The following is a 56,568-nucleotide window of genomic DNA, read 5'->3' on the forward strand; positions in this document are numbered from 1 at the left end:
ATGGACGATCGAGGATTCCGTGGGCGAGCGACGTGCGATCGCGGCGGACGCGGGTTCGCGTCGCATCGGCATGGCGAGTCGCGTGAGCCGACGCTGACTGCTTTGCTCGACGCGTTGATCGTCGGTGCAGCGAGCGAAAGTATTGCGCTCGATCCGGAGCGCACCGCGGCAGCGCTATTCGGCCGGACGATCGCGGCCGGGCCGTTGGCGAGGCTGGGGCGGGGCAGGTGAAGCGGCGGGCGTCGCGTGAACCGAGCGCTCGCCGACGCGATGATAGCGGCGGCCGTAGTAGATCAGCGCATCGCCCGCGCCGTGCGTGCGCGCGGCTTTCACGGCGCAGAAGAACACCGTGTGCGTGCCGACTTCGGTCACCGACTCGATCTCGCAGTCGAGCGACGCGAGCGCGTCCTGCAACACCGGCGCGCCGGTTGCGAGGTCGTCCCATTGCGCGGCGGCGAAGCGCTCTTCGATCGCGAGCGCGCTCGTGGCGAAGTGCGCGGCAAGCGCCTGCTGCTCGGCGCTCAGCACGTTCACGCAGAGCTTGCCGTTGCTGCGAAACGCCGCGTTGTTGCGGCTGCTGCGGTTGATGCAAACGAGCAGGGTGGGCGGCTCGTCGGTGACGCCGCAGACCGCCGACGCGGTGCAGCCCGCAAGGCCGGCTTCGCCGTCGCTGCTGATGATGTTGACGGCCGCGCCAAGCCCGGCCATCGCGTCGCGGAACGTGCTCTTGTCAAGCATGGGGGCCTCTGCTGGAAGTCGGGTTCGCCAAAACAACGGTGGTCGAGTTAGCCGCGAGGCTCGTCGTCCGGCGCCGCCGCGCAAGCCGGCGAACGGAAGCGCGCCGCCGTGTGGCTCTCAGGCAGCCGCGCATGGCCGAACAGCTTTTCGCGCAGCGTGCCGTCACGATACGCGCGCTTGTACGCGCCACGTTCCTGCAGCAGCGGCACGACCAGTTCGATGAAATCGTCGAAGCACTCGGGCACGACGGTGCGCGACAGATTGAAGCCATCGACGCCGGTTTGCTCGGTCCACGCGATCAGATCGTCGGCGATCTTGTCGGCCGAACCGACGAGCGGCTGCTGGCGGCTGCCGAGCACCATCTGTTCGAGCAGCTTGCGCTTCGTCCATTGCGGACCGGCCGCGCGCGTCATCGCTTCGACGTTCGACACGATCGCCTGGCTCTTGCCCGTTTCGATCGGCTCGTCGAGGTCGTAGCGCGCGAAGTCGATGCCAAGCGATGCGGCCGCGTGCACCAGCGCCGCCTCCGAGCTCACATAGCGGCGGTACTCCTCGAATTTCTCCCGCGCTTCCTGATCGGTGCGGCCCGTGATCACGGTCTGGCCGAGCAGTACCTTGATGTCGTCGGCGCGGCGGCCGCCGGCGACCGCGTGCGCGCGGATGTCGTCGACGATCGTCTTGACCGCCGGCTTCGCCTGGCCGTTGACGAACACGCACTCCGCGTGTGCCGCCGCGAACTGTTTGCCGCGCGCGGACGAACCGGCCTGATACAGCACCGGCGTGCGCTGCGGCGACGGCTCCGCGAGATGCATCGCATCGACGCGGTACTGCTTGCCTTGGTGATGGATCACGTGGACCTTCGACGCGTCCGCATAGACGCCGCGCGCCTTGTCGCGCAGCACCGCGCCGTCTTCCCAGCTGCATTCCCACAGCTTGTACACGAGCTCCATGTACTCGTCGGCGAGATCGTAGCGGTCGTCGTGCGCCATCTGTCCGCTCAGGCCGATCGCGCGCGATGCGCTGTCCAGATAGCCGGTCACGATGTTCCAGCCGACCCGGCCGCGCGTCAGATGATCGAGCGTCGACATGCGGCGCGCGAACAGAAACGGCTGCTCGACCGACAGATTCGACGTGACGCCGAACGACAGATGCCGCGTGAGCGCGGCCATCGCCGGAATCAGCAGCGTCGGATCGTTGACCGGCACCTGCACGGCGCCGCCGATTGCCGCGTCCGGGCTGCCGCCGTAGACGTCGTACACGCCGACCACGTCCGCGAAAAAGATGCCGTCGAACAGGCCCGCTTCGAGCTTGCGCGCGTAGTCGGTCCAGTACTGCAGATCCGTGTAGCGCGTGGACTGATCGCGCGGATGGGTCCACAGTCCTTGCTGGATGTGGCCTACGCAGTTCATGTCGAACGCGTTGAGAACGATTTCCTTCGGCATGGTGTGTTCCTGCTGACGAGCGGGTTCGGGCGATGGCGTTTCGTTTAATATAGTGGACGAAAAATCACTATGCAAGACATTGTTGGCTGGCTGTGCCGGTTGCGGTGGTCGTAGCGGCCTGAACTGGTCTGCGCTGATCCTGACGCTGCTGCGTCAAAGGTAATCAGCTTGGCGTAGGCCGTGCCGGGGCAGCAAGCCCGCCAACGCAACCGGCATGACACGGGAGGTGAAGGCATTGCGAGTCTCGACTCAATCGCTTATCGTCTCGATGAGTTTCGATAAGAAAGGATGCCCATGCGACCGTCCGTTGTTCTCGACATGAAGCGCAGCGTAGTGCGCGAAGCGACGAGTCGCTTCCGCGCAGCGAACCCGCGCGTGTTCGGCTCGGTGCTGCACGGCACCGACCGGGACGGCAGCGACCTCGATCTGCTGGTCGATGCATTGCCAGGGGCGACGCTGTTCGACCTTGGGGGGTTGCAGGATGAACTGGAAGCGCTACTCGGCGTCCACGTCGATCTGCTGACCCCGGCCGACCTGCCGCAGAAGTTCCGGGCCAAGGTGCTTGCGGAGGCGCAGCCGGTATGAACGAGAACCGCTTGCCGGACTACCTCGACCACATGCAGCAAGCCGCAACCGATGCTTGCAGTGCAAACGGCGCTACCAGAGCTACTGAAACAACTGCCTGCCGCGTGCCAGGATGCCGAAGATGAAGACCGCAAGGACGATGGAATGAAGCAATGACCGAGCGGATGGAGCTAACGGAACTGAAGGCAACTATCTCGGCCGCCGGCGGCAACGAACTCGTCAATCGGCACTGTCACGCCACGATCATCGGCTACCCCCGTGTCTCGACGCAGGATCAGAACCTTGAGTTGCAACAAGAGGCCTTGACCAAAGCCGGTTGTCGAAAGGTCTTTGAGGATAAGGTGCCACCCACTTGCGCAACGACGACCCCGCCATGTCCGAAACTTCCGCCATCGATCTGACCCAGGCGATCTCCGCGCGCGTGAAGACCGAGCGCGAGGCGCGCAACTGGTCGCTCGCCGAGTTGGCCGAGCGCTCGGGTGTATCGAAGGCGATGATCAGCAAGATCGAGCGTGGCGAGGCGAGTCCGACCGCGACGGTGCTCGGGCGGCTGTCGGGCGCGTTCGGGCTGACGCTGTCCACGTTGCTCGCGCTCGCCGAGCAGACCGGCGAGCGGCTCGTGCGTCATGCCGACCAGTCGCTGTGGGAGGACCCCGAAACCGGCTATACGCGGCGGCGTATTTCACCGCCGACCGGCGGCGTGCTGGAACTGCTCGAAATCGAATTGCCGACTGGGGTGAGGGTGCCTTATCCGTCGGATGCGTTCGTGTTTCAGCATCAGCAGATCTGGGTCACGCAAGGGGTGCTGACGTTTCGCGAGGGCGCGCTGACGCACCGGCTCGAAGCGGGGGATTGTTTGCAACTCGGTGCGCCGGTCGAATGCGAGTTCTTCAATGCGGGCACCGAGGTGTGCAGATACGTGGTGGGGTTGGTGCGGCGCTGAGTTGCGTCCAGCTTGTGCTCAGCTCCCGCCACTCCCGCGGGATGGCAGGTTCAGGGTGAGTCTGTTGGTCACCGAGGTCACGCCCGGCACGCCTTTCGCAACATCGCCAGCCTGCTGGATCATGTCGCCCTGAGGCACCGAGCCAGTCAACGTCACCGCGCCGCCGCGCGCCCGCACGAACACGTTCGATACATTGAAGCCCGGCGCTTTACCGAGCGCGCGCCGCACGTCGCGGCCGAGCTTGCGATCTGCTGCACGCGTCGATTGGGCGGTCGTGGCCGGCGCAGGTGCCGTGGCGGCGGGCGCTTGCGCGTCGCTTGCCTGCGCATAGGCGCTGGATGCGGTTGCCACGCACAATGCCATACCGAGCGCCTTCAAAAGATTGACTGTTTTCACGGATTCACCATCCTCGATAAGTTGATGTCGCTTCGTTGCATGTTAGAAACTTCGCGCTTTGTCGAGCTGGTCTGGACTCTGGGAAGCGCCTGTCTTGTAGAGGAGTGGTGGTTTTGGCGCTTCCGGCGCGGTTAAACGATACTCCTGACGGCGCGGACATGCCAAAAAACTGAATCGCGGAAGGAAGTGCGTGCGGCTTGATTCCAGCACGGTGAGACACAGGCACCGGCATACGACGCAGCCGACTATAAGCGCGGGCGCGCGGCGGCTAGTTTGTCCCAGAACGACGGAGGTAACGAAATACTCGAATCTCCTTCACCGCCATCTCCGCGGGAAAATTCGACGGACGGACCGAGATAACGGGGCGGCGAATACGGATTCAGCGAGTATCGCAGACCCGTTGACCAGAAAAGATCGGGGACAGGCGTGCTGAACGTGCGCTGTGCAAGCAGCTTCCCAGTTTTTGCATCGAATAGCCTGCCGACATATTCAGGGCTTCCACTGCGGCCCGGAATCCATCGCAACAGGCAAAGCTCTGCCGTGTACAGGCCGTGGGCAGGTGCCGATTTGCGACACTCGCTTCCTTGCGGAGTATGGTCGAACAGACCGAGATAAAGCACGGCAATGAGACCCGCTAACAATGCGACACGCGTAGAGATGCGTTTCATAGATAGAGCACGATCGGCGGAAAGATGTGAACGAAGCGACGGTCCGAGTAGATGATGAAATCACCACCGCGCTGATGTCTGATCGCCCATTGTCGGAAATCGCTGTTGTGGATCGGGTAATAGACCTGTCCTTTGATAACCGGATCGCCAAGCGTAACAGGCGACTCCACGTAAGGAATATATCGTGATGCCGCGGCTACGCCATCGAGCGGCATCACGATAACGCCGTTACTGCTCCAATGCCCCAGATACTGGGACCGCTGCCCCGGCTCATCGGTAAACGTGAAGTTATCTTTCACATAGATCCATGCACCCGTTACTTCGGCAGTGGTTTTTTGCGTACCAAATGGGTCCCTCGACAGGCGGACGTGAGCAATAGCGGCATAGATTACGAACGATCCAAGCGCAGCGGTCAAATCGTCGGGGACGCCTGTTCGCACAGCATCCGCTATCAGTTGCAGCTTGATTTTTTCCGCAAAGGTACCGTCAACCTCGACGTGTTGAAACTGGAAAAACTGATGCAGGTGTTGGGGATCATCCCGACAGATATCGTGCGTAGATAGCTCGCTTCTGTGCCTGTAGAAACGAAGCTTCTTTTGAAGCACTTGAAGCGCCGCGGGTGAACGGATTGCATCGTTGATCAGGTAGTCGTATTTCCGTCTGGCACGAGCGAACTCCAATATCCAGTCCATCTTTACCGTGGTTGTGTCGTACATGTCAGGCGGATACGGTTTGCCTTCCTGATTGATTTCCTTGATCTCGTCGCTGGGGATTGCGGAATAGTTCAAGCGGCCGGCAAACCATCGCTCCATTAACTTTGCCCCAATGGGCATCATTTCCTTGCGCAGAGCCTGCGGGATTTCCTGGATATCGAATGGCGGTACCGTCTTTTTCGGGGCGGCGATCTTCTCCGCTTTGGGTGGTTTGGGCGGCACAGGCGTCTTTAACCATGTGCTGAACCGGGAAACCGAATCGGCGACCTTGAGAAGGTCGTTGATCATTTTTACGGTCGGATCAGATTTGGGTGACTTGGGTGGGCTTGGCACGGCTTTCGGCTTCGCGACTGGCAGGGCCGGAAGCGGAGGCGGTGGATTGTCAGTGGAGAGCGAGACCTCATGCACGATGCGGGCCCCGTCTTGCTTCTTCCAACGCCAAAAAAGCTTGTCGATCTTGTAGTAAGAGAATTTTTCGTCGTGGTTCATAGGCGCTTACGGCTCGTGATGTAAAAATCAACGGAACTGGATAGCCCCAAACGCTCGAATTCGACTATCGGGAATTGAGCATGGCCGCGTTGCAACCGATCCGCGCCACTATTGTTCGCGAGTCAATCCGCGGCAAAAGCCGGAGTATTCTGAAATTGAGGCCGCAGGGCCGAGCCGCTGCCAAAATGGCAGCGCCGCGTCAAAGCCCAACAACGCGTTTCATTTGCCTCGTCAGTCCTTGTAATCAAGCCGAACTTGGCGATTACGATGTTCGAGAGAAAGAAGCCGTACCGTTTTGTAATTCTGCAATGCAGCACGACCTAAAACGGTGCACAGCAAGTGTCACCCATGAATACCCACCGATGAAGCGACGCCCGCAGCAGTCCACGCTCCCGACCCACCTCCCGCTATTTGGCTGTAAGCTCCCGTTGACGGGTTCGTGTGGAGGCTGCGCGACCCGGCGTGTGGTTCACGGTTCGCAGACGCAATTCGTACGTTATTGCCAATTTTTTCAGGGGATATCAGTGATGAAGAGCTTCGCCATTAAACGAATCATGCTGGGCGTTTCGGCCGTCGCACTGATGGCCGGTACGATTCCGCTCGCGCTCGCGCAGGGCTCGACGGATGCCGCAGCCCAGGAAGGCGCGACGACGACCACCCCAAAGCCGACCAAGGCCGAGCGTAAGGCAGAGCGCAAACAGGCCCGCGCGAAAAAGAACGCCGAGTTGAAGAAACTCGAAGACGCGGGCTACCAGCCGGCGCAGAACGATCCGAACTATCCGGACAAGCTGCAGGCAGCCCAGAAGAAGGCCGGCGTTGGTGCGCCTGCCAGCCAGTAACGGACACCGGAAGCCCGGCGTGGCATTCATCGTTGATGAGGCGCCGGGCAGTTGCGAGGCGCGATCATGGCAACGAAACATGAAGTGAAACGCTACAAGGCGAATCTCTCCGACGAACTGCACAGCGCTGCCCTCTATGAGACGCTCGCGCAGGTCGAGAAAGACGAGACCCGCAAGCAGGTCTATCAGGATCTCGCGCAATCCGAACACAGCCACGCGCAAGTGTGGGCCGACAAGCTCAGAGCCAATGGCATCGAACCGAAGGGCCGTGGCCATGCGGTCAAGACGCGTCTGATGAAGGGGCTCGTGCGCGTGTGCGGCGCGGACTTCGTGCTGCCAACGCTCGCCGCAGCCGAATACGCGGACCGCAACAAATATCAAGGCCAACGCGACGCGGGCCACATGTCCGCCGACGAACATCATCACGCGGCCGTCGTGCAGACGCTCGCGAGCACCGGCAATGCCAACCTGTCGTCCGGCGCGCGCATTGCCGCGGCCGAGTCGTGGCACAAGGGCGCCGCGTCGGGCAACGATCTGCGCGCGGCGGTTCTCGGCGCGAACGATGGCCTCGTGTCCAACTTCTGCCTGATCATGGGCGTCGCCGGCGCGGGCACCGGCAACAAGGCGATCCTGTTGACCGGCCTCGCCGGGCTGATCGCCGGTGCCTGTTCGATGGCGCTCGGCGAATGGCTGTCGGTTACCAATGCGCGCGAACTCGCGAGCACACAGATCGCCAAGGAAGCCGAGGAGATCGAAGAACAGCCCGAAGCGGAGGAGCACGAGCTCGCGCTGATCTACCGCGCGAAAGGGCTCGACGCGAGCGAGGCGAAACGCGTGGCCTCGCAGATGATGCGCGACAAGGACAAGGCGCTCGACACCCTCACGCGCGAGGAGCTCGGTCTCGATCCGGCGGAACTGGGCGGCAATCCGTGGTCGGCGGCGGGCGTGTCGTTCTGCTTGTTCTCGCTCGGTGCGATTTTCCCGGTGATGCCTTTCCTGTGGACGCGCGGCGTCAGCGCAATCGTGCAGTGTGTCGTGCTGAGCATGCTGGCGCTCGCGTCGATCGGCGTGTTCACGTCGTTGTTCAACGGACGCAGCGCGGGGTTTTCGGCGCTGCGCCAGATCGTCATCGGGCTCATCGCGGCAGGGTTCACGTTCGGCGTCGGGCGCTTGCTGGGCGTGTCGATTTCCTGAATCCCACAAGGGTTTGCTCGCCGCGCCGAGCGTCCACGGCATGGCCGGGTGTCGCATTTCCTCATGTGGTTGTCGGAATTAGTCGGTTAGCCGCACTTTTTTCTGGCAACTATGTAGGCACAGCGCGGACGGACGTCCGCAGGCGAGGAGAGCACTCGATGAATTCCCCCAAGGTCGTGGTCGAAGGGCTGTGCAAGGTGTTCGGCAGCAACCCGAAACAGGCGCTCGCGATGCTGGCCGGCGGCGCCACGAAAGAAGAGGTGTTTGCCCGCACCGGTCAGATCGTCGGCGTCCACAACGCGTCGTTCGAGGTTCGCGAGGGCGAGATCTTCGTGCTGATGGGCCTGTCCGGCTCGGGCAAGTCGACGCTGATTCGCCTGATCAATCGGCTCGTCGAGCCCAGCGCCGGCAAGGTGCTGATCGACGGCCGCGATGTCGCGGGCGTGCCGCGCGCCGAGCTGACCGCGTTGCGCCGCAAGGACATGAGCATGGTGTTCCAGTCCTTCGCGCTGATGCCGCAGCGCACCGTGCTGGCCAACGCGGCGTTCGGGCTCGAAGTCGCGGGCGTCGGCCGTAAGGAGCGCGAGGCGCGGGCGCTGACGGTGCTCGAACAGGTCGGCCTTGCACCGTTCGCGCAGAAACTGCCGGCCGAGTTGTCGGGCGGCATGCAGCAGCGCGTCGGGCTCGCGCGCGCGCTCGCGGTCAACCCGTCGCTGATGATCATGGACGAGGCGTTCTCCGCGCTCGACCCGCTCAAGCGCAAGGAGATGCAGAACGTGCTGCTCGATCTGCAACGCGAGCAGCAGCGCACGATCCTGTTCGTGTCGCACGATCTCGAGGAGGCGATGCGCATCGGCACGCGCATCGCGATCATGGAAGGCGGCCGCGTGGTGCAGATCGGCACGCCGCGGGAAATCATCAAGAACCCGGCAGACGACTACGTGCGCGCGTTCTTCGAAGGCATCGACACGAGCCGCTATCTGACGGCCGGCGATCTGATGCAGACCGACGACGTGCCGCTGATGCACGCGCCGCAGATCGACGCGTCGAGCGTCGCCGCGACGCTCAACGGCAGCGCCGACTACGCGTTCGTGCTCGATAGCGAGCGCCGGATTCGCGGCTTCGTGTGCCGCGATGCGACGGGCAGCGCGTCGCCGAAGCTCAACCAGATCGAATGCATCCGCCGCAGCACGCCGCTCGACGACGTGGTCGCGCGCGTGGTGGCGAGCCGCGCGCCGCTGCCGGTCGTCGAAGCGGACGGCTCCTACTGCGGTTCGGTCAACAAGACGAACGTGCTGAACGTTCTCACGCGCCATCGAGGTTCCCATGTCTGAAGTCATTCCACTTGGCGCCTGGGTCGATCGCGGCGTTCACTACCTGCTCGATCACGACGCGCAGACCTTCGACACGATCGGCAAGGTCATCGAGAGTTTCGCCGCGGCGGTCGAGCACGGTTTGCAGGCCGTGCCGATGTGGGCGCTGATGGCGTTTTTCGTCGGCATCGGCTTGTGGCGCGTCGGCTGGCGCTTCGCGCTGTTCACGCTGGCGGCGCTGCTGCTGATCTACGGCACCGGCTTCTGGGATCAGATGGTGATCACGCTCGGCCTCACGCTGTCATCGACGGTGATCAGTCTCGTGCTCGGCGTGCCGCTCGGCATCTGGATGGCGAAGAGCCGCGCCGTCGAAATGATCGTGCGCCCGGTGCTCGATCTGATGCAGACGATGCCCGCGTTCGTCTACCTGATTCCGGCCGCGATGCTGTTCGGTCTCGGCCGCGTGCCGGGCATCCTGTCGACGGTGATCTTCGCGATGCCGCCCGCGGTGCGTCTGACCGCGCTCGGCATCAAGCACGTGAATCGCGAAATCGTCGAAGCGGGACAGGCGTTCGGCTGCACGCCGTGGCAACTGCTGTACAAGGTGCAGTTTCCGAACGCGCTGCCGTCGATCATGACCGGCGTGAACCAGACCATCATGATGGCGCTGTCGATGGTGATCATCGCGTCGATGGTCGGTGCGGGCGGCCTCGGTAACGACGTGCTCGCGAGCATCCAGCGGCTCGATATCGGACTCGGCTTCGAAAGCGGCATGTCGGTCGTGATGCTGGCGATCATTCTGGACCGCATCACCGAGAGCTTCGGCCGGGCGCCGGGCAAGGTACGCGCCCCCCTGTTCGCCGGTTTGCGCAATGCGATGAAAGTGCGCCGCGAGCCGGCGGCGCAACACGGTTGACGGCCTGATTCGATACGTCCATGAAGCGCGACGCAATCGCCTCCGCCGAAGCCGATGCGCGGCTGTGCGCCGTCGCGCACGTCGCGCACGTCGGCTTCCTGACGCTGCCGAACTTCTCGATGATCGCGTTCACGAGCGCGGTCGAGGTGCTGCGCATGGCGAACTACGTGGGCCGCGCGCAGCACTACCGGTGGTCGGTGATCACGCCGGACGGCGAGCCGGCGCGCGCGAGCAACGGCATCACGGTGAAACCGACCACCACGCTCGCCGAGGCCGGCATGCCGGACCTGCTGTTCGTGTGCGCGGGCTGGCACGTGCGCGAGTATGTGAACGACGCGGTGATCGCGCTGCTGCGCGAGGCGGCCGCGCACCGCGTGCCGCTCGGCGGCATCTGCACGGGTCCGTATGCGCTGCTCGCGGCCGGGCTGCTCGACGGCTATCGCGCGACCGTGCATTGGGAGGACATGTCGCCGTTGCACCAGCGCTATCCGCACGTGCATTTCGACGACGAACTGTTCGTGATCGACCGCGACCGGCTGACCTGCACCGGCGGAACCGCGCCGCTCGATCTAATGCTGCATCTGGTGGGCATGCGGCTGGGGGCCGCGGTGGCCGCGCAGGTGTCCGAGCAATTCATCGTCGAGCGGATTCGCGGCTCGACCGATTACCAGCACATTCCGGTCGACGCGCGGGTCGGCCTGTCGCGCACCGAACTGATCGAAGTGGTGCGGCTGATGGAAGCGAACATCGAGGAGCCGCTATCGCTCGACGAACTCGCCCGGCTCGTCAACCTGTCGCAGCGTCATTTGCAACGGATGTTCAAGCTATTCCTGAACATGTCGCCGACGCATTACTACCTGAGCTTGCGGCTGCGCCGCGCGCGCGATCTGCTGCGCAATACCGACGCGTCGATCGCGCGCGTGACCATGGTGTGCGGTTTTCATTCTCCGTGTCATTTCAGCAAGGCCTATCGCGCGCAGTTCGGACATGCGCCGAGCGTCGAGCGGCGCATGCCGGAGTAGCGGGTGCCGCGGCCTCGCATGCCGCGCAGATTCAGATCGCCTGCGCGCGGCCCGGAAACGTTTCGTCGTAGCACGCGCCGTCGTCGGCTTGCTGCGCCGTGCCGCGCTGCTCGCGATACATCATCGGCGGCACGCCGAACTGTTTGCGAAATTCCCGTCCCAGGTGCGAGGCGTCCGAAAAGCCGCAGCTCGACGCGATATCGGCGACGGTTTTGTCCGAGCTCGTCAACAACCACGCGGCGGTGCGCAGGCGCACCTGCTTCGCGTAGGCCTGCGGCGCCTTGCCGGTCTGCGCCTTGAACAGCCGTTCGAGCTGACGCGGCGACAGATCGAGCTTGCCCGCCAGTTCGTCGAGCGGCAGCGCGCGGCCCACGTGCTGCTCCATCAGCAGGATCGCGCGCTTGACCTTCGGATGCGAGGCCGGCGCGAGACCGGGGGGATGAGGCTGCGGCGCGTTGCCTTTCTGCAGATCGTCGACGAGCAGGATGCGCAGCGCCTTCTGCACCGTCGCCGTTTCGAAATGACGCAGCAGGATCGCGGCGGCGACGTCGATCGACGCGCGGCCGCCGGAACAGGTGATGCGCCGCCGGTCGATCACGAACAGCCGGTCGGCGACCAGCATCTGTTCGTCGACCGACGGAAAGCGCTCGATGAAATCCCAGTAGTGAAACCAGCTCACGCAGATCCGATGGCCGTCGAGCACGCCCGCGCGCATCAGCGAGAACACGCCGGTGCACATGCCGACCAGCGTCGTGTCGCGGGCGGCGGCGCAGCGGATAAACGCGAGCGTCGCCTCGCTCGCGGCCGGCCCCGAGTGCAGCAGTCCGCCGACCACCACCACGTAGTCGAACTTCCCGGCGGTCTCGAAGGTTTCCCACGGCGTGATCTGGATGCCGCAACTCGCCCGCACCGGAGCCAGGGTTTCCCCGATCACGCTCCACGAACAGCGCACCGGCTTGCTGAAGTCGCCTTCGTCGGCGGACAGGCGCAGCAGGTCGACGAAACCCGAGAATGCGGTCAGCGTGAAGTTCGGCAGCAGGATGATGCCGAAGCGGATGCGCTGCTTCGTGACTGTGTCGAGTGAGGGAGGGGCAAGCGTTTCAGCGGAATTCATGCGCGCGGCGGGTCGGTGAAAAGAACGGCGAAAGAGGAACGGACGTTGACCGAAACGGTGAAGCCGAGGATAGCACCACGGACCTTCAGCATTGCCGGCCGCAATCGGGCCGCCTGTCGCAAATGCGTCCCAAGTCATCGCAAATGCGCCGGGAGACCCGCGTGGCGGCTCACCTGACGACGCCATCCCATTGCGATGCCGTTTTTATTCTATCGATCCGGCCCGGCGTGCGGTGCAATAGACGCACATTCCATCCGGGCGCATGAGTCGAGTCGAAGCGCTTCCGGCCATCGCAACACGCAAGACACAACGCACAAGGCACGCCATGAACGTCAGCGTCTTCGATCTGTTCAAGATCGGCATCGGTCCATCCAGCTCGCACACGGTCGGGCCGATGATCGCCGCATGCCGCTTCGCATCGCACATCGAGGACGCGAATCTGCTCGGCTTCGTGCGGCGCGTCAGAGCCGAGCTGTTCGGCTCGCTCGGCGCGACCGGCAAGGGCCACGGCACCGACAAGGCGGTGCTGCTCGGCCTCGAAGGCAATCTGCCCGACCGGCTCGATCCTGAGCTGATCGAGCCGCGGCTGCTCGCGATCCGCGAGACCCGCCAACTCGTGCTGCTCGGCAAGCATGCGGTCGCGTTCGACGAGCGCGAACATGTCGGCTTGTTGCGCAAGCTGATGCCGGGCGCGCGGGGCTCGGGCGTCGTGCATCCGAACGGCATGCGCTTCCAGGCCTTCGACGAGAACGGTCAACTGCTCGTCGAAAAAGAGTACTTCTCGATCGGCGGCGGCTTCGTCGTCAATCGCGACGGCGACCGCGTGAACGGCCGGCGCGCCAACGCGGAGGTGCCGTATCCGTTTCGCACCGGCGACGATCTGATGCGCGTGTGCCGCGAAAGCGGCCTGTCCATCGCCGAAGTGACGTTGCGCAACGAATGCGCGACCCGGCCCGAGCCCGAAGTGCGCGAGGGCCTGCTGGCGATCTGGCGCACGATGGCCGCGTGTGTCGAGCGCGGTTGCAAGGTCCGCGGCGAGTTGCCCGGCCCGATGCACGTGAAGCGCCGCGCGGCCGAGCTGTGCGAGCGCTTGCGCGCACGCTCGGAGGAATCGCTGCGCGACCCGCTGTCGATGCTCGACTGGGTCAACCTGTACGCGATGGCCGTCAACGAGGAGAACGCCGCGGGCGGCCGGGTCGTCACCGCGCCGACCAATGGCGCGGCCGGCGTGATCCCGGCAGTGCTGCACTACTACGTGAAATTCATGCATGCGGCGAACGACGCCGGCATCGTCGACTTCCTGCTGACCGCCGCGGCGATCGGCATCATCTACAAGGAAACGGCGTCGATCTCCGGCGCCGAGGTGGGCTGCCAGGGCGAAGTGGGCGTGGCCTGCTCGATGGCCGCCGCCGCGCTCGCGGCCGTGATGGGCGGCACGCCCACCCAGGTCGAGAACGCCGCCGAAATCGGCATGGAACACAACCTCGGCATGACCTGCGATCCGGTCGGCGGGCTGGTGCAGATTCCGTGCATCGAGCGCAACGCGATGGGCGCGATCAAGGCGATCAACGCGGCCCGCCTCGCGATGAAGGGCGACGGCAAGCACGTGGTGTCGCTCGACAGTGTGATCCGCACCATGCGCGAAACCGGCGCCGACATGAAGACGAAATACAAGGAGACGTCGCGCGGCGGACTGGCCGTGAACGTCATCGAGTGTTGAACCGCTACACCGCATCTGCAAAACCGCAAAGGAACGACGATGAGCCGCTATTCGATATTCAGCCTGCTACGCAACGGGATGTCGTATCACGAGAACTGGGAGCGGCAATGGCGCAGCCCCGAGCCTAAACGTGAATACGACGTCGTGATCGTGGGCGGCGGCGGGCACGGTCTCGCGACCGCGTACTACCTCGCGAAGGAGCATGGCGTGCGCAATGTCGCGGTGCTCGAGAAGGGCTGGATCGGCGGCGGCAACACCGCGCGCAATACGACGATCGTGCGGTCGAACTACCTGTGGGACGAATCCGCCGCGCTCTACGAGAAGGCGATGAAGCTCTGGGAAGGGCTCGCGCAGGATCTGAACTACAACGTGATGTTCAGCCAGCGCGGCGTGATGAATCTCGCGCATACGCTGCAGGACGTGCGCGACACCGAACGCCGCGTCAACGCGAACCGCCTGAACGGCGTCGACGCCGAATTTCTCACGCCCGCGCAGATCAAGGAACTCGAGCCGACCATCAATCTGAACAGCCGCTACCCGGTGCTCGGCGCATCGATCCAGCGGCGCGGCGGCGTGGCCCGGCACGATGCGGTGGCGTGGGGCTTCGCGCGCGGCGCCGATCAGGCCGGCGTCGATATCGTGCAGAACTGCCAGGTCGTCGGCATTCGCCGCGACGGCAGCCAGGTGACGGGCGTCGACACGACGAAGGGTTTCATCAAGGCGAAGAAGGTCGCGGTGGTCGCGGCCGGCAACACGTCGACGCTCGCCGATATGGCCGGCGTGCGGCTGCCGCTCGAAAGCCATCCGTTGCAGGCGCTGGTGTCGGAGCCGATCAAGCCGGTCGTCAACACGGTCGTGATGTCGAATGCGGTCCACGCGTATATCAGCCAGTCCGACAAGGGCGATCTCGTGATCGGCGCGGGCGTCGATCAGTACACCGGGTTTGGGCAGCGCGGCAGCTTCCAGATCATCGAGGGCACGCTCGAGGCGATCGTCGAGATGTTCCCGGTGTTTTCGCGCGTGCGGATGAACCGGCAGTGGGGCGGCATCGTCGACGTATCGCCGGACGCGTGCCCGATCATCAGCAAGACCGATGTGAAGGGACTGTATTTCAACTGCGGCTGGGGGACGGGCGGCTTCAAGGCGACGCCCGGCTCGGGATGGGTCTATGCGCACACGATCGCGAAGGACGAACCCCATCCGTTGAACGCGCCGTTTTCGCTGGACCGGTTCTATACCGGTCATCTGATCGATGAGCATGGCGCTGCCGCCGTGGCCCACTAGTCGACAAGGAGACACAGATGCTGCTGATCGAATGCCCCTGGTGCGGTCCCCGCGCCGAAACCGAATTCTCGTGCGGCGGCGAGGCGGACATCGCCCGCCCGCTCGACACGGACAAGCTCACCGACAAGGAATGGGGCGACTACCTTTTCATGCGCAAGAACCCGCGCGGCGTGCATCGCGAGCAATGGTTCCACACGCAGGGCTGCCGCCGCTGGTTCAAGGCGCAGCGCGACACCGTCAGCTATGCGTTCCAGGGCTATCAGACGTTCGAGCGTCCGTTGCTGGCGCTGGACAGTACCGATACACAGGCAGCAAACGCACAGGTAAAGGTACAAGAGGGCAAAGCATCATGAGCCAGAAAGACCGACTCCCGACCGGCGGGCGCATCAATCGCGCGATCGCGCTGAGCTTCACGTTCAACGGCGTCGAGTATCAGGGTTATCAAGGCGATACGCTCGCGTCCGCATTGCTCGCGAACGGCATGCATTTCGTCGCGCGCAGCTGGAAATATCATCGGCCGCGCGGCATCGTGACCGCGGGCGTCGAGGAGCCGAACGCGGTCGTGCAACTGGAGACCGGCGCCTACACGGTGCCGAACGCGCGCGCCACCGAAGTGGAGTTGTACCAGGGGCTCGTCGCGAGCAGCGTGAACGCGAAACCGAGCATCGAGAAGGACCGCATGGCGATCAACCAGAAGATCGCGCGCTTCATTCCGGCGGGCTTCTACTACAAGACCTTCATGTGGCCGCGCAAACTCTGGCCGAAGTACGAGGAAGCGATTCGCGACGCGGCCGGCCTCGGCACCGCGCCGCGCCAGCGCGACGCGGACCGCTACGACAAGTGCTTCGCGCATTGCGACGTGCTGGTGGTCGGCGGCGGCCCGGCCGGGCTCGCGGCCGCGCACGCGGCGGCCTTGTCCGGCGCGCGCGTGACGCTCGTCGACGATCAGCCCGAGCTGGGCGGCTCGCTGCTGTCCTGCGGCGCGGAGATCGACGGCAAGCCCGCGCTGCAGTGGGTGCGGAAAATCGAGGACGAATTGCGGCAGTTGCCCGATGTGAAGATCCTGAGCCGCAGCACCGCGTTCGGCTATCAGGACCACAATCTCGTCACGGTCACCCAGCGCCTGACCGATCATCTGCCCGTGTCGCAGCGCAAGGGCACGCGCGAACTGCTGTGGAAGATCCGCGCGAAACGCGTGATTCTCGCGACCGGCGCGCATGAACGGCCGATCGTGTTCGGCAACAACGATCTGCCTGGCGTGATGCTCGCGTCGGCGGTGTCGAGCTATCTGCATCGGTATGCGGTACTGCCGGGTCGCAATGCGATCGTGTTCACGAACAACGACGACGGCTATCAATGCGCGCTCGACCTGAAAGCGGCCGGCGCGCAGGTGAGCGTCATCGATCCGCGCGCGGGCGCATCGAAGGGCACGCTGCCGGCGCTCGCGCGCCGCCATGGCATCAAGGTGCTGAACGGCACGGTGGTCACGGCGGCGCATGGCAAGCTGCGCGTCGCGTCGGTGTCGCTCGCCTCGTATGCGAAAGGGCAGATCACCGCTCAGCAGGGCCAACTGCCGTGCGATCTGCTCGCGATGTCGGGTGGCTGGAGCCCAGTGCTGCATCTGTTCGCGCAGTCGGGCGGCAAGGCCCATTGGCATGACGACAAGGCCTGCTTCGTGCCGGGCAAGGCGGTCCAGCCTGAGACCAGCGTCGGCGCCTGCGCGGGCGCCTTCACGCTCGGCCAGGGCATCCGCTTCGCGCTCGACGCCGGCGTCGAAGCGGCGCGCGCGGCCGGGCACATCGTCGCGCGGCCAAAGCCGGTGCAGGTCGCCGAACTGAGCGAAACGAAGCTGGAACCGCTGTGGCTCGTCGGCGGACGCGAGTTGGCCACGCGCGGGCCCAAGCAGTTCGTCGATTTCCAGAATGACGTCGCGGCGGCCGATATCTTCCTCGCGGCGCGCGAAGGTTTCGAATCCGTCGAACACGTGAAGCGCTACACCGCGATGGGTTTCGGCACCGACCAGGGCAAGCTCGGCAACATCAACGGCATGGCGATTCTCGCCCAGGCGCTCGGTAAGACCATTCCCGAGACCGGCACGACGACGTTCCGGCCGAACTACACGCCGGTCACGTTCGGCACTTTCGCCGGCCGGGAATTGGGCGAATTGCTCGATCCGGTGCGCAAGACGGCGGTGCACGAATGGCACGTGGAACACGGCGCGGCGTTCGAGGACGTCGGCAACTGGAAGCGTCCGTGGTACTACCCGAAGGCGGGCGAGGATCTGCACGCGGCGGTTGCGCGCGAAGCGCTCGCGGTGCGCACGAGCGTCGGCATTCTCGATGCGTCGACGCTGGGCAAGATCGACATTCAGGGCCCCGATTCCGCGAAGCTGCTGAACTGGGTGTACACGAATCCGTGGACCAGGCTCGAAGTCGGCAAGTGCCGCTACGGCCTGATGCTCGACGAAAACGGCATGATCTTCGACGACGGCGTGACCGTGCGCCTCGCCGAGCAGCACTACATGATGACGACCACCACCGGCGGCGCGGCGCGTGTGCTCACGTGGCTCGAACGCTGGCTGCAAACCGAATGGACCGACCTGCGCGTGCGGCTCGCGTCGGTCACCGATCACTGGGCTACTTTTGCGGTAGTCGGCCCGCTGAGCCGCAAGGTGCTGCAAAAGGTCTGCGACGACATTGACTTCGCGAACGCGGCGTTTCCGTTCATGACGTATCGTGAAGGCACCGTCGCGGGCGCGGCGGCGCGCGTGATGCGCATCAGCTTCTCGGGCGAACTCGCGTATGAGGTGAACGTGCCGGCCAACGTCGGACGCGCGGTGTGGGAAGCGTTGATGGCCGCGGGCGCGGAGTTCAACATCACGCCGTACGGCACCGAGACGATGCACGTGCTGCGCGCGGAGAAGGGCTACATCATCGTCGGCCAGGATACGGACGGCTCGATGACGCCGCACGACCTCGGCATGGGCGGGCTCGTCGCGAACTCGAAGGACTTTCTCGGCAAGCGCTCGCTCGCCCGCCCGGACACCGCGAAGGCGGGACGCAAGCAACTGGTCGGGCTGCTCGCGGAGGATGCGTCGTTCGTGATACCCGAGGGCTCGCAGATCGTCGCCGGTCCGTTCCAGGGCGACACCGCGCCGATGCTCGGGCACGTCACGTCGAGCTATTACAGCCCGATTCTGCAACGCTCGATCGCGATGGCGGTCGTCAAGGGCGGTCTCGACAAGATCGGCACGACCGTCACGATTCCGCTCGCAAGCGGCAAACAGATCGCGGCGAAGATCGCGAGTCCGGTGTTCTACGACAGCGAAGGAGCACGTCAACATGTGGAATGAAACAGGCGGGACGGTGTCCATCGTGGACCGCACGCTCGGGCGGCAAAACGGCGCGTGGCAGGAGTCGCCGCTGGTCGGTGTGGATGGGCTGCTGAAACAGCATCAGGCCAACGCGACTGCCGCGTTCCGGCTCGGCGAGCGGCCATTTCTCGAACTCGTGAACGTGCGCGGCGATACGCGCGACGCGGCGTTCATTCGCGCGGTGGAACAGGTGATCGGCTGCAAGCCGCCGGAGAAGCCGAACACCGTCGCGCGCGGCAACGGCTACGACATGCTCTGGCTCGGCCCGGACGAATGGCTCGTGCGTTCGGAGACCGCGCACGATGCGACGCGCACGGCGCCGTTGCAGGCGAAGCTCGGCGCGGCGTTCGCGGGCGTGTTCGCATCGGCGGTCGATGTGGGCAGCGGCTATACGGTGCTCGAAATCAGCGGCACGCGCACGCGCGACGTGCTCGCGCGCGGCTGTCCACTCGATCTGCATCCGAAACTGTTCGGGGTGGGGCAGTGCGCGCAGAGCCATTACTTCAAGGCGTCGATCACGTTGCTGCCCACGGGCGCCGACAGTTTCGACATCGTCGTGCGTCGCAGTTTCGCGGATTACTTCGTCAGGATCATGCTCGACGCCGCCGAGCCGTTGATGTGCTGAGCGTCGCGCAGTTCGCTTTGCTGATTTCGCCATGACGTCGGCACGCGCGGCCACCTCGCTTCTCACGGCACGCGCGTGCGATGAGCGCGATGCCGGCGCCGCGCTCGCGCTGCTCGATCAAAGTATCGCGCTGCGTCATCGGCGCATTGCGCTGATCCGCTATCTGCTCGCGCGGGAACTCGGTGCGCCGCTCGAAGCGCGGCATCATGCGTACGTCGAGAAAATCGCGGCCCGTCTGAGCGCGGATGCGCTCGCGCGGATCGCCGGCGCAGCGCGTGCGCGGCTGCGCCCGTAAGTCCACGCCGTATCAGGGCTTGCCGCCATCCAGCGCCGTGAGGATCTGATGCGCGGCGCTCACGCGCGCTTCGTTCGGGAAATTGCGATTGGCGAGCATCACGATACCGATGCGTTTTTGCGGCACGAACGCGACATACGCACCGAAGCCGTTGGTCGATCCGGTCTTGTTGATCCAGACGTTCTGCTGCGGCGGCAGCGGCGGTTTGATTGCGGTCGACGGCGTGCCGTTGAGGACCATCTCCGGCGAATTGCCGGTCAGCAAGGTCGGCAACGCGACCGGATACGGGTACTGCTCCCAGATCAGATCCTGAGTCAGCACCCCAGCCTGGAAGTAGCCGGTATGGGTATCCGTGATCGCACGCTGGAGCTGGCTGTCGAGCGGAATCAGATTCATGTTTGCCTGCACGAAACGCAGCATGTCGGCGGCGGTCGACTTGACGCCATAGGCTTCGGCGGAAATCACGCCGCCCGTCAGGCGGATCGGCGCACCGTCTTTCGCATAGCCCTGCGCGTAGTCCGGCATTTTCGCCGCGGGCACGTCGATATAGGTGCTCTTCATGCCGAGCGCCGGAAACACGCGTTGCTGCATCAGCACGGTGAAATCCTGCCCCATGGTCTTCGCGGTGATCAGGCCGAGCGTGCCGATGCCGGGATTCGAGTAGGTGCGGAACGTGCCGGGCGCATGAGCGGGCTCCCAGTCGTGGAAGTACCGCAGCAATTGCGCGTCGTTATGGATGTCGTCCGGCACCTGTAGCGGCAGACCGCCAGGCGTGTGCGTGCCGAGGTTCAGCAGGCTGACCTTGCCGAACGGGCGGCCGCGCAGCGTCGGCAGATAGCGTTCCGTGCCGTCCGACAACGACAGCTTGCCGTCGAGCTGCGCATACGACGCGAGCGTCGCCGTGAAGGTCTTGCTGACCGAGCCGAGTTCGAACAGCGTATCGCGTGTGACCGGCTTGCCGGTTTGCGTCGATGCGACGCCATAGTTGTAGACGTAGGGCTTGCCGTCGTCGATCACGCCGACCGCCATGCCGGCGATATGGTACTTCGCCATCAGCGGCCTGATCGCGGCATCGATGGTGGGTTGGAGTTGCGCGGCGGTGGGCTCGGCCGCGTGGCCGATGGGCGAGATCGCGCAGAGCGTGAACAGCGCGAACGTGGCGGTTGTTATCAGTTTGAGCGCTCGGGTCTTCATGGCAAACGGGTCCTCGGTCGGGGGAGTGTGAATCGGTGGATCGGCGATTCGGCTGAGGCAGCACTATCGGCCTTTTGCGAACCGCTGGCAAACGAGGATATGTTGCGCGGGGGTAAAGAAAAAGTTGTAGGCCGCTACGCTGGTGAAACGGCGCGCCGCGCAGCGTGTGCGGCGTGCCGCTCACGAACCAGCACGAATATCTGCGGCTCCGATCAGCATATGGTGCGTGGCCGCACGACTGCCGAGGTCGGCCTGGTACTCGGGCACGAGATTACCGGCGAAGTGATCGAGGTAGGGCGCGACGTCGAGACGCTGCAGGTCGGAGATCTGGTGTCGCTCGACGATGCGCCCGAGGGCTACCGGCAATTCGACGGCGGCGCGCCGAAGAAGTTTGTGATCGACCCGCACGGGTTGTTGAAGGCGGCTTGAGTTTGGTTGGCCGCTAAAGCGCCGCGTGGCCTGCCGGGCACGCGGCGCTTCTGTTCATTGATCAAGCCGCCATCACCGGCGCAGCGGATAGCGAAGGCACCTGCTTGCGACGCTCGCGCGTCGGCGCGGTGCCGAACGTATCGCGATAGCTCTTCGAGAAGTGGCAGGCCGACTGGAAGCCGCAGGCCATCGTGATGTGCATGATCGACATGTCGGTCTGCAACAGCAGCTCGCGCGCGCGCCGCAGGCGCAGTGTCAGATAGTAGTGCGTCGGCGTCATGCCCAGATGTTCGCGGAACAGCCGTTGCAACTGCCGTTGCGACATGCCGGCGAGCCGTGCGAGTTCTTCGCGCGACAGCGGCTCCTCGATGTTGTTCTCCATCAGCGAGATCACTTCGAACAGCGATTTGTTGGCCGAGCCGAGCCGCGCGACGAGCGGCATCTTCTGCTGCGCGCTGGTGTCGCGCACGTGTTCGACGATGAACTGCTCGGCGATCTGCGTGACCCGAGCGGTGCCAACACGCGGCGCGATCAGGTTCAGCATCATGTCGAGCGGCGCGACGCCGCCGGTACAGGTCACGCGATCGCGATCGATCACGAATAGCTCTTTCAGAAAGCGCGTATCGGGAAACTCTTCCTTCAGCGCCGACATGTTTTCCCAATGAATCGCACACGCGTAACCGGCAAGCAGGCCGGCGCGCGCGAGCGCATAGGTGCCCGTGCAAAGACTGCCCAGCACGCAGCCCATGCGCGCGAAACGGCGCAGCGCGGACAGATGCTCGGCGGTGGTGGAGCGCTGCACGTCGATGCCGCCGACCACGAACACGATATCGGGTTGCCCGACGCATTCGACCGGCCCCGTATCGACGGATAACCCGTTGCTCGCCATGACCGGCCCGCCGGCGGGACTCACGATCGACCAGCGGTAAAGCGTCTGGCCCGTCAGATAGTTCGCCATGCGTAGCACTTCGATCGCGTTCGAGAAGGCGATCATCGTGAAGTTGGGTACCGGCATGAATGCGAAATGCGACAACGATGCCGTGCGATCGGTGGACATGGGAACGGTGATTCCTGATGTAAATGTCGCGTCGCCGTGGGGAGGGCGACTATCTGAATTCTGAGTATCAGGGCAACTACCGTGCCATCAGGCTAAACCCCTGGATACTGCGCACAAAGCCTGGAATAGCTAAGCAATCGACTGATGAAACCATCCGCGCGGCACCGGAACAGCGCGGCGACGCCCTTGCAGCGCACCCGATCGGCGCAGGAATACTGCGTTGTAGTGCAGCGCTGAGCGCGCGGATCGCGCCGACTTGTCGAAAAAAGTCGCGCATGGCGGAAAAGGCAAAGAACGCGTCTGAATTCGTAAATAGACGCGCCGGGTGACCGTCAAGAATAGACCCAAGGCAAGGCGGTAGCGCGATCCCGCCGGCAACCCGCAGCAGCCTCCCCGTCAACGTTCTCACGGACCTTCCATGTCGAACCCGAATCCCTTCTTCGAAGACTCGCTAGCGCCGCGCGATCCGGCGGTGCGCGGCGCCATTCTGAAAGAGCTCGAGCGTCAGCAGTCGCAAGTCGAGCTGATCGCGTCGGAAAACATCGTGTCGCGCGCGGTGCTCGACGCGCAGGGCTCAGTGCTGACCAACAAGTACGCGGAAGGGTATCCGGGCAAGCGTTACTACGGCGGTTGCGAATACGTCGACGCGATCGAGACGCTCGCGCTCGATCGTATCAAGCAGCTGTTCGACGCGAAGTTCGCCAACGTGCAGCCGCATTCCGGCGCGCAGGCGAACGGCGCGGTGATGCTCGCGCTCACCAGGCCGGGCGATACGGTGCTCGGCATGTCGCTCGACGCGGGCGGGCATCTGACGCACGGCGCGAAACCCGCGATGTCGGGCAAGTGGTTCAACGCGGTGCAGTACGGCGTGCGGCGCGACACGATGCTGATCGACTACGAGCAGATCGAGGAACTGGCGCAACAGCACAAGCCGACGCTGCTGATCGCCGGCTTCTCCGCCTATCCGCGCGCGCTCGACTTCGGGCGGCTGCGCGCGATCGCCGATGGCGCCGGTGCAAAGCTGATGGTGGACATGGCGCATATCGCCGGCGTGATCGCGGCCGGCCGCCATGACAATCCGGTCCCGCATGCGCACGTGGTCACGTCAACCACCCACAAGACCTTGCGCGGTCCGCGCGGCGGATTCGTGCTGACCAACGACGAGGAGATCGCAAAGAAGATCAACTCTGCCGTGTTCCCCGGCTTGCAGGGCGGCCCGCTGATGCACGTGATCGCCGGCAAGGCGGTCGCATTCGGCGAGGCGCTGCAGCCGGGCTTCAAAACCTATATCGACAGCGTGCTCGCGAACGCGCGGGCATTGGGCGAGGTGCTCACATCGGGCGGCGTCGATCTGGTGACGGGCGGCACCGACAACCATCTGCTGCTGGTCGATCTGCGGCCGAAGGGGCTCAAGGGCAATCAGGTCGAACATGCGCTGGAGCGCGCGGGCATCACCTGCAACAAGAACGGCATTCCGTTCGATACGGAGAAGCCGACCATCACCTCCGGCATCCGCCTCGGCACACCGGCGGCGACGACACGCGGCTTCGGCGTCAGCGAGTTTCGCGAGGTCGGGCGTCTGATCGTCGCGGTGCTCGATGCGCTGCGCGTGTCGCCCGAAGGCGATGCCGCGACCGAACAACGCGTGCGCCGCGAGATTTTCGCGCTGTGCGAGCGCTTTCCCATTTACTGAGTACGCGTGGAGCAAACGATGAGTCAACTGCACGAGAACAGCATCATCATCGACGGGCTGAACATTTCGAAGTTCGAGCGCTCGGTGTTCGAGGACATGCGCAAGGGCGGCGTGACCGCGGTGAACTGCACGGTGTCGGTCTGGGAGAGTTTTCAGAAGACCGTCGACAACATCGCCGAAATGAAGCAGCAAATCCGCCAATACAGCGAGATCCTCACGCTGGTGCGCACCACCGACGACATCTTCCGCGCCAAGCAAGAGAACAGGACCGGCATCATTTTCGGCTTCCAGAACGCGCATGCGTTCGAGGACAACCTCGGCTATATCGAAGCCTTCAAGGATCTCGGCGTCAACGTGGTGCAGCTTTGCTACAACACGCAGAACCTGGTCGGCACCGGCTGCTACGAACGCGACGGCGGTCTGTCCGGCTACGGGCGCGAAGTGATTCAGGAGATGAACCGCGTCGGCATCATGGTCGATCTGTCGCATGTGGGCGGCAAGACGTCGTCGGAGGCGATCGCGGCGTCGAAGAAGCCGGTCTGCTATTCGCATTGCTGCCCGTCCGGGCTCAAGGAGCATCCGCGCAACAAGACCGACGAGCAGTTGAAGGAGATCGCGGACGCGGGCGGCTTCGTCGGCGTGACGATGTTCGCGCCGTTCCTGAGGCGCGGACCGGACGCGACCGTCGAGGACTATATCGAGGCGATCGAGTACGTGGTGAACCTGATCGGCGAGGACCAGGTGGGGATCGGCACGGATTTCACGCAGGGCTACAGCACCGAGTTTTTCGACTGGATCACGCACGACAAGGGCCGTTATCGCCAGTTGACGAACTTCGGCAAGGTCGTGAATCCCGAAGGCATTCGCACGATCGGCGAGTTTCCGAACCTGACCGCCGCGATGGAACGCGCCGGCTGGAGCGAGACGCGCATCCGCAAGATCATGGGCGAAAACTGGCTACGGGTGTTCGGCGAAGTCTGGAAGGTGTGAGCTTTAGCCCTTGTTTTCATAGCGGATACGAAACGGAGTCTCCACATGCAACCCCAACTGCCTATCGACGTCGATCCGCACACCGGCGTCTGGACCACCGACGCGCTGCCGATGCTGTACGTGCCGCGCCACTTCTTCACCAACAACCACGTCGCCGTCGAGGAAGCGCTCGGCCGCGACACGTACGCCGGGATTCTCTACCAGGCCGGTCACAAGTCCGCCTATTTCTGGTGCGAGAAGGAAGCGAAGCAACATGGTCTTGCCGGCATGGCGGTATTCGAGCACTACCTGAACCGTCTGTCGCAGCGCGGCTGGGGCATCTTCAGGATCATCGAAGCCGATCCGGCCAGCTCGCATGCGCGGATCGAGTTGCGGCACTCGTCGTTCGTGCTCGCGCAACCGGGCAAGGCCGGCAAGCTCTGCTACATGTTCGCCGGCTGGTTCGCGGGCGCGATGGACTGGGTCAACGATACCGCGCCCGACGGCGCGCGCAAGGGCCCGCCGTCGCAGTCGAAAGAAGCACGCTGCGCGGCGGAGGGACACGAGCACTGCGTGTTCGAAGTCTCGCCGCTCGCGTCAATCTAATCCGGGCATTCCGAGGTCGATCGCGATGCGCTACCCGAACCTTTTCAAGCCGCTCACGTTGAACAAGCTGACGCTGCGCAATCGCATCGTCAGTACCGCGCACGCGGAGGTCTATGCGGAGCCGGGTGGTCTGCCCGGCGACCGTTATATCCGCTACTACGAGGAAAAGGCAAAGGGCGGAGTCGCACTCGCCGTGTGCGGCGGTTCGAGCCCGGTGTCGATCGACAGCCCGCAAGGCTGGTGGAAGTCGGTGAATCTCGCCACCGACCGGATCGTCGATCCGCTCGCGCGGCTCGCCGAAGCGATGCACGCGCATGGCGCGAAAATCATGATTCAGGCCACCCACATGGGACGCCGCTCGGCGTTTCACGGCGAGCACTGGCCGCATCTGATGTCGCCGTCGGGAGTGCGCGAGCCGGTGCATCGCGGCAACGCGAAGATCATCGAGGTCGAAGAGATCCGCCGCATCATCGGCGACTTCGCGGCGGCCGCGAAGCGCGTTAAGGATGCGGGCATGGACGGCATCGAGATCTCGGCGGCGCACCAGCATCTGATCGATCAGTTCTGGAGCCCGCGCACCAACTTCCGTACCGACGAATGGGGCGGCTCGCTCGAAAACCGCCTGCGTTTCGGCGTCGAAGTGTTGCAGGCGGTGCGCGCGGCGGTGGGCGCCGACTTCTGCGTCGGCCTGCGCATGTGTGGCGACGAATTCCACGAAGACGGGCTCGATCACGAGCAGCTGAAAGAGATTGCCCAGGCGATGAGCGAAAGCGGTCTGATCGACTATCTCGGGGTGATCGGTTCCGGCGCGGACACGCACAATACGCTCGCCAACTGCATGCCGCCGATGGCGCTGCCGCCCGAGCCGTTCGTGCATCTCGCGGCCGGCATCAAGCAGGTCGTCAAGGTGCCGGTGATGCACGCGCAAAGCATTCGCGACGCGGGCCAGGCCGAGCGGCTGCTCGCGAGCGGCATGGTCGATCTGGTCGGCATGACGCGCGCACAGATCGCCGATCCGCATATGGTCATCAAGATCCGCGCTGGCCGCGAGGACGAAATCAGGCAGTGCGTCGGCGCGAACTACTGCATCGACCGTCAGTACAACGGGCTCGATGTGCTGTGCGTGCAGAACGCGGCGACCTCGCGCGAAGCGACGATGCCGCACGTGATCGCCAGGTCGCGCGGGCCTAAGCGCAAGGTCGTGGTGGTCGGCGCGGGGCCGGCGGGGCTCGAAGCGGCGCGCGTCGCGAAGTCGCGCGGTCACGACGTGGTGCTGTTCGAAAAGGACGATCACGTGGGCGGCCAGATCATGCTGGCGGCGAAAGCGCCGCAGCGCGAGCAGATGGCGGGCATCGTGCGCTGGTTCGACATGGAGACGAAGCGCCTCGGCGTGGACCGCCGCCTCGGCGTCGCCGCCGACGAGCGGACCATCATGGCCGAGAAGCCCGACATCGTCGTGCTCGCCACCGGCGGTTCGGCGTTCACGTCGCAGGTCGCGGCGTGGGGCGTCGACGCGGGGCTCGCGGTCAGTTCGTGGGACGTGCTGGCCGGCAAGGTCGAGCCGGGCAGAAACGTGCTCGTGTACGACGGCGTCAGCACGCATGCGGGCGCGGGCATCGCCGATTTCATCGCGAGCCGCGGCGCCAATGTGGAGATCGTCACGCCCGACGTGAAGGTCGCCGACGACGTCGGCGGCACCACGTTCCCGATCTTCTATCGCCGTCTGTACGCGCAAGGCGTGATCCATACGCCCAATTACTCGCTCGACAGGGTGTACGAGGAGGACGGCAAGAAGATCGCCGTGATCCGCAACGAGTACACCGAGGAGCAGGAGGAGCGCGCGGTCGATCAGGTGGTGATCGAAAACGGCAGTACGCCGAACGACCGGCTTTACTGGAAGCTGAAGCCTGAATCGGTCAATCGCGGCCAGGTCGACGTGCACAAGCTGTTCGCGTCCGAACCGCAACCATGTCTCGACGAGCAGCCCGGCGACGGCCGCTTCCTGCTGTTCCGGGTCGGCGACTGCATCTCGATGCACAACATTCACGGCGCGATCTACGACGCGCTGCGCCTTTGCAAGGATTTCTGACGATGAGCCCCGTGTTTGTCATCACCGTCCTGCTGTGGGTGTCGGTGGCCGGTCTCGCGTTCGCGCTGGCGCGCCGCGCCGCCTACTGGCGCGAGGGCCGTGCGACCGTCGCGGGTGCCTATGGCTGGGCCAATCTGCTCGCGATCCCGAAGCGTTACTTCGTCGACCTGCATCACGTGGTCGCGCGCGATCCGTATATCGCCCGCACGCACGTTGCCACGGCGGGCGGAGCGATCCTCGCGATGGCGCTCGTGTTCGTCAACTACGGTCTCGCGATCTACTCGCCGTGGCTGGACAAATTGATCTTTCTCGCCGCGCTGGCGATGCTGATCGGCACGGTGTTCGTGTGGCGCCGCCGGCATGGCGCGAAGACGGTGCCGGCGCGACTCTCGCGCGGGCCGTGGGATCAGTTGCCGTTGCTACTGGGCGCGTTCGCGCTCGGTCTCGCGCTGTTCATCGCGCTTCCGGCGACGATGATGTCCGGCGCGCTCGCGGTGATCGTCGCGCTGTTGATCGCGGCGGGCGCGTTCACGATGACGTTCGGCGCGGCGCGTGGCGGCCCGATGAAACATGCGTTGGCCGGACTGCTGCATCTCGCGTTTCATCCGCGTCAGGAGCGCTTTGGCGATTCCACCGCAGCGCGTCACGCTGGCGATGCCGTGCCGCCCACCGCGCTTAAAATCCCGCTGCTCGACGCGAAAGAATATGGCGTCGGCAAGCCGGTCGAATTCCGCTGGAACCAGTTGCTCAGCTTCGACGCCTGCGTGCAATGCGGCAAATGCGAAGCGGCGTGCCCCGCGTTCGCGGCCGGTCAGCCGCTCAATCCGAAGAAGCTGATTCAGGATCTGGTAACCGGCATGGTCGGCGGCACCGACGCGCAGTACGCAGGCAGCCCGACGCCCGGCATTCCGGTCGGCAAGCACGCGGGCGCGCCCGCCAAGCCGCTGATCTCGACGCTGATCGAAGCGGACACGCTGTGGTCCTGCACGACCTGCCGCGCCTGCGTGCAGGAGTGCCCGATGCTGATCGAGCACGTGGACGCGATCGTGGACATGCGCCGCAATCAGACGCTCGTCGAAGGCAGCGTGCCGGGCAAGGGGCCGGCGACGCTCGCGAATCTGCGCGAAACCGGCAGCCTCAACGGCTACGACATCGGCGCGCGCTACGACTGGGCCGTCGATCTGCAGGTGCAGGTCGCGCAGCCGGGCCGTCACGTGGACGTGCTGCTGATCGCCGGCGAAGGCGCGTTCGACATGCGCTATCAGCGCACGCTGCGCGCGCTCGTCAAGGTGCTGAACCGCGCGGGCGTCGATTACGCGGTACTGGGCGGTGTCGAGACCGATACCGGCGACACCGCGCGGCGGCTCGGTGACGAAGCGACATTCCAGCAACTGGCCCGTACGCTGATCGGGACGCTCGCGCAGTACTCGTTCGCGCGCATCGTTACCGCCGATCCGCATGTGCTGCATAGCCTGCGCAACGAGTATCGCGCGCTCGGCGGGTTCTATCAGGTCCAGCATCACACGGCGCTGATCGACGAACTGATCGCGAGCGGCAAGCTGTCGCCGCGCGCGGCCGCCGCCGTCGCGGCGCGCAACATCACGTATCACGACCCGTGCTATCTGGGCCGCTACAACGGCGAGACGGAAGCGCCGCGCCGGGTGCTGAAGAGCATCGGCGTCAAGGTGGTCGAGATGGAGCGTCACGGCCTGCGCGGACGCTGCTGCGGCGGCGGTGGCGGCGCACCGTTGACCGATATCCCGGGCAAACGGCGGATTCCCGACATCCGTATCGACGACGCGCGCGCGAGCGGCGCCGAGATCGTCGCGGTCGGCTGCCCGAATTGCACGGCGATGCTCGAAGGGGTGGTGGGGCCGCGACCGGAGGTGCTGGACGTCGCCGAACTGGTCGCCGCGGCGCTGGAGTAACGCGATGATGAATACGCTCAAACGAATCGATCCGCGCCGGCCGTTCACGGTGACGGCACAGGGACTCAGGCGCATCACGCTCGGCGTCGTTGGCATCGCGGACGCCGACAGTGCCACACGGTCCGATGCGCGTCATGCCGGGCATCGCGAACAGCCGAAGCCGCGCCGCACGACGGCCGCGCCGCGCCATGTGCTGCTGGTCGCGGCGCACGCGGACCGCGGCGCGCTCGATGAACATGCGCGCCAGACGCTCGCGGCCGCCGCGCTGATCGCGGACACGCACAGCGAAGTCGTGCTGCTGGTGTTCGGCGAATTCACCGGCGATGCCGCCGCGCTCGGCGCCGACAAGCTGATCGAATTGCCGATGTTCGATCGCCGCACGTACGCGCCGGACGATGAACTGAATGCGCTGGCGGCCTGCGTCGCGGCCTATGCGCCAGCCCATGTCTTGCTGCCCGACAACGCGACCGGCGACGGCGACCTCGGCCGCCGCTATGCGGCGGTGGCCGATGCAAGCGTCGCGACGCACGTCGTCGAGATCGATGCCGGGCACGTGTGCACTTATATTCGCGCGAATTCGGCGCTCGCCAGCCGCGCGCTGCCCGAGGTCGTGCTGCTCGAGCCGAATGCGGTCGATCCGAAGCTGCCGTTCGTCGGCGCGGGCGAGCGGGTCGCGTGGCGCTTCGACCGCGAAGCGGACAGCACGGTCGCGCAACGAGCGATACACGATCTCGGCATCGACGAAATCGACGCGGCGCAGGTCGCGCTGGAGGAGGCGGATTTCATCGTGTCGGCGGGCAACGGCGTCAGCGACGTGCCCGCGTTCGAGCGACTCGCGACGACCCTCGGCGCGGCGATCGGTGCCAGCCGGGTTGCCGTCGACGACGGCAAGTTCACGCGCGACAAGCAGATCGGCGCGACCGGCAAGACCGTCGAGGCGAGCGTGTATATCGCGTTCGGCATCTCGGGGGCGGTGCAGCATCTGCAAGGCATCAAGGATTGCCGCCATGTGATCGCGGTGAATCTCGACGCGAGCGCGCCGATCGCGAAGCGCGCGAATCTGACCGTGATCGCCGACGCGCAGGAAACCATCGCGGCGCTCAAAGAGGCGGCGGCCGCGGCGCGCGGTGCCCGCGCCACCTCGGCCGCACTGCTGCGGCCGGGCAAGCTTGCCGAAGGAGTGCTCGCATGAAGATCGCCGTGCTGGTTTCAGTCGGACGTCACCCGGTCAGCGGCATCGCGCGCTACAGCCGCAATGATGCGGCGGCGTTGACGCTGGCGCTGTCGCTCGTCAGAACGCATGGCGCGACGCTCGACGTGCTGCACGCGGGCGATCCGTCGAACGCCGCGTTGAACGAGTATCTGGCGCTCGGCGCGCGTTCGGTCGAAGTGCTCGAGATGCCGCCCGACGCCGATCCTGCGCCGCAACTCGCCGGGCGTTTGCGTGGCTACGAGCTGGTGCTGACCGGCACGCGCGCCGAAGGCGGTTTCGATAGCGGCATGCTGCCGTATCGCGTCGCGCATGCGCTGGCGGTGCCGCTCGTCGGCGCCGCCGTCGATGTGGCGCTGCGCGACGGTCGAGCGCAGGTCCGGCAGTTCATGCCGAAGGGCCTGCGACGGCGCGTCGAAGTGCGGCTGCCGGCATTGGTTGCCGTGCATCCGCTCGCGAACGTCGCGACCTCGTACGCGTATGCACGAATGCGCGAAGGCACGATCGAGCGCGCCGTCGCGCCGGTCGCCGACGCGCGGCACGGCACCACTCCCGAACAGTCCGCATGGACGATCGGCCCCGCCACAGCGAAACCGGTGCGCCTCGCCGCCGCCGAAAAGCGCTCGGGCCACGCGCGCATGCTGTCGGCGACGACGACCGAGAGCCGCGGCGGCAGCGTCGTAATTGAAGGGAGTACCGTCGAAAAAGCACAAGTGATACTCGCGTATTTGCGCGAGCATCAACTGGTGGATTACTGAATTCCGGCTCGGGCCAGCATGCGACCAGGAGGGCCTGGCGCGGCGCCAGACGTGACACGCAACGGAGCAAACAATGAAAGTTTCCGCAGACGTTCGCGCAATGCTCGAACGCCGCAAGCAGAACTACACGCTGGAAGCGCCGTTCTATACCAGCGAGCACATCTTCGCGCTCGACATCGACGCGATTTTCCGCCAGCACTGGATTCAGGTCGCGGTCGAGCCCGACGTGCCCGAGCCGGGCGACTATGTGACGGTCGAGATCGGCGACGATTCGATCCTGATCGTGCGCGACGACGACATGCGGGTGCGTGCGTTTCATAACGTATGCCGCCACCGCGGCGCGCGTCTGTGCAATACCGGCAAGGGCTCGCTCGGCAATATCGTCTGTCCGTATCACAGCTGGACGTATAGCCTCAATGGCGACCTGATGTTCGCCGAGCACATGGGCGAGCAGTTCGAGCGCTGCAAACATAGTCTGAAAGCGGTGCATGTCGAAAATCTCGCCGGACTGATTTTCATCTGCCTCGCCGAGCAGCCGCCCGCCGATTTCGCCGTGATGCGCGCCGCGATGGAACCGTATCTGTTGCCGCACGATCTGGCCGGCTGCAAGATCGCCGCGTCGATCGACATCATCGAGGAGGGCAACTGGAAGCTGACGATGGAAAACAATCGCGAGTGCTATCACTGCGTGGCGAACCATCCGGAGCTGACCATCTCGCTGTACGAATACGGTTTCGGTTATCAGCGCACGCCGGCGAACGAGGAGGGCATGGCCGCGTTCGAGACGACGGTCGCGCGCCGCACCGCGCAGTGGGAGGCGATGCAGTTGCCGTCGGCGGAAATCGAGCGGCTCGCCGACCTGGTCACCGGGTTTCGTACGCAACGTCTGCCGCTCGATCGCGACGGCGAATCGCAGACGCTCGACGCGAAGGTCGCCTCGAAGAAGCTGCTCGGCGGATTCAGGCATGCGGATCTCGGCGGCCTGTCGTTCTGGACCCAGCCGAATTCGTGGCATCACTTCATGAGCGACCACATCGTCAGTTTCTCGGTGCTTCCGCTGTCGGCCGGCAAGACGCTGGTGCGCACCAAATGGCTCGTGCACAAGGACGCGCGCGAAGGCATCGATTACGACCTCGACAATCTGACCGCCGTATGGCGCGCGACCAACGACCAGGATCGCGCGCTCGTCGAATATTCGCAGCGCGGCGCGACGAGCAGCGCGTATGAGCCGGGTCCTTATTCACCGTTCACCGAAGGACTCGTCGAAAAGTTCTGCGAGTGGTATATCGGCCGTCTCGCGGATTACGACGCGAACCCACGGGCGGTGCACGACGAGAAAGTCGTGTCGTTCGTGCGCTGAGCGCAAGACCGCAATGAGGAGCGGGGGGACAACCATGATGCGCGATCAGGCCATGTTTCAACCGGACATCGAGCAGACTTCGCAGAATCCAGCAGACGCGCCGAGCCGCGTCACGCAGCCGCGCTTCTGGGACGCGCTGCCGGCGCGCTGGAACAGCGACGCCGACGACACGCTGGAGTGCTGCCAGGTCCGCAGCGAAACGCACGACGTGAAGAGTTTCTTCTTCCGCGCGCCATCCGGTCGGGCGTTCGTGTTCGAGCCGGGGCAATTCATCACGCTGGAGTTGGAGATTGACGGCGAGCGCGTCAATCGCTGCTATACGATCTCGTCTGCGCCCACACGGCCGCATACGATTTCGATCACCGTCAAGCGCGTGCCGGGCGGCCCGGTGTCCAACTGGCTGCACGACCATCTGCATGCGGGTATGCAGGTACGCGTGCTGGGCCCAGCCGGCGAATTCACCTGCGCGCGGCATCCGGCGCGCAAGTTGCTGTTTTTGTCGGCGGGCTCTGGCATCACGCCGCTGATGTCGATGAGCCGCGCGCATCATGAACTCGGCGAGGACAGCGATATCGTCTTCGTGCACAGCGCGCGTACGCCGGACGACATCATCTTCGCGCGCGAGCTCGATCTGATCGCCGCCAATCAGGCGCATTTCCGCACCGCGTTCGTCTGCGAACGCGTGGGCACGCGCACCAATTGGCCCGGCATCACCGGCTTTCTGACGCTGCCGCTGCTGAAACTGATTGCGCCGGATTTTCTGGAGCGCGAGATTTTCACGTGCGGCCCCGCGCCGTATATGCAGGCGGTGCGCAATCTGCTCGATGAAGGCGGCTTCGATCGCCAGCACTATCACGAGGAAAGCTTCTCGTTCGAGACCGTCAGCGAAGTGGCCGCGCAATTGGCCGAAGCGCATGTCGCGCACACGCTGAGCGATGCGTGCGCGCCGGCCGAAACCGCCACGCGTTTCAAGGTGCGCTTTACGCGCAGTCATCGCGAGATCGAGTGCGGCGGCGGCCAGCATGTGCTCGATGCGGCGAAGCAGGCGGGCGTGCGGCTGCCGGCGTCGTGCACGCAAGGCATGTGCGGCACCTGCAAGGTGAAGCTCGTGTCCGGCGAAGTGGCGATGAAGCACGCGGGCGGTATCCGTCAGCGCGAGATCGATCAGGGCATGGTGCTGCTGTGCTGTAGCAAGCCGCTGACCGATCTCGTCGTCGACAAGTAATACGACTGATAACACCACAACAACACGGCAAACACTGGGCGGAATTGCGTGGAAGTCGCATGCGGACAACTGCATGTCGCAAAACAACGCTACCCGGCAATTCTGGTTGGCGATTCTGAATACGCGATGTGCGGTTCGATGGCAAACGCGTCAATGGGCAAATGGATCAACGGGAGAACGTCGATGAGACTGATCGGAAAGATAGTGGTGGCAAGCGCGTTGGGGGTGATGCTGGCGGCGGTCAGTGCGGGCGTGTCGGCCGATTCGAAGCCGACCATCAAGATCGGTTACGTGGAGGGCTGGGACGATAGCGTGGCGACCTCGAACGTGGCCGCCGAGGTGATCGAAAAACGCCTCGGTTATCAGGTGCAACTGGTGCCGGTGGCGGCCGGCGTGATGTGGCAGGGTGTGGCGCGCGGCGATCTCGACGCGACGCTGTCCGCGTGGCTGCCGGTCACGCACGGCGCCTACTGGAACAACTTCAAGGACAAGGTGGTCGACCTCGGGCCGAACTTCAACGACGCGAAGATCGGTCTGATCGTGCCGGACAACGCGGACGTGAAGAGCGTCGGCGATCTGCAGGCGAAGAAGGCGGAGTTCGGCGCGCGCATCGTCGGCATCGACGCCGGCGCGGGTGTGATGCAGAAAACCAGCGAGGCGATCAAGGCCTATGGGCTCGACTATCAGCTGATGCCGAGTTCCGGAAGCGCGATGACCGCCGAACTGGCGCGCTCGGAGGCGGCCAGCAAGCCGATCATCGTGACCGGATGGAAGCCGCACTGGATGTTCGCCAAGTACAAGCTGAAGTTCCTCGACGATCCGAAGAAGGTATTCGGTGAAGCCGAGCACGTGGATAGCGTGGTGAATCCCGAACTCGAGAAAAAAGCGCCGACAGTGGTCGCGTTCCTGAAGAAGTTCCAATGGAAGCCGGGCGAGATCGACACGGTGATGCTGGCCACGCAGAATGGCGAAAAGCCGACTGCAGCGGCCGACGCGTGGGTCAGCGCGCATGCGGACCGGGTGGATAGCTGGGTGAAGTAACTCGGCCAGACGTCGGCGCAGCACACGAAAACGCCGCTTTTCAGCGGCGTTTTTCTGTTTACCGCAGCACGACGGTGCGCTCGCCGTTGATGAACACACGCCGCTCGACGAACGCCTTGACCGCGCGCGCGAGCGTAATGCATTCGACGTCGCGTCCGGTCGTCAGCAGCCGTTCGGGACTGTACGAGTGATCGACCGGTTCGACTCCCTGCTCGATGATCGGACCTTCGTCGAGATCGTCGGTGACGAAATGCGCGGTGGCGCCGATTACCTTGACGCCGCGCTCGGACACGCGACGCTGAGAACCCCTTGAGCAGGACGGGAAATGGCGGACATAAGCTCTCTCCACATTGACGATCAGGCGAGGCCGCGGGGTGCGGCGCGCATCGTCGCAGTAGAGCAAATCGGGCGATAACGCGGATAGAAGCTAACCGCCGTTGCGCTGGAATGGGAGCGCCAGGAGGGATCTGCCGTGCTAATCCGCAGGCTCCGCCGCGAGCCTTCGCTTCAGCGTATCGATCAACGCGCGCACCTTCGCCGGCGGGTGACTCGTCGGCGGGAACACGGCCTGAATGCTCGCCGGTGCGCTCGCCCATTCGGGCAGCAGCCGGATCAGCCGTCCCGCCGCGACGTCGTCCGCGATCGAAAAATCCGTCAACAGACCGATGCCGCCGCCCGCGAGCGTCGCCGCGCGGCAGGCATCGGCCGTGTTGACGCGCAACGCGGACGCGCAGCGCACGCTCGCGATCTTGCCGTCGACGTGCCGCAAATCGAGCGTCAACGGATGCGGCAGCACCGACAACGCGCAATAGGGCAGCGTCTCCAGCGCGGCCGGCGTGCCCGGCACGCCCCACGTCCGCAGGAACTCCGGACTCGCGACGAGCCATTTGACGAAGCTGCCGAGCTTCACCGCGCGGTAGTTGGAATCCGCGAGGCGACCAAGCCGGATCGCTACATCGATGCCATCGGCGATCAGATCGACGTAGCGGTCGCTGCTCAGCAGCTCGACGTCGAGCTGCGCATGCGTGCGGCGCAATTCGACCAGCGCGGGCGCGACGACGAGCGTGCCGTAGTCGTTCGGCGCACTGACGCGCAGCGTGCCGCGCACCGGTGAGGTTTCCCCGCCGAGCGCGTTCAGCGCGTCCTCGGTGGCGCGCAGAATCTTCACGCTCGCCTCGTAGAACGTGCGGCCCGCCTCGGTGACGCCGAGCCGCCGGGTGGTGCGCACCAGCAGGCTCGCGCCGACCTCCGCCTCGAGCCTCTGCATGTGCGTGCTGACCATCGTCTTCGCGAGCCCGAGCCGCGTCGCGGCGGCGCTCAGCGAGCCCGCGTCGATGACCGCGACGAAGATCGCGAGGCGGTTCAGGTTCACGTTGCGCACATCGGCCATGATCGATTGTCCATTCTCGCTTGACTGTGTTTCCCGGATTATCGGGCTTCCGCGCGACAGTGCCTACGCCTTATGCTGGGCGTGTCATTCAACGTATCCGGAGCCATCCATGCCCGCTGCCAGACCCGCCGAGCCTATCAAGCTGTATACGACGCTGCTTTCAGGCCACGGTCATCGCGTGAAGCTGTTTCTGACGCTGCTCGATCTGCCGTTCGAGGTGATCGAGCTGAACATGAAGGCGGGCGACAACCGCAAGCCCGAGTACCTCGCGCTGAACCCATTCGGTCAGGTGCCGACGATTCAGGACGGCGAGCTCACGCTGTTCGATTCGAACGCGATTCTGGTCTATCTGGCGAAGCGCTATGGCGACGCATCGTGGCTGCCGGACGATCCGCGCGGCGCCGCGGCGGTGCAGCGCTGGCTGTCGCTCGCGGCTGGCCAGATCGCCTACGGGCCGTGCGCGGCGCGGCTCGTGACGGTGTTCGGCGCGCCGCTCGACCACCAACGTGCGAAGCAGATCGCCGTCAAGCTGTTCGACGTGATCGACGAGGAGCTTGCCGGTAAGCCGTTCGTGGCTGGCGCGCACGTCACGATCGCCGATATCGCCGCGCACACGTATATCGCTCACGCGCCCGAGGGTGGCGTGTCGTTGCAGCCGTATCCGAACATTCGCGCGTGGCTGCAGCGCGTGGAGGCACTGCCGCGTTTCATCGCGATGCCTTCGACGAAGGCGGGCTTGCTGGCGGCGTGATACGCGTTGACGGCTGCGTCAGATCTTGCAAAGGAGTCCGATCATGTCCGAGTTCGTCCCGTTGAATAGCTGGGGAGGCGACGCGTCGCCGTTTCATGCCGGCGAGCAGGATGCGCAGCAGCGCGCGGGTGTGCGGGAGGTGGCCGAGTCGATGGGACGTCGGGGCATTCGCCGATTCATGCCTGAGCAGCATCGCGAGTTCTTTGCCGCGCAGCCGTTCGTCGTGATTGGCGGCGTCGATGCGAGCGCTCAGCCGTGGGCGACGCTGCGTGCGGGTGCGCCGGGTTTCGTCTCGGCACCGGATGCGCGGACACTGCGCATCGAAGGTGGCACATTGGCTGGCGATCCGCTCGCCGCGGGTTGGCGCGAAGGCGCGCAGCTTGGTGCGCTGGGCATCGAGCCGCGTACGCGGCGGCGCAATCGGGCAAATGGCGTCGTCCGGTCCGTGGCAGGCGACACGTTGCAGGTCGAAGTCACGCAGAGCTTCGGCAATTGCCCGAAGTATATCCAGAGCCGCGCGCCGTCTTTCATCGAGCGGGACGCGGCCGCGACACGCGCGCAGCCCGAGATCGCCACGCTTCTGAGCAGTGCCGACCGCGAGTTGCTCGCGAGCGCGGACACGTTCTTTATCGCCAGCGCGAATCTGAGCGAGGAAGCGGGGCCGGGAAAGGGGATCGACGTTTCCCATCGCGGCGGTGCGCCGGGCTTCGTGCGCGTGGACGACGCAACTACGCTGACCACGCCCGACTACAGCGGCAACCGCTTCTTCAACACGATCGGCAACCTCGTGCACGATCCGCGCGCGGGTCTGCTGTTTATCGACTTCGCAACCGGCGATCTGCTTTATCTGGCGGTGCGAGCAGAGATCATCTGGGACGGCGACGAACTCGCGGCATTTGCGGGCGCGCAGCGGCTCGTGCGGTTTCATGTGAGCGAAGTGCGGCGCGGTCGCGGCGCGTTGCCGTTCCAATGGTCGGAGGTCGAACTGGCGCCGCAGTTTCTGCCAAAGGTGCGAGAAAGCGCCTGAGCCGATGCGCACGCGCGTGCTTTAGCTGGGTACGGCCGCCGTTTTACTGCGCATTCCGGCCGAGCCGATAAGACACGCCGAGTCTGGTGGCCAGTTGCCATACATAGACTCGCGAGTACGAAATGCCGAACTGACGGCTTATCAGCTCGCGCATACGCGCATTGCTCCAGCCGTCGGCGTCGAAGCCGTAGTCCCGCGGCGAGGCCCTCAGCGCCTGGGCCAACCAGTCCAGATCCGCCACCGCGAGTGCGGAATGGCGGCCGCCGACGCTCATGTTTCTCAGCGCCTCGAGCCCGCCTTGCTCCAATAGCTTGCGATATCGCTCGACGGTGGTCTTGGCCATGCCCATCTGTCTCGCGACCTCGGCCGCAGCGACGCCGTCGAGCAGTTTCTGGCCCGCCGTGAGACGCCGTGCGACGGTCGGCAAATCGTCATTTGGTGGATGCATCGGAGAACTCCGCCGTTGGGTCGCTGACCGGACTGCAATCGGTTACTGGGGTAGACAGTGAGGAGGGCGCGCCACCTACAGATAATCGAAAAATCGCCCGCTGTGTCCAAAAGAATAAAAAATCAATCGCGTCTTTCCTCTGATAGAAAATCACGCAATCTTCCCGTAAGGCGGTTACACGATGTTTTCTTTCTAAAATCTTAAATATCTCTCTTGCGATTGAATTTAACGTTTGCTAACCTGATTGATGTGATTCAAAGCCGTCAATCCGGCTCGGCTCGCTCTGACAGCCCGCATACCGCCAGGCCGCATCCGGCTTGACGTCGGGCGCTTTTAAGTGCGGGCGGCAGGTCGGCAGACTGAACCGTTTGAGTGCACGGATTCCTGTTTTGCGAATGTAATTGGAATGCATTTTTCGATGCAGGGTGGCGATTCGCCGGAAAGCTGCGAAAAAGGTGCTGAAGATTGAAAATCCTTCGCGGCGTTTTTCCAGCGGATTATATGTAAACGGGACATTCGCGCAGAGTGGCGTTGTGAAGCCCGAATCCAGTAACCACCCGCTTAATTTTAGCTGCGTCGTTCAATACCGGAAATATTTTATGCCGGGCAGTTTCCGACTCGATACGCATAACCGCGATAAAAGCTGACAGCGCTTTCATCGGTTGCCATTGGGCGCTTGCAAGCAGGCGGTAAGGAGAACGACATGAACATGGATAGGACCCGCGATATTGCCGCGATGCTACTGCGTGCCGCGAAACGCAAAAGGCTCGTGACTTATCAGGAACTGCACGCGCTTTTCGGTCGCGACGAACCGTTGCAAAGCCGCTATCGCGCATTGGAGGACGCGGCGCGTTCACTGAGCGATTGCGCGTCGCTCGACTATGGCTGCCTGATGAGCCTCGACAACGGCCTGCCGGGCGATGACTTCTTTAATCGCTTCAGGCACGGCAGGCCGCGTGAGTACGAAAAGGTGATGGGCTTCGGATCGGCGGGACGCTCGATGACGAAGAAGCGACTGATTGCGGATGCCGAGCGTCTGCGCGTGTTCGAACATGCATCTCAGATCGCGGCAAGTGGGAGGATGGCGAACACGTTGCGCCCGTACGCCACGTCGAAATGCACGTAGCCCATTCACAGTCGCTCAACGACGACACGCTCGCCGGTTGAGAGAAATGCGAAACGTCTCTAAGCCACAAGGCAATAGCCGACGATAAAAATCCGCGCGAGCTGCGATAGCGGCATTGGCTTTCGCTACAAAGCTTATTCTCATGGTGCGCAAAGCAGTATTTAACAGTTGTCTAATTGCGGCATGTGGCGTGCGCAAATTAATCTGTACGCACGGCCGCGGTTAATTCATGAGGGCTCTGATTGGGCCCGCCCATAAAAATTGGAATTGAATTGGCGCGCCAGTTTTGTTGGTCATTGAATCGGGCTGCACCCGGCGTCAGTTGTGGCAGGCGAAAGAGTCGCGGTTCGGACGATTCGCGATGGTCACCGGGCACCGGTGTGCATCGGTTGTGGCGGAGGGCCGACACGCGGCATGCGCATCGACGGTGGCACGTGCGGTGTGTACTGGAAGCCGTTTCCGAAGAACTCACAATTTGACATAAGATAAATTATCAACATTTGTGATGTAGCGGCAAAGCTGTAATGTCGTACCTGGGCAAAGCTGAATCGTCGCAGTCGCAGCATTTTCCAAATCGGCCCAACGAGATTTACAAAAGCTGTCAGATGAATCCGACTTTAGATTTAATGATCGAGCTCAATCGCCTGAGGACTTTATGTACGCTGGCGCACATTGTGCGCGCCTCGGAGGGGATATTTTTCAATACGGCCGTAGAATAAAAAGCGAATGGAAATTTGGGCTATGGACACCCTGACAGACGTGCGTGGGCATACAGAGACTAAGCAGATTCGAATCGACAAAAGCGTCGCTTTGAGGTCTTTTGATGACGTGATTCCGCAGGAGTCGATCGTCGAAATCAATGAGTTCATCGACCACCTGTTTGGCACGACGGCACCGCGCTCGCAGTCCGGCGCAAAGATTGCGGAGATGCTGCGTCGCGGTCAGGCCTTTCGCGAACTCGAGCAGTCGATCTGCGCGAATGCGCGCGCGATGGCCGAGAAGTTCGGTCAGACAAACTTACCGACTGAGCCGTTCCACGTACTGCGCTGTGCGAGCAAGACTTCGTTGACCGAGAGCCACTGCCGCCACTACGACTCGCACCTGCTGACGCTGCTGATTCCGCTTCAGCTCGCACCCGACGGAGTTCACAACGGCGACCTCGTGATGTACCGCAAGCCGCGCCTGTCCGTAACGACGCTGACCAACATGATCTGCAAGATGCGCCATGGCCTCCTGCACAGCCTGCCGCTCAGCTGGCGCAGCTGGCATACCTTGCATGATCTGCGTGTCGGCAACTGCAAGCGAATTCCGGTCAAGCCGGGCAGCGTCTACGAATTCAACGGCTTCGCACTTCAGCATGCGAACCTCGACGTACAGAACGGACAGCGGCGCACGCTCCTCATTCACTACTACGACCCAGGCCACTCGCTCGGTCTGAGCGGCGTGCTGCGGCGCGGACGGATCGGCTGAGGTCCGCCCCGCAAGCCTGAAATTGTCCACGTTGGCTTGCCGATTCCGCACATCGTAAGCCCTCCTGAATCGAACCAGAGGCCTTGCTTGCGATCGCAATGCACAAATGCACCCACGGCCCGCGGCACGCCCGGCGCTGCGCGCGCCTGCCATCGCACTGCCCCATCGCGCCGACAAAGCAAGCGGATTTCACTTTGCCTTTAATCCGGCATAGACTGAATTTTCCGTTAGATGCTTTCTCCGCACTTGCCGTGGCCATTGCCGTGCGCGGCGACGGATGTTTTTGTCGTGCTCCACGAGCCGATGGCAGCCTAACCGGTTCGTGCCTGATCAACACTGAAAAGGGACGACTTATCATGGCCGCTACCGGTTACATGGCACGCAAAACCGTTGCTGATATCGTCGCCAGCGCCGACGCCGAAGAAGGCCGTCACCTGTCGAAAACGCTGGGCGCGACGAGTATCACCGCGATGGGCATCGGCGCGATCATCGGCGCAGGCATCTTCGTGCTGACGGGGACCGCCGCCGCGCAGTTCGCGGGGCCGGCCATCACGCTGTCGTTCGTGCTGGGCGGCATCGCGTGCGCGTTCGTCGGCCTGTGCTATTCGGAGCTTGCGGCGATGCTGCCCGTGTGCGGGAGCAGCTACACGTACACGTATGCGACGCTCGGCGAGATCTTCGCGTGGATCATCGGCTGGGATCTGATCCTCGAGTACGCGATGGGCGCCGCGACCGTCGCGGTCGGTTGGTCCGGCTATATCGTGAGCCTGTTTCGCAACGTCGGCATCGACATTCCACCTACCCTCGCCGCCGCCCCCGGCACCATCGTCAAACTGGCCGACGGCTCGACGGTCACCGGCGTGATCAACCTGCCGGCGGTGTTGATCATCGCGATCCTGACCACGTTGCTCGTGTTGGGGACGAAGGAGTCGGCGCGGCTCAACAACGTGATGGTCGCGATCAAGCTGACCGTGGTGGTCGCGTTTATCGCCATCGGCGTGTTTTTCATCAAGCCGGAACACTGGCATCCGTTCATTCCTGCCAATACCGGCCAGTTCGGCAGTTTCGGCATGAGCGGCATTCTGCGCGGCTCGGCCGTGGTGTTCTTCGCGTTCATCGGCTTCGATGCGGTGTCGACCGCCGCGCAGGAAGCGCGACAGCCGCAGCGCGACATGCCGATCGGCATTCTCGGCTCGCTGATCATCTGTACGGTGCTGTACATCCTCGTCGCCGGTGTGCTGACCGGCCTCGTTCCGTACCCCGAGCTGAACGTTCCTGATCCGATCGCCAAGGGCGTCGACGCGATCGGGCTCACGTGGTTCTCGATCCTGATCAAAATCGGCGCGTTGACGGGGCTGACCACCGTGATACTCGTGCTGCTCTATGGACAAAGCCGCATCTTCTTCACGATGTCGCAAGACGGTTTGTTGCCGCACTTTTTCTCGAGGGTCCATCTGCGTCTGCATACACCCTATCTGAGTCAGATCCTGATCGGCACCGTCGTCGCGATCGTGGCGGCGCTGACACCGATCGGCGTGCTCGGCGAGATGGTCAGCATTGGCACCCTGTTCGCGTTCGTCCTCGTGTGCGGGGCGGTGATCTATCTGCGGCGCAGCGACGCGGAGGCGACGCGTCCATTCCGGGCGCCCGCCGTGCCGGTCGTGCCAGTGCTCGGCATCCTGTTCTGCCTGCTGCTGATGGTCGGTTTGCCGCTCGTCACGTGGCTGCGGCTCGTCGTGTGGCTCGTGATCGGCATGACGATTTATCTGTCATACGGCCGCAACCATTCGGTGTTGCGGCATCCGGAGCGCAAACGTACGTGAGTGTGTGGCGACTCGGAATATTATTTTCAGGCGCATCGATTTCGATGACAATTGCATGCGCTTTGAATTGCGGCAATTGCGGGATGGCAATTGACATGTAATTGACAATTACCATTCAAGATCTCGTCTGCAAGCGGGAATCCCCCGGTCGTGACCACTGCGCCCGCCGCCTGGTCCTTGCGAGTCCATTCCACTCGCGACCACCAAGAATAAATTGACAAGCCACCCAGACACGGTAGGATCAACAGAAATCTTTTCCCCGCATTAACGCACCCACACACGTTCTGAATAGTTAATTCGACCGCAAACCGTTAAAACCGTCACCGATCTCACGCGCAAAAAAGACTGCCTTGATCAAAGGAGTTTCTCTTGCTTTGCTCCGCACTCCGCCTGCGTAGTCGTGCCGTATCGCTTCTGATCACCGGTTTGCCGCTCCTGCTTGCCGCCTGCAACGACCGGTCGCAGACTCCCACCGCCGCGTCGATGCCACCGGTTCCCGTGCTGGTCGAAACGGTTTCCACCACCCCTGTCGCCGATGTCGTCGAGTTGCCTGGCCGCATCGAGGCCGTGCGCACCGCCGAGATTCGCGCGCGCGTCGACGGCATCGTCCAGCGCACGCTCTATCAGGAAGGCACGGACCTGCCGGCCAACGCCCCGCTCTTCCAGATCGACGCGAGCGACTATCGCGCGCAGTTGCAGCAGGCGCAGGCCGCGCTCACGCGCGCGAGCGCCGTGCGCGACAACGCGGCGTCGGTCGTGGACCGGTTCAAGCCGCTCGTCGGCCGTCATGCAGTCAGCGCGCAGGAATACGACGCCGCGCTCGCGACGATGCAGCAGGCGCAGGCCAATGTCTCCGATGCGCAAGCTGCGGTCTCGCTTGCGCAATTGCGGCTCGATCGCTGCATCGTGCGCACGCCGATCGCCGGACGCGCGGGCCGCGCGCTCGTCACCGAAGGCGCGCTCGTCAGCGCGGGCGCCGCCACGCTGCTCACGCAGGTCAATCAACTGACGCCGATCAACGCGGTGTTCACGCAGTCGAATACCGCGATGCTCGACTTCCAGCAGCAGATCCAGTCGGGCGCGCGCAAGCCGACCAGGATGAAGCACGTCGAGGTGCAACTGATCCTTGCCAACGGCCAGGTCTACAACGAGCGCGGTTTTCTGGACTTCGCCGATCTCGTCGTCGATCCGTCGACCGGTACGCAGACGGTGCGCGCGCAGTTCGCGAATCCGGACCGCACGCTGTTGCCGGGGCAGTTCGTGCGCGGGCGCATCATCGCGGCGGGCAATGTGCGGGGCATCCGTATTCCCGAGCGCGCGGTGCAGCTCGACAACGGCATTGCAAGCGTCGCGTTGGTCGCGGACGACGGCACCGTGGTCCGCCGCAATATCTATCTCGGCGAGCAGGGCGAAGGACGCTGGACCGTGCGCGACGGTCTGAAGCCCGGCGAGCGCCTGATCGTCGATGGCTGGCAGAAGGTGCAGCCCGGTCAACGGGTCGACGCGCGGCCCGCCCCCGATGCGTCGCCAGCGGCGCATTCGGCCGCGTCCCCTGCTCCCGCTTCGACCGCGCACTGACGGGCTCGCCGATGAATCGATTCTTCGTCGCCCGGCCGGTCTTCGCGTGGGTCATCGCCCTTTTCATCGTGCTGTTCGGCTCGATCGCGCTCGCGCTGCTGCCGGTCGAGCAGTACCCCGACGTCGCTCCGCCGTCGCTCACCATCAGCGCGGTCTACAGCGGCGCGGACGCGAGCACGCTCGAGCGTACCGTCACGTCGATCGTCGAAGACGAGATGAACGGCATCGAGAATTTCCTGTACATGTCGTCGGTGAGCCGCTCGAACGGCACGATGCAGATCACCGTGGTGCTAAAGCCCGGCACCGATCTCGACATCGCGCGCACTCAGGTGCAGGACCGTCTGAGCCGCGTCGAACCGCGCCTGCCGCTCGAAGTCCGTCAGATCGGCTTGAGCGTGACGAAGGCGTCGTCGGGCTTTCTGATGCTGCTTGCACTGCAGGCGACCGACGGCACCACCGACGCCGTCGCGATGGGCAACTTCGCGTCGAACAACATCATCAACGAGCTGCGCCGTATCGACGGCGTCGGCGACGTGCAGCTGTTCGGCTCGTCGTACGCGATGCGGATCTGGCTCGATCCGCGCAAGCTCGCGGGCTTTGGGCTGTCGGCCAGCGAGGTGCTGCAGGCGATCCAGGAGCAGAACAGCCAGACCGCAGGCGGCAGCCTCGGCGATCAGCCGATCGCGCCGGGCTCCGAGTTCACCGCGCAGATCGTCACGCAAAGCCGCTTCACGACGCCGGAGCAGTTCCGCGAAATCATCGTGCACGCGAATCCGGATGGCTCGACCGTGCGGGTGGGCGACGTCGCGCGCGTCGAGCTCGGCAACGACAGCTACGGCAACCGCCTGACCGTCAACGGCAAGGCGTCGGCCGGGATCGCGATCCAGCTCGCGAGCGGCGCGAACGCGCTCGCAGTCGCCAGTGCGGTGCGCCGGCGCATGGCCGAATTGCAGCCGATCTTCCCGCGCGGCGTCGCGTGGACCGTGCCGTTCGACACCACGCCGTTCATCACGACCTCGGTGCAGGGCGTGATCCGCACGATGGTCGAGGCGCTGTTGCTCGTGACGGTCGTGGTGTTCCTGTTCCTGCAGGACTGGCGCGCGACCGTGATCCCGACGATCGTGGTGCCGATCGCGTTGATCGGCACGTGCGCGGGGCTCTACCTGTTCGGGCTGTCGATCAACATTCTGTCGCTGTTCGGCATGGTGGTCGCGATCGGTATCCTCAACGACGACGCGATCGTCGTCGTCGAAAACGTCGCGCGCATCATGCGCGAGGAAGGGCTCGGCGCGCCGCGCGCAACGGTGAAGGCGATCGGGCAGATATCGGGCGCGGCGATCGCGAGTACGCTGGTGCTCGTTGCGGTGTTCATTCCGATGGCGTTTTTTCCGGGCTCGACGGGCGGCATCTACCGGCAGTTTTCGGTCACGCTCGCGGTGTCGATCCTGCTGTCGACGATGTTGGCGCTGACACTCGGCGCGGCGTTGTGCGCGGCGCTGTTGCGCAGCGAGGCGGCCGCCGAAGAGCGGCCGAAGAACGCGGCTTCGCGTCTGCTGCATCGCGTGTTCGACGGCTTCAATCGTGGGCTCGACGCGGGCACCACACGCTATATCGTGGGCGTCGATGCGATGCTGCGCTCGCCGCTGCGCTGGCTGCTGGTGTTCGTCGCGGCCTGCGCGATCACCGTGTTTTTCTTCACGCGGCTGCCAACCGGCTTTCTGCCGACCGAGGACCAGGGGCATATCTTCATTACGTATACCGGCCCGCCGGGTTCGACCGACCAGCGCACGCAGCACGCGATCGACCAGGTCGAGGCGTTTCTGCGAACCCAGCCGCAAGTGCGCAACGTCGCGTCCGTGACGGGCTTCAGCTTCTTTGGCCAGGGGCAATCGGCGGCTCTGTCGTTCGTCGATCTGAAGCCGTGGGACGAGCGCTCGGGCGAGGCCAATTCGGCGAGCGCGCTGGTGCGTCGCGCGAATGCGGCGTTTCGGCAGATTCCCGAGGCGATCATTTTTGCGCTCGACCCGCCGCCGATTCCGTCGCTCGGCAACGCGACCGGCTTCACGATGAAGATCCAGGATCGCAGCGGCATCGGCGGCGAAGCGCTGCAACAGGCCGCGCGGCGGATGATGATCGAGGCGTCGCAAAGCCCCGTTCTCGCGGGCGTGCGCGCCGAGGGCATGCCGGAAGCGCCGCAACTGTATGTCGAGATCGACCGCGTGAAGGCGCGCGCATTAGGCCTGCAAATCGGTCAGGTCAACCAGGCGCTTGCGCTGACGTTCGGCTCGAACTACGTGAACGACTTCGTGTTCGAGGGCAACGTGCTGCGCGTGCTGTTGCAGGCGGACGCCGAGCAACGCATGCGTGCCGAGGACGTGACTTCGCTGCGCTTGCGCAATAACCGCGGCGAGATGGTGCCGTTCTCGGCGTTCACGCGCGTGCGCTGGATTTCCGGACCGCAGCAGCTCGAACGCTATAACGGCTTTCCGTCCGCGACACTGTCGGGTCAGGCCGCGCCCGGCCGTTCGAGCGGCGCGGCGATCGCCGAGATGGAGCGCATCGCGTCGCACGTGTTGACCGGCAACCTGAGTTACGAATGGACCGGCACCGCGCTCGAGGAAAAACAGGCGAGCGGCCAGATCGGCATGCTGCTCGGGCTGTCGCTCGTGGTCGTGTTCCTGTTGCTCGCGGCGCTGTACGAGAGCTGGGCGATTCCGGTCGCGGTGTTGCTGATCATCCCGTTCGGCGTGATTGGCGCGGTACTGTTGACGATGCTGCGTGGACTGTCCGCGGACGTGTATTTCAACATCGGCCTCGTGACGATCATCGGCCTTGCCGCGAAGAACGCCATTCTGATCGTCGAATTTGCGATCAAGGAGGAATCCGAAGGAAGGGACGCGCTAGCCGCCGCCAAAAGCGGCGCACAGCAGCGTCTGCGCCCGATTCTGATGACGAGCGTCACGTTCGTGTTGGGCATGCTGCCGCTCGTGCTCGCGACCGGCGCGGGCGCGGCGAGCCGCCGCGCGGTCGGCACCGGCGTGATGGGCAGCATGCTGACCGCGACGATGTTCGGCGTCTTCTTTACGCCGCTGTTCTATGTCGCCGCGCGACGCTGGCTGAGCCGCAAGAAACGCAGCATCGATCTCGACGATGACGATCTGCCGACGGCCATGCCGCGCGATTCGGGTGGAGGGCAGCGCGATGCGTAAATGCCTTCATTTGCGCCTCGCGCTGCCCCTCTTCTGCTGCTCGCTCGCCGCCTGCAACTTTGCGCCGAACTATCAGCAGCCCCAATTGCCGATCGCAGATCGTTTCGACACGACGGAGACCGCCAATCCGGCCGGCGCGCATCTGGCAAGCGAAGTCGACTGGCAGACCTTCTTCGCCGATCCGCAACTGAAGCTGCTGATCGAGGCGGCGCTCGAGCACAACCGCGATCTCGCCGCGTCGATCGCGCGCATCGAGCAGGCGCGCGCGTTTTATCGCATCCAGAACGCCGCGCGTTTGCCGCAGGTCAATGCGAACGCGGGTGCGACCCGCACCAGGGCGCCACTCGGTTCGATCGATCCCGAGTTCGACAACACGGACATCTCGGTCCAGTTCAACCAGTACAACGTGCAGGCCGCGGTGACGTCGTTCGAACTCGACTTCTGGGGGCGCGTGCGCAACACCAGCGAAGCCGCGCGGCGTCGATATCTGGCCACTGTCGACGCGCAGCACGCGTTCCGTTTGTCGCTGATCGGCAATGTCGCGTCGAACTACTACGCGATCCGCTCGGGCGAGGAAGGCATCGAGCTTGCACAACAGACGCTCGACAGTCGGCGCTACGCGCTGGAAGTCGCGAAGATGCGACTCGACGCGGGCGTCACGTCGATGGTCGATTACGACCAGGCGGCCATTCTGGTCACGCAGGCGCAGACGCAGCTGGCCGAGCTGCAACGGACCACCGCGCAGCAGCGCCATCTGCTCGAGGTGCTGATCGGCGGGCCGCTCAGCGGGTCGCTACCGCCGGCGCCGCCGATCGCCGACGCCGCGCAGTTCCGCGAGCTCGATGCGGGCCTGCCCTCCGCACTGCTGATCGACCGGCCGGACATCCAGCAGGCCGAGCAGCAACTGCGCGCAGCCAATGCCGACATCGGCGCCGCTCGTGCGGACTTTTTTCCACGCATCGCGCTGACGGGTAGCTTCGGATATGTGTCGCCCGAACTCGGCGATCTGTTCGTGCCGGCCAAGCAGGCGTGGTCGTTCGGCGCGCTGGTCGGCATGCCGATCTTCGATGCGGGACAGCGCCAGGCGCAACTATCGCAGGCGCGCGCGCGACGCGACGAACTGGTCGCCGATTATCAGCGCACGGTGCAGAACGCGTTTCGTGAAGTGTCCGACGCATTGGTCGCGCGACAACGCTACAAGGAACAGATCGCGGCGCAGGAACAGGCGGTGCAGGCGCAGCGGCAACTTGCCGAAACGGCGGAGCTGCGCTACGAAAACGGGATCTCGATCTATCTCGAGGTGGTGGATGCGCGACGCAATCAGTTTGCCGCCGAGCAGCAGCTGATCCAGCTTCGGGCGACGGCCTTGCAGAACGGGGTGTCGCTTTACGTCGCATTGGGGGGCGGGCCCGACGAGCCGCGGAACGTCACGCAAAGCACGTCTCACGCTGAGGGGGTCCACCCGTCCAACTGAGGCACGCGCGCCACAGCAGCGCGTCGTGCCCGCCGCCGGCATTGCACCGGCGGGTTCTACTCATCAGCCAAGCGTTACGTCGACCGATGCTTGTTCACCATCGCGCACCACGGTGACAGACACGCTGTCGTCCGCCTGAGCGATCATGCGGCGCAGTTGCTCGACGCCGTGAATCACCTTGCCGTCGACGGCAACGATGATGTCGCCCGCCTGAATGCCGGCTTCGGCGGCCGGACCGGTGGACTGCTGCACCACCACGCCGCCCGGCAGCTGCGCTTGCTGCTGTTCGTCCTGGGTCAGCGCACGCACGGCGACGCCGAGACGCGGACGGTTTTGCTGCTGCGGTTGTTCCTGCTGCTCTTCGCGTGGCGCGGCCGACGCCATGTCCGACGCTTGCTGCGCGCCCACCGTCACCGCCAGCTTGCTTTCGCCGCCGTTGCGCCACACGCTGATCGTCGCTTTGCTGCCCGGCGAGAGTTGCGCGACCTGACCGATCAATTCGGTCGTATTACCAATATGCTTGCCGTTCACGCCGACGATCACGTCGCCCTGGCGCAGACCGGCTGCGTGCGCGGGACCATTCGGATCGACCGAGCCGACCAGTGCGCCGCCCGTCGAGTCGAGGCCGAGCGCCTTGGCCTTGTCGGCGCTGAGCGGCTGCACGCCCACGCCGATGCGGCCGCGGCTCACGTGACCGGTACTCACGAGCTGGTCCTTCACGTGCATCGCCGCGTCGATCGGGATGGCGAACGACAGTCCCTGGAAGCCGCCGGTGCGCGAGTAGATCATCGAGTTGATGCCGATCACTTCGCCGTTCAGGTTGAACAGCGGACCGCCCGAGTTGCCCGGGTTGACCGGCACGTCGGTCTGGATGAACGGGATCGGGCTATCGTCGGAGAACGAGCGCGATTTCGCGCTGATGATGCCCGAGGTCACCGTGCTGTCGAAGCCGTAAGGCGAGCCGATCGCCACGACCCATTCGCCGACCTTGCTGCTGTCCGGGTTGCCGATCTTCACGGTCGGCAGATTGGTCGCGTCGATCTTGACGACGGCGACGTCGGTGGCCTTGTCCTTGCCGATCACGCGCGCGTGGAATTCGCGGCCGTCGGTGAGCTTCACGGTCACGCTGGTCGCGCCGTCGACGACGTGATTGTTGGTCAGGATGTACCCGTCCTGGCTGATGATGAAGCCCGAGCCGAGCGCTTCGCCGCCGCTCTTGCGTTGACCGTTCTCGTCGACCGACGCGGCTTCTTTCACGCCGATATGCACGACCGCCGGGCCATAGCGCGTCACGATGCTGGAGAAGTCCGGTGCCGACGAGCGCGAGCCGACGATATCCGCCGCGGCGTGCAGCGACGACGTCGGGCCCTGCGCGTCGTTCACCGACGCATCGGCATTGCGATGGCTGAGCGCATACGCGCCGCCGATTGCGAGGACAGCGCAGATCGCGGCGCTACCGCGCCAATAGTTTTTGGTGGTCATAGTCAGGGAGTCTTGCGGAGGGTTACGTGGTGGATGCGTAATGTAGTGGCCTCCACTTAAAGCAGACTTAAAGATGGTGTTCGATCAGAATGCGCGGGCAGGCCTTGCTTTAGGCGCTTTTTGCGTGTCGTGCGGCTTTTATGAGATAGCAACACGTGCATCTTTCGCGCGGTTCGAGAATGAGTGCGGCGTCGCTTTATCGTGCCTGACCAGTAATTTCCCCAGGATTGACCCCGCCCAAAGCGGCTCCGATAATAACCACATTGTGGACTTTTTATCCACAATGTGGACATTGCTTCTTTCTGCACGCCGCGCGAGGAATTTCCCATGCCAGAGGCCAATCAATCCGACCTGACGCCGTACCAGCTCCCGTTCCCGAACGAAGCGCAAAAGGAAATCGTCGTGCCCTTCGCGATTCCGACCGACGAACGCGTGTGGGTCCCGCAGGCAGAAAACGTGTCGTTCCGCCCACTGTGCCTGAATGCGTCGCAGGGATACTGGATGAATCTGCTGCGCGTACGCCGCTCGGGCGTGTTGAGCCGGCATCGTCATCCGCAGGCCGTGCACGGCATGGTGCTCAAGGGCCGCTGGCGTTATCTCGAGCATGACTGGGTCGCGACCGAAGGCAGCTACGTGTACGAGCCGCCGGGCGAAACGCATACGTTATATGTGCCCGAGGACGTCGAGGAAATGATCACGTACTTCCAGGTCAACGGCGTGATGTTCTATTGCGATCCGTACGGGAACTACACCGGTTACGAAGACGTATTCACGAAGATCGACATGTGCCGCAAGCACTACGCGGCGGTGGGCCTCGGCGAAGACTACGTCGAGCAGTTCGTCCGGTAAAACGCCGCGCAAGCCCCCAACGGAACCAACGGCTAGGACACCGCAATACCGACAGGCACGGCAACACCATTCCCACACAGCAGGACCCATTGCGCAGGAGACAAACATGCTTCAGAAGTCGCAGCGTCTGAAACGTATCCAGGTGGTCGCCGTCGTCTTTCTGACGGTGGCGGGCATCGTCAATTATCTCGACCGCAGCACGCTGTCGATCGCGAATCATCTGGTCAGCGAGGAATTGCATCTGTCCGCTTCGCAGATGGGGCTGCTGCTGTCCGCGTTCTCGTTGTCGTATGCGTTCGCGCAGTTGCCGGTCGGCGCGCTGCTGGACCGTTTCGGATCGCGCGTGATGCTCGGCCTCGGCATGCTCGTGTGGTCGATCGCCCAGGTCGCGGGCGGCTTCATCCAGACGCTCAATCACTTCCTCACGGCGCGCGTCGTGCTCGGCATCGCCGAGGCGCCGCTGTTTCCGGCCGGCGCGAAAGTCGTCAGCGAATGGTTCGCGGTACGCGAGCGCGGCACGCCGATCGGCACCTTCATCTCGTCATCCACCATTGCGCCGATGATCGCACCGCCGCTGCTCACGGTGCTGATGCTTTCCTTCGGATGGCGAACGATGTTCGTCATCATGGGCGTGCTCGGCGTTGTCGTCGCGCTCGCGTGGTACCTCGTCTATCGCAATCGCAGCGAAATCGCGCTGACCGAAGAAGAAACCGCGCATCTGAACGAAGGCGCGACCGGTCAGGAGAATCCGCAGGGCCTCAGCTGGTCCGAATGGGGCGCGCTGTTCAAGCTGCGCAACACGTGGGGCATGATCTTCGGCTTCATGGGCGTGATCTACATGGTGTGGCTCTATCTGACGTGGCTGCCCGGCTATCTGGAGCGTGAGCGTCATCTGAGCATCGCGCACACCGGCTGGCTCGTCGCGATTCCGTATGTGTTCGGCACGATCGGCATGGCGAGCAGCGGCGTGATCGCCGACTATCTGTTGAAGCGCGGCATGGCGCCGATCCGCAGCCGCAAGTGGCCGCTGTGCGTCGGTCTCGTCGGCGCGGCCGCATTCACGGTGCCGGCCGCCTACACACCGAGCACGACGCTCGCGATCGTCTACGTGTCGCTCGCGATGCTGTTCGTGAACCTGTCGAGCGGCAGCGCATGGGCGCTCGTCAGCGTCGCCGCGCCGCGACATCTGGTGGCGTCGCTCGGCAGCATGCAGAACTTCGGCGGCTATCTGGGCGGCTCGTTCGCGCCGGTGATCACCGGCATCGTCGTCGATCGGACGCATTCGTTCGTCAACGCGCTGCTGATCAGCGCGGCCGTCGCGTTCGCGGCGGCGCTCGTCTATCTGTTCGTCGTCCAGGAAGTGGCGCCCGCGCCGCTCGCGAGCTCGATCGAGACCCAACCCACCTGAGGCGGCTTCTCCCATGACGTTCCAGAACCAGCTCCTCGAAGGCAAGACCGCGCTCGTGACCGGCGGCTTGTCCGGTATCGGCGCGGCGATCGCCAACACGCTCGCGCAGCTTGGCGCGCACACGGTGGCGGCTGGTTTGCCGCTGCCCGAAGGCACGCCCGATACGCTCAATCGCGAGATTGCGCGCGTCACGCTGGATGTCCGCTCGGGCAACGCCGTCACGGCCGCGGTGAACGCGTTCGAGCGTCTCGACATCGTGGTCAACTGCGCCGGCGTGATCAGCCGCGTCGAAGAACATCGGCTCGACGTGTTCGAACGCGTGATGGATATCAATCTGAACGGCACGATGCGCGTGTGCGCCGCCGCGCGCGACTCGTTGAAGGCGTCGGCGGGCTGCATCGTCAATACGGCGTCGATGCTGAGTTTTTTCGGCGGCGGTCTCGTGCCCGCTTATAGCGCGAGCAAGGGCGCGGTGGCGCAGCTAACGAAGTCGCTCGCGATCGCCTATGCCGCCGACGGCATTCGCGTCAATGCGGTTGCGCCGGGCTGGATCGCAACGCCGCTCACGCAGGCGTTGCAGGACGACGATGGACGCTCGCTGGCGATTCTGGAACGTACGCCGCTGCGTCGCTGGGGCACGCCGGAAGAAGTCGCGCAGGTCGCGGTGTTCCTGTGCTCGCCGGCGGCGTCGTTCATGACCGGCGCAATCGTGCCGGTCGACGGCGGATATCTGGTCGCGTGAAGCGGCGCCGCCGTCGTTCGACGCCATCGATAAAGGCATAATTGCGTACCCCTGCTCTGCCCTGCCTCCGTGTGATGTCGAGTTCCGCTTCCAAACCCCGTTCCCACGCCGGCGCCGCCGGCCATGATGCTGTCGGGCACGCCGACGACAAAGCCGACTCCAAGGCCGTCGCCGGCGCCGCCGCGTTCTCGAAGTTCATCGCTGTGCTGCAACTGATCGCCGATGCGCCAACGCCGCCCAACGTCGCGAAACTGAGCGCGGCGAGCGGCTATCCACGCCCGACCGTCCATCGCATCGTCGCGGCTTTGCAGGCTGAAGGGCTGATCGTCGCGAGCGGCAGCGGCAACACCTTCGGCCTCGGACCGCGCCTGATCAACCTTGCGAGCCATAGCTGGGAGCGCTCGGACCTGCGGCTCGCGGCCGTCGATGCGTTGATGGCGTTGCGCGACTTCACATCGGAGACGATCCACCTCGCGGTGCCCAGCCAGGGCGAGATGGTCTACATCGAAAAGCTCGAAAGCCCGCACGCGGTGCGCATGGCATCGCGCATCGGCACGCGTGTGTCGCTGACGTCGAGTTCGGTCGGCAAGGCGTATCTGGCGACACTCAGCGTGGCCGAGCGCGAGGCGTTGCTGAAGAACGCGCCGCTCGAGCGTTTCACCGAGCACACGCTGACCGACCTCGACGCCGTGCGCCGCGAGCTCGACGCGACCGCGCAGCGCGGCTACGCGGAAGACCGCGAGGAGAACGAAGTATCGATCTGCTGCTACGGCGCCGCGATCCGCGGCCCGGACGGCCGCGCGGCCGGCTGCGTGAGCATCAGCATGCCGACCTTCCGCCGACGCGACGATGTGCAAGCCACTTACATCGAGCCGCTGCTTGCGGCATGCCGCACGATCGCGGCGCGGCTGGGGCCGGCGAGCGGCAGATAGCGGACGATAGTGCGGCCGCGCCCGCCGATAAACTGCTATTCTTGCTGTCGCGCGGCCGCTCTGGCCGCCCGCCGCGTGCAAGCGGCAGACCCCGACAAGCTCCCGGCGGCGCTCACGCGCCCGCCTTCGAAAAGACAGGAATACGCATGTTCGGTTTTCTGCGCGGCTACTTTTCCAACGACCTGGCAATCGACCTCGGTACGTCGAACACGCTGATCTACATGCGCGGCAAGGGCATCGTTCTCGACGAGCCGTCGGTCGTGTCGATCCGCCAGGAAGGCGGGCCGAACGGCAAGAAGATCATCCTCGCCGTGGGCCGCGAAGCGAAGCAGATGCTCGGCAAGGTACCGGGCAACATCGAGGCGATCCGCCCAATGAAAGACGGCGTGATCGCCGATTTCAACATCACCCAGCAGATGATCAAGCGCTTCATCCAGATGGCGCACGAGTCGCGGCTGTTTGCGCCATCGCCGCGCATCATCATCTGCGTGCCGTGCGGTTCGACCCAGGTCGAGCGCCGCGCGATCAAGGAGGCCGCGCATAGCGCGGGCGCCTCGCAGGTCTATCTGATCGAGGAACCGATGGCCGCGGCGACGGGCGCCGGCCTGCCGGTGTCGGATGCAACCGGTTCGATGGTCGTCGATATCGGCGGCGGCACCACCGAGGTCGGCGTGATCTCGCTCGGCGGCATTGTGTACAAAGGCTCGGTACGCGTCGGCGGCGACAAGTTCGACGACGCCATCGTCAACTACATCCGCCGCAACTACGGCATGCTGATCGGCGAGCAGACCGCCGAGGCGATCAAGAAGGAAATCGGCTCCGCGTTTCCGGGCTCCGAGGTCATGGAGATGGAAGTCAAAGGCCGCAACATGTCCGAGGGCATTCCGCGCAGCTTCACGGTGTCGAGCAACGAGATCCTCGAAGCGCTGACCGATCCGCTGAATCAGATCGTGTCGTCGGTGAAGATCGCACTGGAACAGACGCCACCGGAACTCGGCGCGGACATCGCCGAGCGCGGCATCACGCTCGCGGGTGGCGGCGCGCTGCTGCGCGATCTCGACCGTCTGCTCGCCGAGGAAACCGGCCTGCCGGTGTTCGTTGCAGAGGCGCCGCTGACCTGCGTGGTACGCGGCTCGGGCATGGCGCTGGAGCGGATCGAGAAGTTCGGCAGCTCGTTTTCCTACGATTGATGCGCGTGCCGAACGCTGAACGATGACGACCCCGCCCGCCTACGAGCCGCCCGTCGACGAAACCGAGCTGCTGTTGAAATGGATTCGCCGCGTGCGCGAATCGCAGATGAGCCATTACGACATGGCGGATCTGCTGTCGGCGCGCGAGCGCCGCATGGGCTGGCTCGTGACCGCGCTGACCGCGTTCGTCGGCACGGCGGTGTTCGCGTCGTTGAGCGCGCCGCCGGTGTCGATCGAGATGCGGATAGTCGTTGGGCTCGTCAGCGTGGCGGCGGCGATGTCGGCTGCGTTGCAGACGTTCCTGCGCTATGCGGAGCGTGCCGAGAAGCATCGCGCGGCCGGTGCGCGCTATGGCGCGGTGCGTCGGCGACTCGAAGCGGTGTTTGCCGGCGACGCGGATGCGCGCGAAGCGCACTACCTCACCGGGATCCGTACCGAGCT

Annotated in this window: 49 protein-coding genes and 2 pseudogenes (1 of these 51 cut by a window edge); 39 read left to right on the plus strand and 12 right to left on the minus strand. The window is 64.4% G+C overall.

Annotation, left to right across the window (positions count from 1 at the left end; translation table 11 throughout):
• Positions 1-174: 174 nt before the first annotated feature.
• Both F6X40_RS20995 and F6X40_RS21000 read right to left on the minus strand, forming a co-directional pair.
• Entirely contained in the window at positions 175-738 is a 564-nt protein-coding gene (locus tag F6X40_RS20995; RefSeq protein WP_187629076.1) for a flavin reductase, read from the minus strand.
• 47 nt (positions 739-785) lie between these two features.
• A complete protein-coding gene (locus tag F6X40_RS21000) occupies positions 786-2,180 on the minus strand; it encodes an LLM class flavin-dependent oxidoreductase (RefSeq protein WP_187629077.1) in 1,395 nt (464 codons plus the stop codon).
• 294 nt (positions 2,181-2,474) lie between these two features.
• Here F6X40_RS21000 and F6X40_RS21005 point away from each other — a divergent pair, with 294 nt between their 5' ends.
• From F6X40_RS21005 to F6X40_RS21015, 3 genes and pseudogenes are all read left to right on the plus strand, one after another.
• Positions 2,475-2,765 (plus strand): nucleotidyltransferase family protein, encoded by a 291-nt coding sequence (locus F6X40_RS21005; protein WP_184010058.1) that lies wholly within the window; start codon positions 2,475-2,477, stop codon positions 2,763-2,765.
• A gap of 242 nt (positions 2,766-3,007) precedes the next feature.
• Positions 3,008-3,124: pseudogene (locus tag F6X40_RS42400) on the plus strand (recombinase family protein); the annotation flags it as partial.
• Positions 3,125-3,138: 14 nt separating this feature from the next.
• Positions 3,139-3,708 carry a helix-turn-helix domain-containing protein gene (locus F6X40_RS21015; protein WP_184046833.1) on the plus strand — a complete coding sequence of 190 codons (570 nt, stop codon included), beginning with the start codon at positions 3,139-3,141 and terminating at the stop codon, positions 3,706-3,708.
• Between the two features lie 18 nt (positions 3,709-3,726).
• Here F6X40_RS21015 and F6X40_RS21020 read toward each other — a convergent pair whose 3' ends face one another.
• The 3 genes from F6X40_RS21020 to F6X40_RS21030 form a co-directional block, all read right to left on the minus strand.
• Positions 3,727-4,104: a BON domain-containing protein gene (locus F6X40_RS21020; RefSeq protein ID WP_184072958.1), complete on the minus strand. Its 378-nt coding sequence runs from the start codon at positions 4,102-4,104 to the stop codon at positions 3,727-3,729.
• A 245-nt stretch (positions 4,105-4,349) separates the two neighbouring features.
• Positions 4,350-4,772 (minus strand): hypothetical protein, encoded by a 423-nt coding sequence (locus F6X40_RS21025; protein WP_184072960.1) that lies wholly within the window; start codon positions 4,770-4,772, stop codon positions 4,350-4,352.
• The gene (locus tag F6X40_RS21030) at positions 4,769-5,974 is read right to left on the minus strand and encodes a DUF6402 family protein (RefSeq protein ID WP_187629078.1); all 1,206 of its coding nucleotides are present in this window, start codon (positions 5,972-5,974) and stop codon (positions 4,769-4,771) included. The genes F6X40_RS21025 and F6X40_RS21030 overlap by 4 nt, the downstream gene beginning before the upstream one ends.
• Before the next feature lie 527 nt (positions 5,975-6,501).
• Between F6X40_RS21030 and F6X40_RS21035 the strand changes: the two genes are divergently transcribed.
• The 5 genes from F6X40_RS21035 to F6X40_RS21055 all read left to right on the plus strand — a co-directional run bounded on the left by F6X40_RS21035 (position 6,502) and on the right by F6X40_RS21055 (position 11,258).
• Complete coding sequence (locus F6X40_RS21035; protein WP_176078901.1) at positions 6,502-6,813, plus strand: hypothetical protein; 312 nt, start codon at positions 6,502-6,504, stop codon at positions 6,811-6,813.
• Between the two features lie 66 nt (positions 6,814-6,879).
• Positions 6,880-8,007, plus strand: coding sequence for a VIT1/CCC1 transporter family protein (locus F6X40_RS21040; protein WP_184060241.1), 1,128 nt, complete (start codon positions 6,880-6,882; stop codon positions 8,005-8,007).
• A gap of 158 nt (positions 8,008-8,165) precedes the next feature.
• A complete protein-coding gene (locus tag F6X40_RS21045; RefSeq protein ID WP_187629079.1) occupies positions 8,166-9,341 on the plus strand; it encodes a glycine betaine/L-proline ABC transporter ATP-binding protein in 1,176 nt (391 codons plus the stop codon).
• Entirely contained in the window at positions 9,334-10,236 is a 903-nt protein-coding gene (gene choW / locus F6X40_RS21050) for a choline ABC transporter permease subunit (RefSeq protein ID WP_184072970.1), read from the plus strand. The genes F6X40_RS21045 and choW overlap by 8 nt, the downstream gene beginning before the upstream one ends.
• A 20-nt stretch (positions 10,237-10,256) precedes the next feature.
• Positions 10,257-11,258: a GlxA family transcriptional regulator gene (locus tag F6X40_RS21055; RefSeq protein ID WP_187629080.1), complete on the plus strand. Its 1,002-nt coding sequence runs from the start codon at positions 10,257-10,259 to the stop codon at positions 11,256-11,258.
• A gap of 31 nt (positions 11,259-11,289) precedes the next feature.
• On the opposite strand, the gene F6X40_RS21060 is transcribed toward F6X40_RS21055, so the two are convergent.
• Entirely contained in the window at positions 11,290-12,372 is a 1,083-nt protein-coding gene (locus tag F6X40_RS21060; RefSeq protein WP_187629081.1) for a GlxA family transcriptional regulator, read from the minus strand.
• Between the two features lie 325 nt (positions 12,373-12,697).
• On the opposite strand from F6X40_RS21060, the gene F6X40_RS21065 reads away from it, so the two are divergent.
• The 6 genes from F6X40_RS21065 to F6X40_RS21090 are packed head-to-tail and all read left to right on the plus strand — an operon-like array spanning position 12,698 to position 19,669.
• Positions 12,698-14,092, plus strand: coding sequence for an L-serine ammonia-lyase (locus tag F6X40_RS21065; protein WP_187629082.1), 1,395 nt, complete (start codon positions 12,698-12,700; stop codon positions 14,090-14,092).
• A gap of 39 nt (positions 14,093-14,131) precedes the next feature.
• Positions 14,132-15,376, plus strand: coding sequence for a sarcosine oxidase subunit beta family protein (locus F6X40_RS21070; RefSeq protein ID WP_184010042.1), 1,245 nt, complete (start codon positions 14,132-14,134; stop codon positions 15,374-15,376).
• Between the two features lie 17 nt (positions 15,377-15,393).
• Positions 15,394-15,729, plus strand: coding sequence for a sarcosine oxidase subunit delta (locus F6X40_RS21075; protein WP_187629083.1), 336 nt, complete (start codon positions 15,394-15,396; stop codon positions 15,727-15,729).
• Positions 15,726-18,728 carry a sarcosine oxidase subunit alpha family protein gene (locus tag F6X40_RS21080; RefSeq protein WP_187629084.1) on the plus strand — a complete coding sequence of 1,001 codons (3,003 nt, stop codon included), beginning with the start codon at positions 15,726-15,728 and terminating at the stop codon, positions 18,726-18,728. Before F6X40_RS21075 ends, F6X40_RS21080 begins: the two co-directional genes overlap by 4 nt.
• Positions 18,718-19,374, plus strand: coding sequence for a sarcosine oxidase subunit gamma (locus F6X40_RS21085; RefSeq protein WP_187629085.1), 657 nt, complete (start codon positions 18,718-18,720; stop codon positions 19,372-19,374). The genes F6X40_RS21080 and F6X40_RS21085 overlap by 11 nt, the downstream gene beginning before the upstream one ends.
• A 31-nt stretch (positions 19,375-19,405) precedes the next feature.
• Positions 19,406-19,669 carry a hypothetical protein gene (locus F6X40_RS21090; protein ID WP_018425089.1) on the plus strand — a complete coding sequence of 88 codons (264 nt, stop codon included), beginning with the start codon at positions 19,406-19,408 and terminating at the stop codon, positions 19,667-19,669.
• 12 nt (positions 19,670-19,681) lie between these two features.
• Here F6X40_RS21090 and ampC read toward each other — a convergent pair whose 3' ends face one another.
• On the minus strand, positions 19,682-20,863 hold the full coding sequence (gene ampC, locus F6X40_RS21095) for a class C beta-lactamase (protein ID WP_187629086.1): 1,182 nt from the start codon (positions 20,861-20,863) through the stop codon (positions 19,682-19,684).
• Between the two features lie 189 nt (positions 20,864-21,052).
• On the opposite strand from ampC, the pseudogene F6X40_RS21100 reads away from it, so the two are divergent.
• A pseudogene (locus tag F6X40_RS21100) lies at positions 21,053-21,202 on the plus strand (alcohol dehydrogenase catalytic domain-containing protein); the annotation flags it as partial.
• Positions 21,203-21,353: 151 nt separating this feature from the next.
• Here the strand turns inward: F6X40_RS21100 and F6X40_RS21105 are convergent.
• Complete coding sequence (locus tag F6X40_RS21105; RefSeq protein ID WP_187629087.1) at positions 21,354-22,349, minus strand: GlxA family transcriptional regulator; 996 nt, start codon at positions 22,347-22,349, stop codon at positions 21,354-21,356.
• A gap of 418 nt (positions 22,350-22,767) precedes the next feature.
• On the opposite strand from F6X40_RS21105, the gene F6X40_RS21110 reads away from it, so the two are divergent.
• The 10 genes from F6X40_RS21110 to F6X40_RS21155 all read left to right on the plus strand — a co-directional run bounded on the left by F6X40_RS21110 (position 22,768) and on the right by F6X40_RS21155 (position 35,228).
• Positions 22,768-24,042: a serine hydroxymethyltransferase gene (locus tag F6X40_RS21110; RefSeq protein ID WP_187629088.1), complete on the plus strand. Its 1,275-nt coding sequence runs from the start codon at positions 22,768-22,770 to the stop codon at positions 24,040-24,042.
• Positions 24,043-24,060: 18 nt separating this feature from the next.
• Positions 24,061-25,032, plus strand: a complete 972-nt coding sequence (locus F6X40_RS21115; protein ID WP_187629089.1) for a dipeptidase — start codon at positions 24,061-24,063, stop codon at positions 25,030-25,032.
• A 45-nt stretch (positions 25,033-25,077) separates the two neighbouring features.
• The gene (locus F6X40_RS21120) at positions 25,078-25,617 is read left to right on the plus strand and encodes a DUF5943 domain-containing protein (RefSeq protein WP_187629090.1); all 540 of its coding nucleotides are present in this window, start codon (positions 25,078-25,080) and stop codon (positions 25,615-25,617) included.
• A 25-nt stretch (positions 25,618-25,642) separates the two neighbouring features.
• Complete coding sequence (locus F6X40_RS21125; RefSeq protein WP_187629091.1) at positions 25,643-27,706, plus strand: NADH:flavin oxidoreductase; 2,064 nt, start codon at positions 25,643-25,645, stop codon at positions 27,704-27,706.
• A gap of 2 nt (positions 27,707-27,708) precedes the next feature.
• Complete coding sequence (locus F6X40_RS21130) at positions 27,709-29,634, plus strand: (Fe-S)-binding protein (protein WP_187629092.1); 1,926 nt, start codon at positions 27,709-27,711, stop codon at positions 29,632-29,634.
• 7 nt (positions 29,635-29,641) lie between these two features.
• Entirely contained in the window at positions 29,642-30,826 is a 1,185-nt protein-coding gene (locus F6X40_RS21135) for an electron transfer flavoprotein subunit alpha/FixB family protein (protein ID WP_187629118.1), read from the plus strand.
• Positions 30,823-31,602, plus strand: coding sequence for an electron transfer flavoprotein subunit beta/FixA family protein (locus F6X40_RS21140; RefSeq protein WP_187629093.1), 780 nt, complete (start codon positions 30,823-30,825; stop codon positions 31,600-31,602). The genes F6X40_RS21135 and F6X40_RS21140 overlap by 4 nt, the downstream gene beginning before the upstream one ends.
• Before the next feature lie 73 nt (positions 31,603-31,675).
• The gene (locus tag F6X40_RS21145; protein ID WP_187629094.1) at positions 31,676-32,962 is read left to right on the plus strand and encodes an aromatic ring-hydroxylating oxygenase subunit alpha; all 1,287 of its coding nucleotides are present in this window, start codon (positions 31,676-31,678) and stop codon (positions 32,960-32,962) included.
• 34 nt (positions 32,963-32,996) lie between these two features.
• The gene (locus F6X40_RS21150) at positions 32,997-34,187 is read left to right on the plus strand and encodes a hybrid-cluster NAD(P)-dependent oxidoreductase (RefSeq protein ID WP_187629095.1); all 1,191 of its coding nucleotides are present in this window, start codon (positions 32,997-32,999) and stop codon (positions 34,185-34,187) included.
• 183 nt (positions 34,188-34,370) lie between these two features.
• Positions 34,371-35,228, plus strand: a complete 858-nt coding sequence (locus F6X40_RS21155; RefSeq protein ID WP_187629096.1) for a glycine betaine ABC transporter substrate-binding protein — start codon at positions 34,371-34,373, stop codon at positions 35,226-35,228.
• 58 nt (positions 35,229-35,286) lie between these two features.
• Here F6X40_RS21155 and F6X40_RS21160 read toward each other — a convergent pair whose 3' ends face one another.
• Both F6X40_RS21160 and F6X40_RS21165 read right to left on the minus strand, forming a co-directional pair.
• Positions 35,287-35,577 carry a formyltransferase family protein gene (locus tag F6X40_RS21160; protein ID WP_316251825.1) on the minus strand — a complete coding sequence of 97 codons (291 nt, stop codon included), beginning with the start codon at positions 35,575-35,577 and terminating at the stop codon, positions 35,287-35,289.
• A 126-nt stretch (positions 35,578-35,703) separates the two neighbouring features.
• Positions 35,704-36,618 (minus strand): LysR family transcriptional regulator, encoded by a 915-nt coding sequence (locus tag F6X40_RS21165; RefSeq protein ID WP_187629097.1) that lies wholly within the window; start codon positions 36,616-36,618, stop codon positions 35,704-35,706.
• A 109-nt stretch (positions 36,619-36,727) separates the two neighbouring features.
• Between F6X40_RS21165 and F6X40_RS21170 the strand changes: the two genes are divergently transcribed.
• The gene (locus F6X40_RS21170) at positions 36,728-37,369 is read left to right on the plus strand and encodes a glutathione S-transferase family protein (protein WP_187629098.1); all 642 of its coding nucleotides are present in this window, start codon (positions 36,728-36,730) and stop codon (positions 37,367-37,369) included.
• A gap of 43 nt (positions 37,370-37,412) precedes the next feature.
• On the plus strand, positions 37,413-38,396 hold the full coding sequence (locus F6X40_RS21175; RefSeq protein WP_187629099.1) for a pyridoxamine 5'-phosphate oxidase family protein: 984 nt from the start codon (positions 37,413-37,415) through the stop codon (positions 38,394-38,396).
• 43 nt (positions 38,397-38,439) lie between these two features.
• On the opposite strand, the gene F6X40_RS21180 is transcribed toward F6X40_RS21175, so the two are convergent.
• Positions 38,440-38,844: a helix-turn-helix domain-containing protein gene (locus F6X40_RS21180; protein ID WP_187629100.1), complete on the minus strand. Its 405-nt coding sequence runs from the start codon at positions 38,842-38,844 to the stop codon at positions 38,440-38,442.
• Positions 38,845-39,547: 703 nt separating this feature from the next.
• Between F6X40_RS21180 and F6X40_RS21185 the strand changes: the two genes are divergently transcribed.
• The 6 genes from F6X40_RS21185 (at position 39,548) to F6X40_RS21210 (ending at position 49,524) form a co-directional block, all read left to right on the plus strand.
• Entirely contained in the window at positions 39,548-39,970 is a 423-nt protein-coding gene (locus F6X40_RS21185) for a hypothetical protein (RefSeq protein WP_187629101.1), read from the plus strand.
• 741 nt (positions 39,971-40,711) lie between these two features.
• Positions 40,712-41,440, plus strand: coding sequence for a hypothetical protein (locus F6X40_RS21190; protein WP_187629102.1), 729 nt, complete (start codon positions 40,712-40,714; stop codon positions 41,438-41,440).
• Between the two features lie 356 nt (positions 41,441-41,796).
• Complete coding sequence (locus F6X40_RS21195; protein WP_184062209.1) at positions 41,797-43,263, plus strand: amino acid permease; 1,467 nt, start codon at positions 41,797-41,799, stop codon at positions 43,261-43,263.
• A gap of 369 nt (positions 43,264-43,632) precedes the next feature.
• Positions 43,633-44,841, plus strand: a complete 1,209-nt coding sequence (locus F6X40_RS21200; protein WP_184062211.1) for an efflux RND transporter periplasmic adaptor subunit — start codon at positions 43,633-43,635, stop codon at positions 44,839-44,841.
• Positions 44,842-44,852: 11 nt separating this feature from the next.
• On the plus strand, positions 44,853-48,050 hold the full coding sequence (locus tag F6X40_RS21205) for a multidrug efflux RND transporter permease subunit (RefSeq protein ID WP_187629103.1): 3,198 nt from the start codon (positions 44,853-44,855) through the stop codon (positions 48,048-48,050).
• Entirely contained in the window at positions 48,043-49,524 is a 1,482-nt protein-coding gene (locus tag F6X40_RS21210; protein ID WP_187629104.1) for an efflux transporter outer membrane subunit, read from the plus strand. Before F6X40_RS21205 ends, F6X40_RS21210 begins: the two co-directional genes overlap by 8 nt.
• A 63-nt stretch (positions 49,525-49,587) precedes the next feature.
• On the opposite strand, the gene F6X40_RS21215 is transcribed toward F6X40_RS21210, so the two are convergent.
• Positions 49,588-51,006 carry a trypsin-like peptidase domain-containing protein gene (locus tag F6X40_RS21215; protein WP_187629105.1) on the minus strand — a complete coding sequence of 473 codons (1,419 nt, stop codon included), beginning with the start codon at positions 51,004-51,006 and terminating at the stop codon, positions 49,588-49,590.
• A gap of 327 nt (positions 51,007-51,333) precedes the next feature.
• Between F6X40_RS21215 and F6X40_RS21220 the strand changes: the two genes are divergently transcribed.
• The 6 genes from F6X40_RS21220 to F6X40_RS21245 all read left to right on the plus strand — a co-directional run.
• Complete coding sequence (locus F6X40_RS21220; RefSeq protein ID WP_187629106.1) at positions 51,334-51,855, plus strand: 2,4'-dihydroxyacetophenone dioxygenase family protein; 522 nt, start codon at positions 51,334-51,336, stop codon at positions 51,853-51,855.
• Between the two features lie 106 nt (positions 51,856-51,961).
• Entirely contained in the window at positions 51,962-53,263 is a 1,302-nt protein-coding gene (locus F6X40_RS21225) for an MFS transporter (RefSeq protein WP_187629107.1), read from the plus strand.
• Between the two features lie 13 nt (positions 53,264-53,276).
• Complete coding sequence (locus F6X40_RS21230) at positions 53,277-54,005, plus strand: SDR family NAD(P)-dependent oxidoreductase (protein ID WP_018425118.1); 729 nt, start codon at positions 53,277-53,279, stop codon at positions 54,003-54,005.
• A 74-nt stretch (positions 54,006-54,079) separates the two neighbouring features.
• Positions 54,080-54,937: an IclR family transcriptional regulator gene (locus tag F6X40_RS21235; protein WP_187616728.1), complete on the plus strand. Its 858-nt coding sequence runs from the start codon at positions 54,080-54,082 to the stop codon at positions 54,935-54,937.
• A 146-nt stretch (positions 54,938-55,083) separates the two neighbouring features.
• Entirely contained in the window at positions 55,084-56,127 is a 1,044-nt protein-coding gene (locus tag F6X40_RS21240; protein WP_013091688.1) for a rod shape-determining protein, read from the plus strand.
• Positions 56,128-56,149: 22 nt separating this feature from the next.
• Positions 56,150-56,568 carry the 5' portion of an SLATT domain-containing protein gene (locus F6X40_RS21245; protein ID WP_187629108.1) on the plus strand. 100 nt of this gene lie beyond the right edge of the window, so only the first 419 of its 519 coding nucleotides appear in the window; its start codon is at positions 56,150-56,152; the stop codon falls past the right edge of the window.

This window comes from Paraburkholderia sp. UCT31 (assembly GCF_014397655.1).
GTDB classification, from domain to species: Bacteria; Pseudomonadota; Gammaproteobacteria; order Burkholderiales; family Burkholderiaceae; genus Paraburkholderia; species Paraburkholderia tuberum.

What these genes read in the sequence shown, in the direction of transcription:
- F6X40_RS20995 (WP_187629076.1), bottom strand. Translation starts at nt 738, where the DNA reads ATGCTTGACAAGAGCACGTTCCGCGACGCGATGGCCGGGCTTGGCGCG.
- F6X40_RS21000 (WP_187629077.1), bottom strand. Translation starts at nt 2,180, where the DNA reads ATGCCGAAGGAAATCGTTCTCAACGCGTTCGACATGAACTGCGTAGGC.
- F6X40_RS21005 (WP_184010058.1), top strand. Translation starts at nt 2,475, where the DNA reads ATGCGACCGTCCGTTGTTCTCGACATGAAGCGCAGCGTAGTGCGCGAA.
- F6X40_RS21015 (WP_184046833.1), top strand. Translation starts at nt 3,139, where the DNA reads ATGTCCGAAACTTCCGCCATCGATCTGACCCAGGCGATCTCCGCGCGC.
- F6X40_RS21025 (WP_184072960.1), bottom strand. Translation starts at nt 4,772, where the DNA reads ATGAAACGCATCTCTACGCGTGTCGCATTGTTAGCGGGTCTCATTGCC.
- F6X40_RS21030 (WP_187629078.1), bottom strand. Translation starts at nt 5,974, where the DNA reads ATGAACCACGACGAAAAATTCTCTTACTACAAGATCGACAAGCTTTTT.
- F6X40_RS21035 (WP_176078901.1), top strand. Translation starts at nt 6,502, where the DNA reads ATGAAGAGCTTCGCCATTAAACGAATCATGCTGGGCGTTTCGGCCGTC.
- F6X40_RS21040 (WP_184060241.1), top strand. Translation starts at nt 6,880, where the DNA reads ATGGCAACGAAACATGAAGTGAAACGCTACAAGGCGAATCTCTCCGAC.
- F6X40_RS21045 (WP_187629079.1), top strand. Translation starts at nt 8,166, where the DNA reads ATGAATTCCCCCAAGGTCGTGGTCGAAGGGCTGTGCAAGGTGTTCGGC.
- choW (WP_184072970.1), top strand. Translation starts at nt 9,334, where the DNA reads ATGTCTGAAGTCATTCCACTTGGCGCCTGGGTCGATCGCGGCGTTCAC.
- F6X40_RS21055 (WP_187629080.1), top strand. Translation starts at nt 10,257, where the DNA reads ATGAAGCGCGACGCAATCGCCTCCGCCGAAGCCGATGCGCGGCTGTGC.
- F6X40_RS21060 (WP_187629081.1), bottom strand. Translation starts at nt 12,372, where the DNA reads ATGAATTCCGCTGAAACGCTTGCCCCTCCCTCACTCGACACAGTCACG.
- F6X40_RS21065 (WP_187629082.1), top strand. Translation starts at nt 12,698, where the DNA reads ATGAACGTCAGCGTCTTCGATCTGTTCAAGATCGGCATCGGTCCATCC.
- F6X40_RS21070 (WP_184010042.1), top strand. Translation starts at nt 14,132, where the DNA reads ATGAGCCGCTATTCGATATTCAGCCTGCTACGCAACGGGATGTCGTAT.
- F6X40_RS21075 (WP_187629083.1), top strand. Translation starts at nt 15,394, where the DNA reads ATGCTGCTGATCGAATGCCCCTGGTGCGGTCCCCGCGCCGAAACCGAA.
- F6X40_RS21080 (WP_187629084.1), top strand. Translation starts at nt 15,726, where the DNA reads ATGAGCCAGAAAGACCGACTCCCGACCGGCGGGCGCATCAATCGCGCG.
- F6X40_RS21085 (WP_187629085.1), top strand. Translation starts at nt 18,718, where the DNA reads ATGTGGAATGAAACAGGCGGGACGGTGTCCATCGTGGACCGCACGCTC.
- F6X40_RS21090 (WP_018425089.1), top strand. Translation starts at nt 19,406, where the DNA reads ATGACGTCGGCACGCGCGGCCACCTCGCTTCTCACGGCACGCGCGTGC.
- ampC (WP_187629086.1), bottom strand. Translation starts at nt 20,863, where the DNA reads ATGAAGACCCGAGCGCTCAAACTGATAACAACCGCCACGTTCGCGCTG.
- F6X40_RS21105 (WP_187629087.1), bottom strand. Translation starts at nt 22,349, where the DNA reads ATGTCCACCGATCGCACGGCATCGTTGTCGCATTTCGCATTCATGCCG.
- F6X40_RS21110 (WP_187629088.1), top strand. Translation starts at nt 22,768, where the DNA reads ATGTCGAACCCGAATCCCTTCTTCGAAGACTCGCTAGCGCCGCGCGAT.
- F6X40_RS21115 (WP_187629089.1), top strand. Translation starts at nt 24,061, where the DNA reads ATGAGTCAACTGCACGAGAACAGCATCATCATCGACGGGCTGAACATT.
- F6X40_RS21120 (WP_187629090.1), top strand. Translation starts at nt 25,078, where the DNA reads ATGCAACCCCAACTGCCTATCGACGTCGATCCGCACACCGGCGTCTGG.
- F6X40_RS21125 (WP_187629091.1), top strand. Translation starts at nt 25,643, where the DNA reads ATGCGCTACCCGAACCTTTTCAAGCCGCTCACGTTGAACAAGCTGACG.
- F6X40_RS21130 (WP_187629092.1), top strand. Translation starts at nt 27,709, where the DNA reads ATGAGCCCCGTGTTTGTCATCACCGTCCTGCTGTGGGTGTCGGTGGCC.
- F6X40_RS21135 (WP_187629118.1), top strand. Translation starts at nt 29,642, where the DNA reads ATGAATACGCTCAAACGAATCGATCCGCGCCGGCCGTTCACGGTGACG.
- F6X40_RS21140 (WP_187629093.1), top strand. Translation starts at nt 30,823, where the DNA reads ATGAAGATCGCCGTGCTGGTTTCAGTCGGACGTCACCCGGTCAGCGGC.
- F6X40_RS21145 (WP_187629094.1), top strand. Translation starts at nt 31,676, where the DNA reads ATGAAAGTTTCCGCAGACGTTCGCGCAATGCTCGAACGCCGCAAGCAG.
- F6X40_RS21150 (WP_187629095.1), top strand. Translation starts at nt 32,997, where the DNA reads ATGATGCGCGATCAGGCCATGTTTCAACCGGACATCGAGCAGACTTCG.
- F6X40_RS21155 (WP_187629096.1), top strand. Translation starts at nt 34,371, where the DNA reads ATGAGACTGATCGGAAAGATAGTGGTGGCAAGCGCGTTGGGGGTGATG.
- F6X40_RS21165 (WP_187629097.1), bottom strand. Translation starts at nt 36,618, where the DNA reads ATGGCCGATGTGCGCAACGTGAACCTGAACCGCCTCGCGATCTTCGTC.
- F6X40_RS21170 (WP_187629098.1), top strand. Translation starts at nt 36,728, where the DNA reads ATGCCCGCTGCCAGACCCGCCGAGCCTATCAAGCTGTATACGACGCTG.
- F6X40_RS21175 (WP_187629099.1), top strand. Translation starts at nt 37,413, where the DNA reads ATGTCCGAGTTCGTCCCGTTGAATAGCTGGGGAGGCGACGCGTCGCCG.
- F6X40_RS21180 (WP_187629100.1), bottom strand. Translation starts at nt 38,844, where the DNA reads ATGCATCCACCAAATGACGATTTGCCGACCGTCGCACGGCGTCTCACG.
- F6X40_RS21185 (WP_187629101.1), top strand. Translation starts at nt 39,548, where the DNA reads ATGAACATGGATAGGACCCGCGATATTGCCGCGATGCTACTGCGTGCC.
- F6X40_RS21190 (WP_187629102.1), top strand. Translation starts at nt 40,712, where the DNA reads ATGGACACCCTGACAGACGTGCGTGGGCATACAGAGACTAAGCAGATT.
- F6X40_RS21195 (WP_184062209.1), top strand. Translation starts at nt 41,797, where the DNA reads ATGGCCGCTACCGGTTACATGGCACGCAAAACCGTTGCTGATATCGTC.
- F6X40_RS21205 (WP_187629103.1), top strand. Translation starts at nt 44,853, where the DNA reads ATGAATCGATTCTTCGTCGCCCGGCCGGTCTTCGCGTGGGTCATCGCC.
- F6X40_RS21210 (WP_187629104.1), top strand. Translation starts at nt 48,043, where the DNA reads ATGCGTAAATGCCTTCATTTGCGCCTCGCGCTGCCCCTCTTCTGCTGC.
- F6X40_RS21215 (WP_187629105.1), bottom strand. Translation starts at nt 51,006, where the DNA reads ATGACCACCAAAAACTATTGGCGCGGTAGCGCCGCGATCTGCGCTGTC.
- F6X40_RS21220 (WP_187629106.1), top strand. Translation starts at nt 51,334, where the DNA reads ATGCCAGAGGCCAATCAATCCGACCTGACGCCGTACCAGCTCCCGTTC.
- F6X40_RS21225 (WP_187629107.1), top strand. Translation starts at nt 51,962, where the DNA reads ATGCTTCAGAAGTCGCAGCGTCTGAAACGTATCCAGGTGGTCGCCGTC.
- F6X40_RS21230 (WP_018425118.1), top strand. Translation starts at nt 53,277, where the DNA reads ATGACGTTCCAGAACCAGCTCCTCGAAGGCAAGACCGCGCTCGTGACC.
- F6X40_RS21235 (WP_187616728.1), top strand. Translation starts at nt 54,080, where the DNA reads ATGTCGAGTTCCGCTTCCAAACCCCGTTCCCACGCCGGCGCCGCCGGC.
- F6X40_RS21240 (WP_013091688.1), top strand. Translation starts at nt 55,084, where the DNA reads ATGTTCGGTTTTCTGCGCGGCTACTTTTCCAACGACCTGGCAATCGAC.